This window comes from uncultured Adlercreutzia sp., assembly GCF_958431955.1.
Taxonomy (GTDB): Bacteria; Actinomycetota; Coriobacteriia; order Coriobacteriales; family Eggerthellaceae; genus Adlercreutzia.
In genome coordinates, this window is sequence record NZ_CAUASN010000009.1 from 1 (window position 1) to 56,647 (window position 56,647).

At 68.3% G+C, this 56,647-nt stretch carries 52 protein-coding genes, 1 tRNA gene and 1 other RNA gene (1 of these 54 cut by a window edge); 5 read left to right on the plus strand and 49 right to left on the minus strand.

Annotated elements, in window-relative coordinates; genetic code table 11:
- The first annotated feature begins 446 nt into the window (after positions 1-446).
- Complete coding sequence (locus tag Q5064_RS04245) at positions 447-1,412, plus strand: helix-turn-helix transcriptional regulator (protein WP_302962546.1); 966 nt, start codon at positions 447-449, stop codon at positions 1,410-1,412.
- Here the strand turns inward: Q5064_RS04245 and polA are convergent.
- The 39 genes from polA to pyrE form a co-directional block, all read right to left on the minus strand.
- Positions 1,409-4,036: a DNA polymerase I gene (polA, locus tag Q5064_RS04250; RefSeq protein WP_302962548.1), complete on the minus strand. Its 2,628-nt coding sequence runs from the start codon at positions 4,034-4,036 to the stop codon at positions 1,409-1,411. The genes Q5064_RS04245 and polA overlap by 4 nt on opposite strands.
- Positions 4,037-4,078: 42 nt before the next feature.
- Positions 4,079-4,753: a winged helix family transcriptional regulator gene (locus Q5064_RS04255; RefSeq protein ID WP_302962550.1), complete on the minus strand. Its 675-nt coding sequence runs from the start codon at positions 4,751-4,753 to the stop codon at positions 4,079-4,081.
- A gap of 1 nt (position 4,754) precedes the next feature.
- Complete coding sequence (locus Q5064_RS04260; protein WP_302962552.1) at positions 4,755-6,125, minus strand: glutamine synthetase family protein; 1,371 nt, start codon at positions 6,123-6,125, stop codon at positions 4,755-4,757.
- A gap of 268 nt (positions 6,126-6,393) precedes the next feature.
- Complete coding sequence (gene rpmE / locus Q5064_RS04265; RefSeq protein WP_302962554.1) at positions 6,394-6,876, minus strand: 50S ribosomal protein L31; 483 nt, start codon at positions 6,874-6,876, stop codon at positions 6,394-6,396.
- Between the two features lie 316 nt (positions 6,877-7,192).
- Positions 7,193-7,573: a desulfoferrodoxin family protein gene (locus Q5064_RS04270; RefSeq protein ID WP_302962556.1), complete on the minus strand. Its 381-nt coding sequence runs from the start codon at positions 7,571-7,573 to the stop codon at positions 7,193-7,195.
- A gap of 193 nt (positions 7,574-7,766) precedes the next feature.
- On the minus strand, positions 7,767-8,633 hold the full coding sequence (gene lgt, locus Q5064_RS04275; protein WP_302962558.1) for a prolipoprotein diacylglyceryl transferase: 867 nt from the start codon (positions 8,631-8,633) through the stop codon (positions 7,767-7,769).
- Positions 8,633-8,863 carry a UDP-N-acetylmuramoylalanyl-D-glutamate--2,6-diaminopimelate ligase gene (locus Q5064_RS04280; protein WP_302962560.1) on the minus strand — a complete coding sequence of 77 codons (231 nt, stop codon included), beginning with the start codon at positions 8,861-8,863 and terminating at the stop codon, positions 8,633-8,635. Before Q5064_RS04280 ends, lgt begins: the two co-directional genes overlap by 1 nt.
- 124 nt (positions 8,864-8,987) lie before the next feature.
- Complete coding sequence (locus tag Q5064_RS04285; RefSeq protein WP_302962562.1) at positions 8,988-9,281, minus strand: hypothetical protein; 294 nt, start codon at positions 9,279-9,281, stop codon at positions 8,988-8,990.
- Positions 9,282-9,348: 67 nt separating this feature from the next.
- A complete protein-coding gene (locus Q5064_RS04290) occupies positions 9,349-9,579 on the minus strand; it encodes a NifU family protein (RefSeq protein WP_302962564.1) in 231 nt (76 codons plus the stop codon).
- A gap of 109 nt (positions 9,580-9,688) precedes the next feature.
- Positions 9,689-11,200 (minus strand): LCP family protein, encoded by a 1,512-nt coding sequence (locus tag Q5064_RS04295; protein WP_302962566.1) that lies wholly within the window; start codon positions 11,198-11,200, stop codon positions 9,689-9,691.
- 9 nt (positions 11,201-11,209) lie between these two features.
- On the minus strand, positions 11,210-12,487 hold the full coding sequence (gene murA, locus Q5064_RS04300; RefSeq protein WP_302962568.1) for a UDP-N-acetylglucosamine 1-carboxyvinyltransferase: 1,278 nt from the start codon (positions 12,485-12,487) through the stop codon (positions 11,210-11,212).
- A 134-nt stretch (positions 12,488-12,621) separates the two neighbouring features.
- Positions 12,622-13,482, minus strand: coding sequence for a translation elongation factor Ts (gene tsf / locus Q5064_RS04305; RefSeq protein ID WP_302962570.1), 861 nt, complete (start codon positions 13,480-13,482; stop codon positions 12,622-12,624).
- 31 nt (positions 13,483-13,513) lie between these two features.
- Complete coding sequence (gene rpsB, locus Q5064_RS04310; RefSeq protein ID WP_302962572.1) at positions 13,514-14,338, minus strand: 30S ribosomal protein S2; 825 nt, start codon at positions 14,336-14,338, stop codon at positions 13,514-13,516.
- Positions 14,339-14,601: 263 nt separating this feature from the next.
- Complete coding sequence (locus Q5064_RS04315) at positions 14,602-16,623, minus strand: class I tRNA ligase family protein (RefSeq protein WP_302962574.1); 2,022 nt, start codon at positions 16,621-16,623, stop codon at positions 14,602-14,604.
- Positions 16,607-17,707, minus strand: coding sequence for a signal peptide peptidase SppA (sppA, locus tag Q5064_RS04320; protein ID WP_302962576.1), 1,101 nt, complete (start codon positions 17,705-17,707; stop codon positions 16,607-16,609). The genes Q5064_RS04315 and sppA overlap by 17 nt, the downstream gene beginning before the upstream one ends.
- A gap of 18 nt (positions 17,708-17,725) precedes the next feature.
- The gene (gene rho, locus Q5064_RS04325) at positions 17,726-19,660 is read right to left on the minus strand and encodes a transcription termination factor Rho (protein ID WP_302962579.1); all 1,935 of its coding nucleotides are present in this window, start codon (positions 19,658-19,660) and stop codon (positions 17,726-17,728) included.
- Positions 19,657-20,343 carry a transaldolase family protein gene (locus tag Q5064_RS04330; RefSeq protein ID WP_302962581.1) on the minus strand — a complete coding sequence of 229 codons (687 nt, stop codon included), beginning with the start codon at positions 20,341-20,343 and terminating at the stop codon, positions 19,657-19,659. The genes rho and Q5064_RS04330 overlap by 4 nt, the downstream gene beginning before the upstream one ends.
- 252 nt (positions 20,344-20,595) lie before the next feature.
- On the minus strand, positions 20,596-20,919 hold the full coding sequence (gene hisI / locus Q5064_RS04335) for a phosphoribosyl-AMP cyclohydrolase (RefSeq protein WP_302962583.1): 324 nt from the start codon (positions 20,917-20,919) through the stop codon (positions 20,596-20,598).
- Between the two features lie 9 nt (positions 20,920-20,928).
- Positions 20,929-21,693, minus strand: a complete 765-nt coding sequence (gene hisF / locus Q5064_RS04340) for an imidazole glycerol phosphate synthase subunit HisF (RefSeq protein ID WP_302962584.1) — start codon at positions 21,691-21,693, stop codon at positions 20,929-20,931.
- 154 nt (positions 21,694-21,847) lie between these two features.
- Positions 21,848-22,639: a 1-(5-phosphoribosyl)-5-[(5-phosphoribosylamino)methylideneamino]imidazole-4-carboxamide isomerase gene (gene hisA / locus Q5064_RS04345; protein WP_302962586.1), complete on the minus strand. Its 792-nt coding sequence runs from the start codon at positions 22,637-22,639 to the stop codon at positions 21,848-21,850.
- A gap of 44 nt (positions 22,640-22,683) precedes the next feature.
- The gene (gene hisH / locus Q5064_RS04350) at positions 22,684-23,358 is read right to left on the minus strand and encodes an imidazole glycerol phosphate synthase subunit HisH (RefSeq protein WP_302962587.1); all 675 of its coding nucleotides are present in this window, start codon (positions 23,356-23,358) and stop codon (positions 22,684-22,686) included.
- Positions 23,359-23,360: 2 nt separating this feature from the next.
- Complete coding sequence (gene hisB, locus Q5064_RS04355; RefSeq protein ID WP_302962588.1) at positions 23,361-23,951, minus strand: imidazoleglycerol-phosphate dehydratase HisB; 591 nt, start codon at positions 23,949-23,951, stop codon at positions 23,361-23,363.
- A gap of 14 nt (positions 23,952-23,965) precedes the next feature.
- Entirely contained in the window at positions 23,966-25,063 is a 1,098-nt protein-coding gene (hisC, locus tag Q5064_RS04360; protein WP_302962590.1) for a histidinol-phosphate transaminase, read from the minus strand.
- Positions 25,056-26,432 (minus strand): histidinol dehydrogenase, encoded by a 1,377-nt coding sequence (hisD, locus tag Q5064_RS04365; RefSeq protein WP_302962592.1) that lies wholly within the window; start codon positions 26,430-26,432, stop codon positions 25,056-25,058. Before hisD ends, hisC begins: the two co-directional genes overlap by 8 nt.
- A 19-nt stretch (positions 26,433-26,451) precedes the next feature.
- Complete coding sequence (gene hisG / locus Q5064_RS04370) at positions 26,452-28,170, minus strand: ATP phosphoribosyltransferase (RefSeq protein ID WP_302962594.1); 1,719 nt, start codon at positions 28,168-28,170, stop codon at positions 26,452-26,454.
- 303 nt (positions 28,171-28,473) lie between these two features.
- The gene (locus Q5064_RS04375) at positions 28,474-29,337 is read right to left on the minus strand and encodes a LarC family nickel insertion protein (protein WP_302962596.1); all 864 of its coding nucleotides are present in this window, start codon (positions 29,335-29,337) and stop codon (positions 28,474-28,476) included.
- 11 nt (positions 29,338-29,348) lie between these two features.
- Positions 29,349-30,113 carry a nickel pincer cofactor biosynthesis protein LarB gene (gene larB / locus Q5064_RS04380; RefSeq protein WP_302962598.1) on the minus strand — a complete coding sequence of 255 codons (765 nt, stop codon included), beginning with the start codon at positions 30,111-30,113 and terminating at the stop codon, positions 29,349-29,351.
- A gap of 197 nt (positions 30,114-30,310) precedes the next feature.
- Positions 30,311-30,694: a MerR family transcriptional regulator gene (locus Q5064_RS04385; protein ID WP_302962600.1), complete on the minus strand. Its 384-nt coding sequence runs from the start codon at positions 30,692-30,694 to the stop codon at positions 30,311-30,313.
- A 155-nt stretch (positions 30,695-30,849) separates the two neighbouring features.
- Positions 30,850-31,461 (minus strand): RdgB/HAM1 family non-canonical purine NTP pyrophosphatase, encoded by a 612-nt coding sequence (gene rdgB, locus Q5064_RS04390; RefSeq protein ID WP_302962602.1) that lies wholly within the window; start codon positions 31,459-31,461, stop codon positions 30,850-30,852.
- A 32-nt stretch (positions 31,462-31,493) separates the two neighbouring features.
- Positions 31,494-32,402, minus strand: a complete 909-nt coding sequence (gene murI, locus Q5064_RS04395) for a glutamate racemase (protein WP_302962603.1) — start codon at positions 32,400-32,402, stop codon at positions 31,494-31,496.
- Positions 32,395-34,260 (minus strand): L,D-transpeptidase family protein, encoded by a 1,866-nt coding sequence (locus tag Q5064_RS04400; RefSeq protein ID WP_302962604.1) that lies wholly within the window; start codon positions 34,258-34,260, stop codon positions 32,395-32,397. Before Q5064_RS04400 ends, murI begins: the two co-directional genes overlap by 8 nt.
- 309 nt (positions 34,261-34,569) lie before the next feature.
- Positions 34,570-34,950: a transfer-messenger RNA gene (ssrA, locus tag Q5064_RS04405) on the minus strand.
- Positions 34,951-35,070: 120 nt separating this feature from the next.
- The gene (bsh, locus tag Q5064_RS04410; RefSeq protein ID WP_302962605.1) at positions 35,071-36,024 is read right to left on the minus strand and encodes a choloylglycine hydrolase; all 954 of its coding nucleotides are present in this window, start codon (positions 36,022-36,024) and stop codon (positions 35,071-35,073) included.
- Positions 36,025-36,156: 132 nt separating this feature from the next.
- Positions 36,157-36,780, minus strand: a complete 624-nt coding sequence (locus Q5064_RS04415; protein ID WP_302962607.1) for a hypothetical protein — start codon at positions 36,778-36,780, stop codon at positions 36,157-36,159.
- Between the two features lie 111 nt (positions 36,781-36,891).
- On the minus strand, positions 36,892-37,359 hold the full coding sequence (gene smpB, locus Q5064_RS04420; RefSeq protein ID WP_302962609.1) for an SsrA-binding protein SmpB: 468 nt from the start codon (positions 37,357-37,359) through the stop codon (positions 36,892-36,894).
- Between the two features lie 5 nt (positions 37,360-37,364).
- Entirely contained in the window at positions 37,365-38,507 is a 1,143-nt protein-coding gene (locus Q5064_RS04425; RefSeq protein ID WP_302962611.1) for a M42 family metallopeptidase, read from the minus strand.
- A gap of 1 nt (position 38,508) precedes the next feature.
- Entirely contained in the window at positions 38,509-38,805 is a 297-nt protein-coding gene (locus tag Q5064_RS04430; RefSeq protein ID WP_016309093.1) for a hypothetical protein, read from the minus strand.
- Between the two features lie 124 nt (positions 38,806-38,929).
- Positions 38,930-39,004: transfer RNA gene (locus tag Q5064_RS04435), tRNA-Thr, on the minus strand.
- 210 nt (positions 39,005-39,214) lie between these two features.
- A complete protein-coding gene (gene pyrE, locus Q5064_RS04440; protein WP_302962614.1) occupies positions 39,215-39,898 on the minus strand; it encodes an orotate phosphoribosyltransferase in 684 nt (227 codons plus the stop codon).
- 221 nt (positions 39,899-40,119) lie between these two features.
- On the opposite strand from pyrE, the gene Q5064_RS04445 reads away from it, so the two are divergent.
- Positions 40,120-41,643: a putative DNA modification/repair radical SAM protein gene (locus tag Q5064_RS04445; RefSeq protein WP_302962616.1), complete on the plus strand. Its 1,524-nt coding sequence runs from the start codon at positions 40,120-40,122 to the stop codon at positions 41,641-41,643.
- A 9-nt stretch (positions 41,644-41,652) separates the two neighbouring features.
- Entirely contained in the window at positions 41,653-42,585 is a 933-nt protein-coding gene (locus tag Q5064_RS04450; protein ID WP_302962617.1) for a TIGR03915 family putative DNA repair protein, read from the plus strand.
- 4 nt (positions 42,586-42,589) lie between these two features.
- Here Q5064_RS04450 and Q5064_RS04455 read toward each other — a convergent pair whose 3' ends face one another.
- The 9 genes from Q5064_RS04455 to Q5064_RS04495 all read right to left on the minus strand — a co-directional run bounded on the left by Q5064_RS04455 (position 42,590) and on the right by Q5064_RS04495 (position 53,006).
- Entirely contained in the window at positions 42,590-43,492 is a 903-nt protein-coding gene (locus Q5064_RS04455) for a DegV family protein (protein ID WP_302962619.1), read from the minus strand.
- Positions 43,493-43,793: 301 nt separating this feature from the next.
- Positions 43,794-44,747, minus strand: a complete 954-nt coding sequence (locus Q5064_RS04460; RefSeq protein ID WP_302962621.1) for a radical SAM protein — start codon at positions 44,745-44,747, stop codon at positions 43,794-43,796.
- Positions 44,722-45,687: an NAD(P)-binding domain-containing protein gene (locus tag Q5064_RS04465; RefSeq protein ID WP_302962622.1), complete on the minus strand. Its 966-nt coding sequence runs from the start codon at positions 45,685-45,687 to the stop codon at positions 44,722-44,724. The genes Q5064_RS04460 and Q5064_RS04465 overlap by 26 nt, the downstream gene beginning before the upstream one ends.
- Positions 45,687-46,613, minus strand: coding sequence for a DegV family protein (locus Q5064_RS04470; RefSeq protein WP_302962624.1), 927 nt, complete (start codon positions 46,611-46,613; stop codon positions 45,687-45,689). The genes Q5064_RS04465 and Q5064_RS04470 overlap by 1 nt, the downstream gene beginning before the upstream one ends.
- Positions 46,614-46,700: 87 nt before the next feature.
- On the minus strand, positions 46,701-48,155 hold the full coding sequence (locus Q5064_RS04475; RefSeq protein ID WP_302962625.1) for a nicotinate phosphoribosyltransferase: 1,455 nt from the start codon (positions 48,153-48,155) through the stop codon (positions 46,701-46,703).
- Positions 48,156-49,700, minus strand: a complete 1,545-nt coding sequence (locus tag Q5064_RS04480; RefSeq protein WP_302962627.1) for a regulatory iron-sulfur-containing complex subunit RicT — start codon at positions 49,698-49,700, stop codon at positions 48,156-48,158. It lies immediately after the preceding gene.
- Positions 49,678-50,835, minus strand: a complete 1,158-nt coding sequence (locus Q5064_RS04485; protein ID WP_302962628.1) for a DNA polymerase III subunit delta' — start codon at positions 50,833-50,835, stop codon at positions 49,678-49,680. Before Q5064_RS04485 ends, Q5064_RS04480 begins: the two co-directional genes overlap by 23 nt.
- Complete coding sequence (gene tmk, locus Q5064_RS04490) at positions 50,828-51,826, minus strand: dTMP kinase (RefSeq protein ID WP_302962667.1); 999 nt, start codon at positions 51,824-51,826, stop codon at positions 50,828-50,830. The genes Q5064_RS04485 and tmk overlap by 8 nt, the downstream gene beginning before the upstream one ends.
- 10 nt (positions 51,827-51,836) lie before the next feature.
- Positions 51,837-53,006 carry an NADP-dependent malic enzyme gene (locus tag Q5064_RS04495; RefSeq protein WP_302962629.1) on the minus strand — a complete coding sequence of 390 codons (1,170 nt, stop codon included), beginning with the start codon at positions 53,004-53,006 and terminating at the stop codon, positions 51,837-51,839.
- Between the two features lie 346 nt (positions 53,007-53,352).
- Between Q5064_RS04495 and Q5064_RS04500 the strand changes: the two genes are divergently transcribed.
- Complete coding sequence (locus tag Q5064_RS04500; protein ID WP_302962631.1) at positions 53,353-54,255, plus strand: fumarate hydratase; 903 nt, start codon at positions 53,353-53,355, stop codon at positions 54,253-54,255.
- A 9-nt stretch (positions 54,256-54,264) separates the two neighbouring features.
- Positions 54,265-54,816: a FumA C-terminus/TtdB family hydratase beta subunit gene (locus Q5064_RS04505; protein ID WP_302962632.1), complete on the plus strand. Its 552-nt coding sequence runs from the start codon at positions 54,265-54,267 to the stop codon at positions 54,814-54,816.
- A 229-nt stretch (positions 54,817-55,045) separates the two neighbouring features.
- Here Q5064_RS04505 and Q5064_RS04510 read toward each other — a convergent pair whose 3' ends face one another.
- Positions 55,046-56,647, minus strand: partial view of a DNA topoisomerase I gene (locus Q5064_RS04510; RefSeq protein ID WP_302962633.1) — the 3' portion only. 906 nt of this gene lie beyond the right edge of the window; only the last 1,602 of its 2,508 coding nucleotides appear in the window; its start codon lies beyond the right edge, outside the window — the gene reads right to left on this strand; it ends in the stop codon at positions 55,046-55,048.

Consider the following 56,647-nt stretch of genomic DNA (forward strand, 5'->3'; position numbering starts at 1 on the left):
GCAGGATGACCTTCTTGAGGTCGCCGATCTCGCTCTTGACGTTTACTCCTTGCATGGGACTCTCCGATCTGGCGCCGCCGGGCGCCTGTCGTGTGCCGGCTGCCGCGGTTTCCCTCCGCGGCCATCGCTTCCTTGGCGATGTTGCATGAGTCCAATGTGCGGGATGCTCAGCTTTTGCGAAAGGTCTAAACCAGGTGTAGCGCCGCGTGTAAGTTGCGCCTATGCAGCGGGCCTTCTCCCTACAACCTCCATAAACCGCAGATCAAATCCATATTTTCTTCGCAACATCCATTGACAGAACGTCAGCTTCTTGAGCACCGTTACCTTCCCGTTGATTATTTTGATCAAAAAAATCGCCCGTCGCAGGACGCCCGCGGGAGCGCGCCGAGTTGGTATATAATGGCCCCGAGGGCACAACGCCTGGGGGCTGGCAGAAGAAGGGATCTATGGGACTTGTCATCTTCTACGAGACGCTTCTGATCATTCTCGTCTCGGTGCTCACCGCCGCGGTCTGCCTCTCCTCGTACCTGGTCACGCGTCGCAAGACCATGTTCTTCGCCTGCGGTGCCTTCCTCTTCTACTTCTTGGACGTGGCATCCATCCTGCAGGACGACTACGCCGCCCGAGCGCTCGGGCCCGACCTCTCCCCCGAGTACCTCTTCTTCCGCTCCATCTACACCCTCGTCACCGGCGCGGGCTTCCTCGGCGCGTTCTGGCTCATGGTTTGCGAGTACATCGGCGAGCGAAGCCGCACGGTGCGCATCGCCCCCATCGCGGTGTTCTGCGTCGCCTCCTTCGTGCTGCTGATCGTCTCCGGCGAGAGCAAGGCGCTGCGCTTCTGCTTCTACAACTGCCGCGCCTGCTTCATGTTCTGGATCCTGCTCTACGGCGGCGTCTACTACCTGAGAACCCGCGACGAGGTGGAGCGCCAGCGCCTCGCCCGCTACCTGCCCCACTGCGTGGCCCTCGCGGCCCTCGGCGCGCTCATGGTCTTCGAGGACGTCATGTTCTTCCTCGTGCTGTCCTGCGACACCGTCACCGTGGGGCCCTTCACGCTCTCGGCCGAGCGTAACTACGCCGAGAACCTGCTTATGCTCATCTGTGCCCTCATGACCTGCCACTTCGCCCTGCGCCAGCTCGACATCCACTCGCACACCTCCCCGGTGGTCGACGACACAAAGCGCTACCATCAGACCGCCGAGGACCTGCTCATGTACGCGCGGCGCCACCAGCTGACGGCCCGCGAGCAGGAGGTGCTCGACTACATCCTGCGCGATCAGGACAACCAGAACATCGCCTCGGCCATGTCGCTCGCGCCCTCTACCGTGAAGGTGCACGTGCACAACATCCTCCAGAAGACCGGGCACGCCAATCGCCAGGAGCTCATCCAGGATTTCTGGAAGACCGTCTAGTGCGCCTCGGCCCAGGTGGGCCCCCAGCTCACATCCACGAGCAGCGGCACGCGCAGGTCGGCCACGTTCTCCATCACCTCGCGCACCATGGCCGAGAGGCGCTCCACCTCGTCGGCGGGCACCGAGAAGTCCAGCTCGTCGTGCACCTGGATCATCAGCTGGGCGCGGAAGCCCTCGGCGAGCAGGCGCCGCTGCACCTCGTTCATGGCCATCTTGATGATGTCGGCCGCCGTGCCCTGCATGGGGTGGTTCATGGCCGTGCGCTCGCCGAAGCCGCGCTGCTGGCCGTTGGAGCTCCTAAGCTCGGGAATGTGGCGCTTGCGGCCGAACATCGTCTCGGCGAAGCCGGTCTCCTTGGCGGCGGCCACCGTCTCGTCCAGATAGGCGCGCACACCCGGGTACACCTCGAAGTAGCGGTCGATCATATCCTTCGCCTCGGCCATGGGAATCTCCAGGGTCTGGGAGAGCCCGAAGGCCTGCTGGCCGTACACGATGCCGAAGTTCACCGCCTTGGCCCGGCTGCGCAGCGCCGGCGTGACGTCGGCGGGGTCAAGCCCGAACACGCGCGCGGCGGTGGAGGTGTGCAGGTCGGCGCCGGAGTTGAAGGCCGCCACCAAATGCTCGTCGGCCGAGAGGTGCGCGAGCAGCCTGAGCTCGATCTGCGAGTAGTCGGCCGACAGGAACAGCTCCCCTTCCCGAAGCGGCGTGAAGCAGCTGCGGATCTGGCGGCCGAAATCGGTGCGCACGGGGATGTTCTGCAGGTTCGGATCGGACGAGGAGAGGCGCCCGGTGGTGGTCACCGTCTCGTTGAACTGGGTGTGCACGCGCCCGTCGGCGGCGCGCATGCGCGGCAGGGCGTCGATATAGGTGTTCTTGATCTTCGAGAACTCGCGGTAGCGCAGGATGAGCTCCGGTAGCGGGTGGATGGCCGAGAGCTCCTTGAGCACCTTCGCGTCGGTGGAGTAGCCGCGCTGGTTCTTCTTCTTGGCCGGCAGCTCGAGCACCTCGAAGAGGATGTGGGCCAGCTGCTTGGGGCTGCTCAGGTTGAACGGCTCGCCGGCCAGCTCGTAGATCTGCGCTGTCAGATCGTCCACTTCCACCTGGGCCTCGGCCCCGAGCTTCTCGAGCAGGGGCACGTCGATGGCCGCGCCCACGCGCTCCATGCAGGCGAGCACGCCCACGAGCGGCAGATCGATTGAGGCGTAGGCGTCCCAGGTCTCGTCGCGGCGTAGGGCCTCCTCCAAAAGCTCCCTCAGCATGCGGGCGGCCGTGGCGTGCACGACGGCGCGCTCGGCGTCGGTCTCGGCGGCCGGCAGGGTGGCGCCGGCGGCCGACTCCATGAGCGAGTCGTAGGTGTAGGCGCTCGTGGACGAGTTCAGCACGTAGCCCGCCAGACCCAGGTCGAAGCCGTCCATGGCGAGCACCTCGGCGTCGGTCACGCGCGCCGGCTCGGCGGTGTCGGCCGGGTACACCCGGTGCACGTCGGCCTTCACGTCCAGGGCGCAGAACGAGCCCGCGCGCACCAGCGAGGCGAACAGGTCGAGGGCCGCCTCGCCCTCGGCGACGACGGACGCCTCGTCGGTCACGAAGGCCGCCGTGGCCCCGTCGTTGAACAGCGACACCTGCTCGGGATCGACGAAGGCCACGCCGACGGTCTCCCCGGCGGCGATGGCGCGCTCGATCTCGGCGGCGCCCTCGTCGCCCCGCAGCTCGGGGGCGAAGGAGAACTCCAGCTCGCGGGAGGGGGGCTCGGCGTCGATGAGCGACAGCACCCGGGCCAAGGGGCTTGCCAGCTGGTACTTGCCGAAGGCCTCCTCCACATCGGCCGCATCGAAAGCCGGGAAGGAGGCGTTCTCCAGATCGAGCGGGAAGTCCAGATCGCGCACGATGGTGGCGATCTCGCGCGAGAGGAAGGCCGTCTCGCGGTTGTTCTCCAAATTCTCCTTCTGCTTGCCCTTCAGCTCGCCGATATGCTCGTAGATGCCCTCGATGGATCCGTAGGCCTGCAACAGCTTCGTGGCGGTCTTCGGGCCGATGCCGGGCACGCCGGGGATGTTGTCGGAGCTGTCGCCCATCAGCCCCAGGTAGTCGATGAACTGGGCGGGGGTCACGCCGTAGCGCTCCTCCACCTCGACCGGGCCGTTCACCGTGATGTCGGTGATGCCCTTCTTGGTGGTGACGATGCGGGTCGCCTCGGTGGCCAGCTGGTAGGCGTCCTTGTCGCCGGTCACGAGCAGCGTCTCGAAGCCGAGCTCCTCGTCGCGAGCGGCGATGGTGCCCAGGATGTCGTCGCCTTCCCAGCCGGGCACCTTCACCACGGGAATGGCCATGGCCTCCAAAAGCTCCTCCATGACGGGGAACTGCACGCGCAGCTCGTTGTCCATGGGCGGGCGCTGGGCCTTGTACTGGGCGAGCGCCTCGATGCGGTGGGTGGGCTTGCCGGCGTCGAAGGCGCACACGATGGCGTCGGGCGAGGCGATCTCGATGAACTTGCACAGCATGGAAAGAAAGCCGAACACGGCGTTGGTGGGGGTGCCGTCCTTGGCGGTCATGGGCGTCTGCACGGCGTGGTAGGCCCGGTGCATGAGCGAGTTGCCGTCTATGACTGCGATCTTCTTCGACATTGAGACTCCTTAGGGCATTGCGTTGAATCGGATGCCGGGCTCCTACATGTTCCACAGATACCCGACGCCGCGCACTGTTTCCAGGCGCTGGGCGAGCTCGGGCCCAAGCTTGGCGCGCACGCGGCGCACGTGCACGTCCACGGTGCGGCTGCCGCCGTAGTAGTCGAAGCCCCACACGCGGCGCAGCAGCGCGTCGCGCGAGTAGGTGCGTCCAGGATGGGTGACGAGGAAGGCCAGAAGCGCGTACTCCAAATACGTAAGATCCACCGGCTCGCCGGCCACCTTCACCTGATAGGTGGCCAGGTTCACCGTCATGTTGTCCACGACGATGTAGTCGGCCGACGACCCCTCGTTGCCCGGCCACAGAAGCTGGCGGATGCGCTGGGTGCACTCGGCCGCCGAGGCGCCGTGCACCACGAAGTCGGCCTTGCAGGACACGGGAAGGCGGAACTCAGCCAGCTGATCCTCGTTCACGATGACGAGCATGGAGCCGGAGCCCTCCTCGGCCAGGGCGGACTCCACCGACGCGAGCGTCCCCAGGTGGTCGCCGCGGGCCTCATAGATGACCAGATCGCGCGCCGGGTGGGCGGCGAGCAGCTTCTTGAACTGCACCGACGAGCCGGCCGCCACGTCCACATCCAGCTTCGAGAGCACCTGCTGGAACTTGTGGGCGTTATCCAGGCTGTCGGCGATGAAGATGACGGTCTTGCGCTGCATGCTACAGCACCGCCAGACCGCGCTCGAGCTCCCAGGGCGTCACGATGCCCTGGTAGGCCTCCCACTCGGCGCGCTTGGCGCGCACCAGGTAGCCGTGGATGTGCTCGCCGAGCACCTCGCGCATGAGCGCGCTTCCCGCGAACAGCTCCACCGCCTCGCCCAGACTCTCGGGCAGCGTGGCGATGCCGCGGGCGCGATGCTCGTGGCGCGTGCAGCCCAAAGGCGCCCCGTCGTCGGCCGGGGGCATGAGCTCAAGCCCCTCCTCGATGCCCGCCAGACCCGCGGCCAGCATGACGGCGAAGGCCAGATAGGGGTTGGCCGCCGGATCGGGGCTGCGCAGCTCCACGCGGCAGGCCGCCTCGCTGCGCGGCCGGTAGCCCGGGATGCGCACGAGGGTGGCGCGGTTGCGCGCGCCCCAGCTGATGCAGGTGGGCGCCTCCCCGCCCGGCTGCAGGCGCTTGTAGGAGTTCACGTACTGGTTCGTGACCAAGGTGTACTCCGGAGCGTACTTCAGAAGGCCGGCGATGTAGCTCTTCGCCGTGGCCGACAGGTTGTAGCCCGACGGGTCGGCCTCGTCGAAGAACACGTTGTTGCCGTCCAGGTCGGTGAGGCTCTGGTGCACGTGCATGCCGTTGCCGGGCGCATCGGCCATGGGCTTGGGCATGAACGAGGCGTACACCCCGTGCTTCATGGCGATTTCCTTCACCACCTGCTTGTAGGTCATCACCGCGTCGGCCATGGAGAGCGCGTCGGCCGAGCGCAGGTCGATCTCATGCTGCGAGGGCCCCTTCTCGTGGTGCGAGTACTCCACGGGAATGCCCATCTTCTCCAGGGTGAGCACCGTGTCGCGGCGCAGGTCGGAGGCCGAGTCGAGCGAGGTGAGGTCGAAGTAGCTGCCCCGGTCGAGCACCTCGGTGCCCTGGGCGTCCTTGAAGTAGAAGTACTCCAGCTCCGGCCCCACCACGAACGCGTAACCCATCTCGGCGGCCCTGCGCACCATGCGGTCGAGCACGGAGCGCGGGTCGCCCTCGTAGGGGGCGCCCTCCGGGGTGCGGATGTCGCAGATCATGCGGGCCACGGCGTTGGCCTGGGGGCGCCACGGCAGCACCTGGAAGGTGGAGGGGTCGGGGAAGGCCAGCATATCGGACTCGCTCACAGCCGAGAAGCCCTCGATGCAGCTGGCGTCGAAGCCCATGCCGTCCTCGAAGGCGCTCTCCAGCTCGCCGGGCACCACCGCGAAGGACTTCATGTTCCCCAGCACGTCGGTGAACCAGAAGCGCACGAAGTGCACGTCCCGGCTCTCGATGGTCTTCAGCACGAAATCTTGCTCGGGGGTGGTTACCACGTCTCGCTCCTCGCTATCGTCGTTCATTCCGCATCATTATAGTTCGCGCCCCGCAGCACCCTCACCCGAATTTACGAGTCTGCAAAAGAAAAGACCCGCGGCGGATGCGGCCCTCCCCCGCGGGGCTGCGGTCGGAGGCGCCGTGCTCAGACAGTCCTCGCTTGGTGGAAATGCCCACAGGGCATTTCCAGTCGCTGCGGAACTCCGCGCGGACCCCCGACCACAGCCCCGCGGCCCCTGAACGCAAAAAGACCCGCCGCGGATGCGGCGGGTCTTCGCATGCGAGAAGCAAGGCCTACTCGGCGGCCTCCACGGCCTCGGCGACCTCGGCCTCGGACAGCTCCACGCCGGGAGCCTCCTCGGTCGTGGCCTCGGCAGCGGCGTCCTCCATGGACTGAACCTCTTCCTCGGCCTCGGCGCGGGCGGCCTCCTCGGCGGCCTTGGCGGCAAAGGCGGCGGCACGCTCGGCCTTAGCAGCGGCCTTGGCCTCGCGCTCGGCCTTCTTGGCGGCCTCGCGCTCGGCGATCTGAGCGGCGCGCTCGGCCTTCTTGGCGGCCTCGCGCTCGGCGACGACGTCCTTGGCGGAGCCGAAGCGGTCAGCGAAGCGCTGCACGCGGCCGCCGGTGTCGATCAGCTTCTGGGTGCCGGTGTAGAAGGGATGGCACGCGTTGCAGATGTCGATCTTCAGCTCGGGCTTCGTGGAGCGGGTGGTGAAGGTGTTGCCGCAGCTGCACTTCACGACGCAGTCCACGTACTCCGGATGAATGTCTTGCTTCATGGGTTCTCCTATCTTCCCTTGGTTTCCGACCAAGGATTCCGAATGTGGCTTGGTTTCCGACCAAGCCAGAGACAAGCTTGTCTATATTAGCACCCCTTCGGCGCGATGCAAGAGAAAAGACCCGCGCTACACGGGTCTTTCAAGATTAGTCGGGGAATGGCCCCAAGCAAAGCAAAGTAGGCCGCGGCCAGGAGGTGAGGGTCCGCGCGCAGTTCCGCAGCGAACGGGACAGTCCTGTGGACTGTCCCGCCGAGCGAGGACTGTCTGAGCACGGCGCCCTTGCCTCCTGGCCGCGGCCGGACAGGTTGACTCGGCCCTACAGCTCGGTCACCCACAGGCCGTGCAGGTTGCAGTGCTCGTAAACGCGCAGCGGCTTCTCGCCGGCGGGCACCACGAACTCGGCATGGGGGGCATCGGCCGGTGTGAGGGGCTTGATCTGGTAGCCCTTATCGGTCACCAGGCAGATGAACTGGATCCAGTGCTCCTCGGTCATGGGGTGGTCCACGCTGCCCACGTTCACGACCACCTTGTCGCCGGCCACCTCGACGGCGGGCACGTGCTTCTCGAGCGCGGCGTCCTGGGAGTCGGCCACCAGCTCCACCATCTTCTCGCCGCAGCACACCAGGGGCACCCCGGCGTCGAACACCTTCACGGCGATGTTGCCGCAGTGCATGCACTTGTAGAACTTCACGTCCATATCGCACCTCGCATCTCTAGTTGTCGTTCTCGCGAAAGCCGCGGCGCCCGGCGGGCTATTCCACAGCCGTCAACCATTGTACGGGAAGGCGCGGGCGGACCTTCAAGGGCCACATAATCGACAACGGGACGTAACGAAGCTACGTCCCGCGCACGAAGGTAATGTGAGGGGCGCCGCCGAGGGGCGCAGACCCCTAGGAGAGGCCCGCGGGGGGCTCGGGCGCGCTGGCATCCGCAGCGGCCCCGCGGCGCGGCCCCTGTTGGGGAAGCTGCCGCCGCCATGCCCACACGAGCACCGCCACGCCGGCCACCACGAGCGGCGCCGAGAGCACCTGGCCCATGGTGAGCCAGCCGCCCCACAAGTAGCCGAGCTGCGCATCCGGCTCGCGCACGAACTCGATGAGGAAGCGGAACACGCCGTAGAGCACGAGGAACGCGCCGACGAAGGTGCCGCGGGGGCGCGGGGGCACGCGCCGCGAGAGGGCGTAGAGCACGCAGAAGATGACGAGGCCCTCGAGCACGGCCTCGTAGAGCTGGCTCGGGTGGCGCGGCATCGTGCCGGCCGCCCCGCCGAACACCACCCCGACGGGCCAGTCGGTGGGCGCGCCCCACAGCTCGCCGTTCACGAAGTTGGCGCAGCGTCCGAAGAACAGCCCGAGCGGCGCGCCGATCGATCCCAGATCGGCCAGGGTGAGAAACGGGATGCGCGTGAGCTTCGCCGCCACCGCGCCGCCGATAAGCAGGCCCACAAGCCCCCCGTGGAAGCTCATGCCGCCCTGGTTGAAGGCGAGCACCTCCAGCGGGTGGGCGAGGTAGTAGCCGTCGCCGTAGAAGAGCACGTAACCCACGCGCGCGCCGAGCACCACGCCGATGATGGCGCACACCATGAGGGTGAGCAGGTCGTCCTCGCTCACGCCGAGCCGCCAGCGCCGCGCGACGCGGTAGATGATGAGGGCCGCGAGCGCGAACCCGAGCACGTAGGCCAGGCCGTACCAGCGCACGACGAGCGGCCCCAGCGAGAACGCGACGGGATCGAGGTTCTGGTAGATTTCGTTCAACATTACAGATTCCCCTCGTGGGCGCCCATGCCGGCGCCCAACTCGATAGCGGCGAACTGGACCTCCTCGCGCAGCGCGGAGGGAATGGGCTGCATGGCCGAGATGCGGGCGGCGCATCGGGGGCACGTGAGCGTGAACAGCGCCAAATCGGGGCGCAGCACCATCATGGAATCGTAGGCGCGCACATCCACATCGGACGCGCCGCATGCCGGACAGGTCAGGGTCGTTCTCACCGCGCACACCGCCTTTCCCTCTGCTCGCGCCGGTCTTTTCGCCCATTGTAGCAGAGCCGACGGCGACAGGTGCGATCGCGCGGGCGCGCAAGCCGACCGTTACCAGCCCCGGGCCGTCCCTCCCCTACAGGATGAAGCGGTTGCGCCCGCTGAACTTCTCGCGGCCGTTCGGCGCGTTCGGATCCACATCGGGCCCGTTCACGAGGAAGTGCTCGCAGAACCGGCACACCTGCTTCACGGCGGCCTCGTAGTCGCGCTCGGGGTTCAGAAGCACGCCGAAGTCCTCGCACACCACATGGGTCGGCCGATGGCAGGCGGCGTAGTGGCAGTCGGCCGGGCACGGCTCGCCGGGCACGTTGTGCGGGCAGCGGCCCTGCATCTCATCGTCGCATCCGCGACGGCTCCAACATCCTTCCATTCGCCAGCCTCTCTCGCAAAAAAGCGGGCCCCGCAGAGCCCGCTCGCCTTCTCGTTGCCGCGTCCGCCTACGGGGCGGGAACCACGCTCGTCACGCCGGGCACGCGCTCCTTCAGGATGCGCTCCACGCCGTTGGCCAGCGTCATCTGGGACATGGGGCAGCCCTTGCAGGCGCCCTGCAGCTCCACGGTGACCACGCCGTCCTCGGACACGTCCACCAGCTGCACGTCGCCGCCGTCGGCCTGCAGGCTCGGGCGGATCAGCTCCAGCACGGCCGCCACATCGGACTTCTCAACCATAGCACACTCCCTTTCAAAGAGGCTCTTCCGTTATGGCGCCATCATAGCACAGCGCCGCCGCGCGGCCGCCCCCTTCACCAAATCCGTCGGGAAAGCGCGCGGGGGTCCCCTACCCGATCCAGTCCTGGCCGATGATGACGAGGATGTCGGTGTCGAAGGTGTAGAAGTCGCCGCCGTTGACCACGCGCCCGGCCGACAGATCGGCCACCGCCGCCTTCGCGGCCACCTCGAAGGCGGCGTCCTTGTAGATGACCATGGTCTCCGGGTAGGTCGCCCCGTCGTCCACGTTGCCCACCGAGGCCACCTGGTAGCCGTCGGACACGAGAAGCTCGCCGCAGCGGGCGGCGGCGCCCTGGATGCCGCTTCCGTTGCGCACCTCCACCGTCACCAGGCTGCGGTCCACGTTGGCCACATTGCCCGCGGCGCTCTCGGGGGCGTTTCCGGCGCGCACGGCCTCCATCATGGCGGCCAGGTCGTCCTCGGACACCTCGTAGGTGCGGCCCCCGTCCTCGGACGCCACCGCCCGCCCGGGCACCACCGTGGCGTACACCGTCACCTCGTCGAGGGGGTGGAGCACATCCCCGAGGGCGATGATCTGGCTGCTCGACCAGTCGGTGCTCACGGCCGGGGCGCCGTCGGCCACCACGCTCGGGAAGCTCAGGCCCTCCCCCGAGCTCGCGCGCTCGGCGAGGTTCACCGTGAACAGCGCCCGCATCTTGGCCTGGGTGAGGTAGGGGTCGGTGTAGTTCGCGGCCCGCAGCAGCGTGACGGCGGCCGACCCGTCGAGGGTCGTCTGACCGGCCTTGAGCACCTGGATGCCCGCCCGCGGATCGTCCACCTCCTGGTCGAGCTCGACGGCCACGCCGCCCACGATGTCCACGAGCCGCTCGAGCCCCTCGGCATCGGTGTGCGCGAAGTGCGCGATGTCGACCCCCAGAAGACCGCTCACCGCGCGGATGAGCTCGGCGTCGCCGCCCACCGAGCGCGCCTCGGAGAGGGGGTGCCGCGCCCCGTCGGACAGCTCGACCGACACGGTGGCCGGAACCGAGACGAAGGTGAGGGTGTGGGACGACTCGTCGATGCGCACGGCCAGGTACGCCTCGCCCTCGGCGGCCAGGGCCGGGGTGGCCGAGCCCAAGCTCGCCGTGCACAGGGCGAAGTACGGCTCGCCCTCGGCGGGGGCCACGAGGGCCTCCTCGGCGTTGGAGTCGCCGAGTGAGAGCTGGGAGTCGGACAAGGCGAAGAACGCCCACACGCCCGCGATGACGGCCACGGCCACCACGGCCACGGCCACCACGGCCAAGGTGGCCACGCTGCGCCGGCGCGAGCGGGCCTGGATCTCCTCCACATAGCCGCGGCGGTTGCGGCGGCGGGCGAAATCGGCGTCGCTCTCGCCGCTCGTCGCCTGGACGTCGACCTGGTCGACGATGCCCCGCGTCGCTCGCCTCGAGCGCCGGCCGTCCGAGAAGTCGACCCGGCTCGTTCCCGTCGGGTCGTCGCCGTGCCGCCCGTGGCGGCCGGGCCGACGCTCCACATGGGAGCCGATCACCGAGTCGTTCACCCGACGCGAGGTGCGGCGGGTCTGGGAGGCGGAGAGCCCCTTCTTGCTGTGCATCGCCATGGCGGCCGCCTAGGCTTCGCCGGCGGGCACGCGGCGGATGTCCGCGCCGAGGGAGGCGAGCTTACCCGCGTAGTCCTCGTAGCCGCGGTCGATGTGCTCCAGGTGGTGCACGCTCGTCTCCCCGTCGGCCACGATGCCGGCGAGCACCAAGGCCGCGCCGGCGCGCAGGTCGGTGGAGGACACCGGGGCGCCCTCCAGCTCCGCCACGCCGCGCACGATGGCGTGGTGGTCGTCGAGCGTGATGTCGGCCCCCATGCGCATGAGCTCGGCGGCGAACATGAAGCGGTTCTCGAACACGTTCTCGGTGATGACCGATACGTCGTCGGCAAGGGCCGCCAGCAGCATGAACTGCGCCTGCAGGTCGGTGGGGAAGCCCGGATGGGGCAGCGTCTGGATGTCCACCGACACCAACGGCTCGGTGCGGCTCACGCGCACCCAGTCCTCGCCGCATTCCACCTCGCAGCCCATGGCCCGCAGCTTCATGATGGCCATGCGGAGAAACGCCGGGTCAATCCCGTGCACGGTGACCGGGCCGCCGGTGAGCGCGCCGCCCACGAGGAAGGTGCCCGCCTCGATGCGGTCGCCCACGCAGGTGTGGTCGCAGGGGTGCAGCGCCGAGAACGGCACGCCCTCGATCTCGATGAGCGAGGTGCCGGCACCCGACACCTTCGCGCCCATGGCGTTGAGCATGTTCGCCAGATCCTCGATCTCCGGCTCGCACGCGGCGTTCTCGATAGCCGTGTGACCCTCGGCGGTCACGGCGGCCATGAGCATGTTCTCGGTGGCGCCCACCGACGGGAACTCCAGATACACATGGGCGCCGCGCAGCCCGTCGGGCGTGCTGGCGTGCAGCACGCCGTGATCCACGTCGAAGTGCACGCCCAAAGCCTCGAGCCCCACCAGGTGCATGTCGATCTTGCGGGCGCCGATCTGGCAGCCGCCGGGCATGGCCACCCGCGCCTCGCCGAAGCGCCCGATGAGGGGCCCGAGCACGGAAATGGAGGCGCGCATCTTCGAGACGAGCTCGTAGGGGGTCTCGCAGGAATCCACCGGCGCCGTGTCGATGGTGAGCGTGTGGCCGTCGCGGGTGACCGTGGCGCCCAGGCGCTTGAGCACCTCCCCCATGATCTCGATGTCCGAGATGACCGGGATGTTGTGCAGGATGGTGGTTCCCTGACCAAGCAGGCTGGCGGCCATGAGCTTGAGCGCGGAGTTCTTGGCGCCGGAGACGGTCACGTCGCCGGAAAGGGCATGGTTGCCCCGAACGATGATGACTTCCTGGTTCATTTCTAGTCCTTTTGCCGGGGCGCCGAAGCGCCCGCAAGTCATGTCGCAAGTTCCTCTAAGTTGCACCATTATAGAAAAAAGGCCGCGCGCAGGCACGGCCTTTCAGGTATCGGAATAAAAACTCCAGCGATGGGCTACTCACCCAGGGCGAAGCGCACGAAGCCGGTGATCTTGATGGAACCGCCCAGCTCCTTGGCGCACTCGTCGGCGTAGGCGGACACCGTGAGGTCGGGGTTCTTCACGAAGTCCTGCTCGGCGAGGCAGTTCTCCTTGTAGAACTTGTCCATGCGGCCGAGCGCGATCTTCTCCTGGATGGCCTCGGGCTTGCCGGACTCGGCGGCCTGGGCCTTGTAGATCTCCATCTCGTGGGCGGCCACGTCGGCGGGCACGTCCTCGCGGGTGGCGGACACCGGGTTCAGGGCAGCCACCTGCATGGCGATGTCGCGACCGCACTTCTGGAAGCCCTCGGAAGCCGGATCGATGCCCTCGACGGCAAACGTCACGAGCACGCCGATCTTGCCGCCGCCGTGGATGTAGGCGGCCACGGCCGGAGCCTCCACCACGGCCACGCGGGCCAGCTGAGCGTTCTCGCCCATCACGTGGATGCAGTCGGTCACGACGGCCTCGACGGTCTCGCCGTCGATCTCGGCAGCCTTCAGCGCCTCCACGTCGGCCGGCTTCGCGGCCAGAGCGGCCTTGGCGATCTTCTCGGCGTAGGCCTTGAACTTCTCGTTCATGCCCACGAAGTCGGTCTCGCAGTTCAGCTCAACGACGGCGCCGGTGGTGCAGGCGTCGTCCACGATGGCCATGACGGTGCCCTCGTTGGTGGCACGGCCGGCCTTCTTGGCCACGGCGGCCAGACCGCGGGTGCGCAGCACGTCGACGGCCTTCTCCATGTCGCCCTCGGCCTCGGCCAGGGCCTTCTTGCACTCCATCATGCCCGCGCCGGTCATCTCGCGGAGCTCCTTCACCATGGAAGCGGTGATATCAGCCATGAATTCCTCCTTAGGGAATGGGAGAGTTTGCTTACTCGGAAACGGCGTCGGCCACCACGTCGGCGGCAACCTCGGCGCCCGCGCCCTCGGCCACATCGGCAGCGGCCTCAACGGCCACCTCGGCCACGGCGTCGGCGGCAGCGGCCTCGCCGGCCATCTCGGCGGCGGTCACATCGGCGCCGGTGCCGGCGATCACGGCGTCGGCCATGAAGTCGGCGAGCAGGCGCACGGAGCGGATGGCGTCGTCGTTGGCCGGGATGCCGTAGTCCACGTCATCGGGGTCGCAGTTGGTGTCCAGGGTACCCACCACGGGGATGTTCAGGCGATGGGCCTCGTGCAGGGCGATGCCCTCGCGGTTGGTGTCGATCACGAAGATGGCGTCGGGCACCTTCTTCATGTTGCGGATGCCGTTGAGGTTGGTCTGCAGCTTGGCGAGCTCCTTGTGCAGCAGGATCTGCTCCTTCTTGGGCAGCAGCGCCATGCGGCCGTCGGCGTCCATGGCCTCCAGCTCCTCCATGCGGCGCACACGGGTGCGGATGGTGGCGAAGTTGGTGAGCATGCCGCCGAGCCAGCGGGCGTTCACGTAGGGCATGCCGCAGCGGTTGGCGGCCTCGGACACGGCCTCCTGGGCCTGCTTCTTGGTGCCCACGAACAGCACCGTGCCGCCCTTGCGGGTCAGGTTGCTCACGAAGGTGTAGGCGGAATCGAGCCCGTAGAGGGTCTGCTTCAGGTCGATGATGTAGATATCCCCGCGGCTGCCGAAGATATACGGCTTCATCTTGGGGTTCCAGCGGCGGGTCTGATGCCCGAAATGCGCGCCGGCATCGAGCAGCGTGGTAATGCTGACTTTCGTCATGTTCACTCCATTCGTTAGTCCTCTGCCCGAGGTCATCCCAGCGTACCGCAGCCTTTTTCCGGTGGCCACTCGCGGTGCCGGTCGCCCGAGCATGTGTGATAGTTGCCGCTGCATCTTACGACCCTCGCAGACACAGCCTGTCTAAAATAGCACAATCCCCCGCAAGTGCAAGGGATTGCGCAAAGAAAGCGGGAAACACGGGCTACCGTACAAGCGGGCCGCCCTCAAATGGCGTGCCGCGACACGGCCAGCCGAAGAGTCCCCTACTTGTACTGGCTCTCGTGCTTGCGGAAGAAGTCGAAGCGCGGGGGCAGCTCGTGGACGCGGTGGACGCCGGCGTCGATCTCGATGGCCGGGCACAGCTCGTCGTTAGAGTCGAAGTCGTAGTTCCAGCTGAAGAAGTCGGCGAAGTCGAAGCTCAGGTAGTCGCAGATCTTCTCGCAGCCCGCCGGCACGATGGGGTGCATGAGCAGGCAGGCCACGCGCAGCAGGTAGAACGAGTCGGCGAGCACCTGGCGGCGCGCCGCGTCGTCATCGGCGACCTCGGCCGCCTTGATGCCATCGGCCCACCACTTGTTCGCCCAGCGGATGAACTCGTCGCACACCGACATCACGCGGTGCAGCTCCACCTTGTGCATGCGCTCCTCGTAATCGCGCAACGCCTCGAAGGCCCGACGGCGCACCTCGGGCGTCACGGCTCCCAGGGGCATGCAGCCGTCGAAGTTCTTGCCGGCCTCGTAGAAGCAGCTGCGGGCCAGGCGGTTGAACACGTTGGTGAGCAGCGCGCCCTCCTTGAGCACCGGGTCGGCCACGCGCGGGTCGTCGCGCTTGGCCGGGTCAGGGTCGAAGGGCTTCGGCGAGAAGCCGACCGATTTCTGATCGAGCCCGAGGGCCAAGAAGTGCGCGCGCAGCTGCTCGGGGGTGTAGTGCTCCAGCAGCTGCTCGCCGGTGGGCGGCTTCACCGCACCCGACGAGGAGGCCTTCTTCTTGCCGAACAGCATATGGTGGTTGGCGATGAGCGTGGTCTGGCGCATCTGCGAGTCGGGGCCCTCCTCGAACAGGCCGCCCGGGCGCAGCGCCTCCCACAAGGCCGGCTGGGCCACACCGTAGAAGTACAGGTTGTCCTGGCCGATGAACTGGTACACGCGCGCATCGTCGGAGCACCAGAAGTCGCGCCAGCTCGTGCGCGGCAGCCCCCGCTCGTCGTTCACCGTGATGGTGAACGAGATGGGCGCCCAGAGAGACTCGGGCCAGCACCACACGGTGAGCCCCTCCACGTCGTCGATCACCGGGGCGCGCACGCCCCACTCGATGTTTCCGGTGATGCGGAAGGGCACGAGGGTCTTGGAGGTACGGAACCGAATGCCGGCGGCGGCCAGGGCCGCGCGGGCCTCGTCGCGCTCGCCGATGGTGGCGAACTCGATCTCGAAGGACTGCTTGCCCTTCTCGGCGTCGCGATACGTATGGGGCGGCAGCGTGGCGGCCAGGGCCTCATAATCGGCCGCGTGCTCGTTCTTCACGAAGATGACCGGGGGCGCCAGAAACTCGTCGATGGCCTTCACCACCACGGGGCGCACCTCGGGATCGGCCTTCAGCTGCTCCACGTAGTCCTTGAGGAAGCCCTCGAAGCCGGGCAGATCGAAGTACCAGTTCTCCACCGGGCGCATCTCGGGCGTGGCGCCCGTGAGCGTGGACACCGGCGCGATGAGGTCGGCCGGCGCGTACTGGTGGCCTAAATCGCACTCGTCGGCGTAGGCGTGCTCGGACTTGCAGCCCTGCACGGGACAGCGCCCCTGCACCTGGCGGCCGTTCAGGAAGGTGGCCGCCTCGGCGTCGTAGAACTGCAGGGTGGAATCGAGCTTCAAATGCCCGCTCTCGTGCAGACGCTCGATGAACTGGTCGGTGATCACCTGGTGCACGTCGCCCGCGTGCCCGATGCCGCTGCCCTCGTAGATGTCCAGGCTCACCTGGAACGCCTCGAGCGTGGCCTTCTGGCGCTCGTGGTTCGCGAGCACGTAGTCGGCGATGGTGCCCGAGAACTCGCCGGCCTCCACGAGCTTGCGGTATCCCTCGTTGATGGGGCTGCCGAAGCAGTCGGTGCCCGAGACGAAGCGCACGTTCTCGGCGCCGATGCGGTCGCGCAAAAAGCGGGCGAAGGCGTCGGCCGGCACGAACACGCCGCCGATGTGCCCGAAGTGCAGGGGCTTGTTGCCGTAGGGCATGCCCGCCGTCACCACGGCGCGGGCCGGCCACGTCACCCGGGGTCTGCTATTCAAGTCCGCCACGGTTCTCCAACTCCTTCAGGGCCTGGGTCAACTCGTCCTCCCTCGTCTCGCCCATGATATCCAGCAGGCGCGACAGATCGCTCGTGGACGACTGCATGTACACGGTATCCGCATCGGGAACGCCCGCCAGCTCGCAGGCCTTCGCCACGGCCATCTCCAAGGTGCCGATCTCGTCCACCAGGCCGTTCTCCACCCCGTCGATGCCGGTGAAGGTGAGCCCCGTGGCCAAAGCGCGCACCTCGTCCTCGGTCATGCCGCGCCCCTCGGCCACCGTCTTGATGAACACGTCGTTGATCTGGTCCACCTGGGCCTGGAAGTAGGCGCGCTCCTCCTCGGTGAGGGGGCGGGTGCCCTGGCTCGAGTCCTTCGAGTCGGCCGAGGTGATGTTGTCCACCGAGATGCCGAGCTTCTCGTAGAGGCCCGACAGGTCGGTCACCTGCATGATGACGCCGATGGAGCCCACCGCCGAGGTCTGCGCGGCGAAGATGTAGTCGGCCTGGGAGGAGATCATGTAGGCGGCGCTCGCGTCCATGGAGGCGCAGGACACCACCACGGGCTTGGGGAAGTCGCGCACATACCGGCTCATCTCCTCGCCGGCCGTGGCCACCCCTCCCCCGGAATCGACCCGCAGCACCACGGCCTTGATATGCGGGTTCGCCGCGGCGGCATCCAGCTGGGCGGCCAGGCCCTCGGGGCTCGACGTGGTGCCGTCGTACTGGATGGTGCCGTCGATGTTGATGATGCCCACGGTATCGCCCGTGACCGTATCGGCCCACGAGGGCGACTCGTAGGAGAACGCGCCCATGGAGGAAGTCATCACCGCCGTGCACGAGGTGATGGATGCCACGCCCAGGATGAAGAACGCGAGCACGGCGGCAAGGCCCACGATCCAGCCGCGCCGCTTGGGCGCCGGCACCGGGGCCGTCGGGGCCGCGTAGGTCGGCTGCGGTGTCGCGTAGGCGGCCTGGGTCGGGGGCTGGGCGGTGTACCCGGCGGGCGCGCCGACGCCGGCCGAGGGCTGCGGCTGGCCCTGGGGCTGCCCGGTGCCCCAGGCGCTGTTCTGCCACTGGTTCTGATCGGTCATGGAGTGAACCCGTTTCCTTTACAGCTCGAAGTTGTCGTCGGAGCGGCCCTGCTGGGTCTGGGCCTTCTTCGCCGTGCGGATGAGGAACTCCTGGTTGGAGTTCGTCTGCTTCAGCGACTTGATGAGCATGTCCATGGCGCGCTCGGTGGAGTTCGTGTTCGACAGGATGCGGCGCACGGCCCAGATGAGCGGCGCCTCCTGGCCCTCCAGCAGCAGCTCCTCCTTGCGGGTGCCCGAGGAGATGGGGTCGATGGCCGGGAAGATGCGGCGGTCGGCCAGGTTGCGGTCGAGCTTGAGCTCCATGTTGCCGGTGCCCTTGAACTCCTCGAAGATCACCTCGTCCATCTTCGAGCCCGTCTCGATGAGGGCCGAGGCCAGAATGGTGAGGCTGCCGCCGTTCTCGATGTTGCGGGCGGCGCCGAGGAAGCGCTTGGGCGGGTAGAGCGCCGTGGAGTCCACGCCGCCGGACAGGATGCGGCCGCTCGCGGGCTGCGCCAGGTTGTAGGCGCGGGCCAGGCGGGTGATGGAATCCAGCAGGATGACCACGTCCTTGCCCTCCTCCACCAAGCGCTTCGCCCGCTCGATGACGAGCTCGGCCACCTGGATGTGGTTCTCGGAGGGCATGTCGAAGGTGGAGGAAACCACCTCGCCGCGAATGGAGCGCTCCATGTCGGTGGCCTCCTCGGGACGCTCGTCGATGCCCAGGTACATGAGGTGCACCTCGGGGTTGTTGGCGGTGATGGCCGCGGCGATGTCCTTCAAAACCGTGGTCTTGCCGGCCTTCGGCGGCGACACGATAAGGCCGCGCTGGCCCTTGCCGATGGGCGCCGTCAGGTCGATGACGCGGGCCGTGGTGGTGTTCTTGCCGTGCTCCATCCACAGGCGCTCGTCGGGGAAGATGGGCGTGAGCTCGGAGAACTTCGGGCGCAGGGCCATAAGCTCCGGCGCGCGGCCGTTCACGGCGGTCACCTTCTGCAGGGCGGCGAACTTGTCGTTGGGACGCGCCGGGCGGGTGATGCCGGACACCATGTCGCCCTTGCGCAGGCCGTTCTTGCGGATGGTGGCGAGCCCCACGTAGATGTCGTTCTCGCCGGGCAGGTAGCCGGAAGTGCGCAGGAAGCCGTAGCCGTCGCCCATGATGTCGAGCACGCCGGTGACCTCGGTGAAACCCTCGGCCTTGCAGGTGGCCTCGTACACCGCGTCCACGAGCTCGGCCTTCTTCAGGCTCGCGCCGTCGACGCCCAGCTCGGCCGCCTTCGCGCGCAGATCGGCCACCTTGAGCTCGGCCAGCTCTTCCTTGGTCACGGAAGGCTGCGGCTCGCGGTTGCGGTTCTCGTGGCGCTGGCGGCGGTTGTTGCGGTCGTGGTTGTTCTGGCTGTTCTTCTTGCCGTTGCCCTGGCCGTTCTTGCCCTGGCCGCCGTTCTGGTTGCTCTGGCCGTTCTGGCGGCGCTGCTCGGCGCGGGAGTCGCCCTCGCCGCGGGTGTGCTTGCGCACGACGGCGGTGCGGTTCTGGCCCTTCTTCGAGGCGCCCTCGCCGGCCTCCTCGGCCTTGGCCGCCTCTCCGCTCTTCACATCATCGGCCGCAGGGGCCTCGGTGCCCTCGGCATCAGCGGCCTTCTTGCGCGGGCGGCCCCGACGGGGCTTCTCGGCCTCATCTGCGGAATCCCCCGCGGCCTCTGCCGGTGCCGCAATCTCGGCGTCGGCCTTCTTGCGGGTGCGCCGGGGTTTGGGGGCCTCGGCATCGGCCGCGGGAACGGCCTCGGCCTCAGCAGCATCGGCCTTGGCCGTGCGGCGGCGCGTCGTCTTCTTCGCCGGCGCCTCGGACGCTTCAGCCGCGCCCTCGGCAGCCGCCTCATCGGCGGCCTTCTTGCGCGGACGGCCGCGGCGGGGCTTCTCGGCCGACGCCTCCAGGGCGTCGGCAATGGTCATCTGGTTCTCCTCGGCCTCACTCATGCGTTCTGAACCTTCTCCCAGTCCTTAAGGAACGACTCCAGGCCGCGATCGGTCAGCGGGTGGGACACGCACTTCTTCAGGATGCCGAAGGGCACCGTGGCGATGTCGGCGCCCATGAGCGCCGCCTGGGTCACATGGTTGGCGCTGCGGATGGAGGCGGCGATGATCTCGATCTTCTCGCCGTTGACGGTATCGGCCGCGAAATCGTAGTTGCCGATGGCGGTCACCACGTCCTCGAGCTGGGCCAGGCCGTCCTCGGAGATGTCGTCGAAGCGGCCCACGAACGGCGAGATGTAGCGGGCGCCGGCACGGGCGGCCAAAATGGCCTGGGGCACGGTAAAGCAGAGCGTCATGTTCACCGGAATGCCCTCGTCGGCCAGCGCGCGCGTGGCGGCCAGGCCCTCCACCATGGTGGGGATCTTCACCACGACGTTGGGGGCGATCTTCGCCAGCTCGCGGCCGTCGCGCACGATCTCGTCGCGGGTCATGGCCACGGACTCGGCGGACACCGGGCAGTCCGGCCCCACGATGTCACAGATGCGCTTGATGTGGTTATGGAAGTCGTCCAGCTTGCCGCCGATGCGCGAGTACAGCGTCGGGTTGGTGGTCACGCCCGCGAGCGCGCCCCAGCTGGCGGCTTCCTCGATCTCGGCGAGATCGGCCGTATCCAGGAAAAACTTCACGTTCATCCTCCTTCTTGAGGTTTACAGACATATGGGGATCGGCATCCGAACCGAAGGCGGTACGCACCGAAAAGCCCAGTCCGCGAGAACGTTGAGAGATAGGATACGGAAAAGGGGGAATGAAAACGAGGTGCACGCCTCTGATGCAAGTTCAGAGCTGGAATCATAGTAGCGCAACTTTTCCCGCCGTACAAGAAAAACCAGCGAGCGCGCGTAATTTCCGCTATCCGCGAGGGTTTCGGAGAAGGCGCCTCACTCCCCCGTAAGCGAGCGGTAGAAGCAGGTGCGCGCGCCGGTGTGGCAGGCGGGCCCGGCCGGATGCACGAGGGCCAGCAGCGTGTCGGCGTCGCAGTCGTAGCGCAGATCCACGAGCTTTTGGGTGTTGCCGCTCGTCGCGCCCTTGTGCCACAGCTCGCGCCGGCTGCGGGACCAGAACACGGTCTCGCCGCGCTCCAGGGTAAGCGCGAGCGATTCGGCGTTCATCCACGCCATCATGAGCACCTCGCCCGTATCGGCATCCTGCACGATGCAGGGAATGAGCCCCGCCTCGTTGTATTTCAGTTCGGGAAGATTCACAGGCTCCTCCTACAGGCGCACGGGAATGCCCGCAGCGCGCATGGACTCCTTCACCTGGCGCACGGTGAGCTCGCCGAAATGGAAGACGCTCGCGGCGAGCACCGCGTCGGCCTCGCCCTCGATGATGCCCTCGGCGAAGTGCTCCAGCTTGCCCACGCCGCCGCTCGCGATGACCGGGATGTCCACGGCCCGGGCCACGCTGCGCGTGAGATGGCAGTCGAAGCCGTCGCGGCTGCCGTCGCGGTCCATGCTCGTGAGCAGGATCTCCCCCGCGCCGCGCCGGGCCGCCTCGCGCGCCCAGTCCACCACATCGATACCGGTGTTCTTGCGGCCGCCGGCCACGTAGACCTCCCACTTGTTGGGGTTGCCCGCCACCGCCTTCGCGTCGATGGCCACCACGACGGCCTGGGTGCCGAAGGCCCGGGCCGCCTCCTCGATGAGCGCCGGGTTGGCCACGGCCGCCGAGTTCACCGACACCTTGTCGGCGCCGGCGGCGATCATGCGGCGGATATCGGCCACGCTGCGGAAGCCTCCGCCCACGCAGTAGGGCAAATGCAGCTCGGCCGAGGCATGGCTCGCGAGTTCCACCGTGGTGGCCCTATCGTCGCTCGTGGCCGTGATGTCCAAGAAGATGACCTCGTCGGCCTTCTGCTCGTCGTAGGCCCGCGCGAGCTCGATGGGATCGCCCGCATCGCGCAGGCCCACGAAGTTCACGCCCTTCACCACGCGCCCGTCCTTCACGTCCAGGCAAGGTATCACTCGTTTTGTCAGCATGGTCTTTCCAACCTGTCCGCCCACGCGATGGCGGACGTCTTGATTCGCTCAGACAGTCCTCGCTTTGTGGAAATGCCCACAGGGCATTTCCAGTCGCTGCGGAACTCGCTCGGTCAAGGCATCCGCCATCGCGCGGGCTGCTCTTCCTTTTCTGCTAGGCTTCCAAATCCTCGATGGTCAGCGGGCGCTCCTCCGCTTCCAAAGCATCGCTCACCTGGTAGGTTCCCTGGCAGGCGGCCACGCCGTCGGCCACCGAGAGCGTTCCCTCGTAAATGGCGCGGCCGGCGATGACGCCCTCCACCGCGTCGGCAATGGGCGCAAGTGCCACAATGTCGGCCGCGGTGGCTATGCCGCCGGACACGATGACCGGGTTGCGGAAGGCCTCGGCGACGTCCGCGTAGGCATGCGGATCCACACCGGTCTGCATGCCGTCGCGGGCGATGTCGGTATACACGATGTGCTCATAGCCCAAGTCGGCCATGCGCGCCGCCAGATCCAGCGCCGGCATGCCGGAGCCCTCGGTCCAGCCGGCCACGGCGGCCTCGCCGGCCTTCGCGTCGATGCCGGCCACGAGCGCGTCGGGGCCGAACTTCTCGATGGCGGCCTGGGCGAAGTCGGGGTCGCGCACGAGCGCGGTGCCCAGAATGACGCGGGTCGCCCCCGCGTCCAGCAGGCGATCGGCCGCCTCGAGCGAGCGCACGCCGCCGCCCACTTCCACGGAAAGCTTCGTGCGCGCCAGGATGCGGCGCACCACCTCGATGTTGTCGGGGTTGCCCGACTTCGCGCCGTCGAGGTCTACCACATGCAGCCACGTGGCGCCGTCCTCCTCGAACAGCTGGGCCTGCAGCGCCGGGTCGTCGTGGTACACGGTGACGGCGTCGTAATCGCCACGGGCCAGGCGCACGGCGCGACCGTCCAGAATATCGATAGCGGGCAAAAGGTACATGATCGGCTCCTTCAGAGGATTGCTTGACGGGAATGCTTCCGCGCTCAGTTTCCCACGACGGCGTCCGCGCGGGGCGCCGTGCGGGCAACGGTTACGAAGTTGGCGAGCATGCGCGCGCCGGCATCCGAGCTCTTCTCGGGGTGGAACTGCACGCCCCACACGGGGCGCCCCGGCACCTGCACAGCACTCGGGAACGTCACGGAGTGCACGGTCTCGGCCACGGTGGCCGCGCTCGCCGGCGCGGCGAAGCTGTGGGTGAAGTAGAAGAACTCGCCCGGCGCCAGCCCCTCGAACAGCGGGTTCGGCTCGGCAAACTCCACCGAGTTCCATCCCACATGGGGCACCTTGTAGGCACGCCCGGCCGCATCCACACGGGGCATAGCATCCACCGTGCCCGGAATGAAGCCAAGGCCGCGGGGCAGGAGGCCGCCTTCGGGCGCATGCTCGGTGCCGGCATCGAACATGAGGTGCATGCCGAGGCAGATACCGAGGAAAGGCGCGCCGGCCTCAACCACCTCCACGATGGCCGCGCGCTGGCCCAGCGCATCCAGCGCGGCCGCCGCATCGGCAAAGGCCCCCACCCCGGGCAGCACGAGCGCGTCGGCGGTGCGGATGACGGCCGGTTCGTCGCTCACGACGACCTCGGCCCCCGCGCCCGCCAGCCCCCGCTCCACCGAGAGCAGATTCCCCTTGTGATAGTCCACAACGACGATGGCCATGGCTACAGGCACCCCTTCGTGGAGGGCACCTCGCCGGCAAGGGCCGCATCGATGGCCACGGCCTGGCGCAGGGCGCGGCCTGCGGCCTTGAAGGCGGCCTCGAAGATATGGTGCACGTTGTCGCCGGCCTGCTGCCGCACGTGCAGGGTAATGCCGGCGTTGGCGGCCAGGGCGATGAAGAACTCGCGGGCCAGCTGGGTGTCGAAGTCGCCCACCATGCCGAAGGGCACCTCCACGGCCCAGTGCAGCTGCCCGCGCCCGGAGATATCGAGGGCCGCCAGCACGAGCGCCTCGTCCATGGGCACAAACGCGCTCCCGTAGCGCGTAATGCCGGCCTTATCCCCTAAAGCCTCGGCCAGCGCCTGGCCGATCACGATGCCCGCATCCTCCACCGTGTGGTGGCCGTCCACCTGCAAGTCCCCCGCCACGCGCACCGCCAGATCGATGCGGCCATGACGGGCAAACGCCGTGAGCATGTGGTCGAAAAAGCCGATGCCGGTGCTCACCTCGGCCCGGCCGCTGCCGTCCAGGTTCACCGTCACCTCGATGTCGGTCTCGGCCGTGGCGCGGCTTACCGTCGCCGTCCTCTCCATGAGCGCTCCTTCCCTCACACCCGCGCCGACCGGGCGCGGGCCTGGCCCCGCTCGGCCGTAAAGGCCCGCAGAAGCCGGATGAACTCGTCGTTCTGCTCGGGCGTGCCGATGGTCACGCGCAGGCAGTCCTCCAAAAGCGGCGTGGACGAGAAGTCGCGCACGAGCACGCCGTTGTCGTACAGATAGGCCCAGGCCTCACTCGCATCGTCCATGCGGAACAGGATCCAGTTGGAATCCGACGGCCACACGCGCACGCCGACCGTGGTGCGCAGCGCCTCCATCACGCGCCCGCGCTCCTCGATGATCTCGCGGATGCCGGGCTCGAAGCGGGAGCGGTTCTCGTAGACCACTTCCCCGATAGCCTGGGACACCGCGTCCACCGAGTAGGGCTGGCGCACCTTCACGAACTCGCGGATGACGCCCGGGTTCGCCAGAATGTAGCCGAGGCGCACCCCGGCGAGCGAGAACGCCTTCGAGAACGTGCGCAGGATGACCAGGTTCTCGTGGGCGGCCAGAAGCGGGCGGCAGGTCTGGCGGGAGAACTCGAAGTAGGCCTCGTCCACCATCACGAGCGCATCGGTGGCATCGAGCAGCCGCTCGAGGAAGTCCTGGGGGCAGCGCAGGCCCGTGGGGTTGTTCGGGCTCGCCACGATGACGTAGTCGATGTCGCCCTCGGCCAGACGCTCGAAGGTCGCCTCCTCGTCGATGGCGAAGTCCTCGGTGCGCGCGATGTCCACCACCGTCGTGTTCGTAAGGCGCGCGTTGGCCGCGTACACCGAGAACGTGGGCGGGAAGTTCAGGCAGGTGCGCCCCGGCCCTCCCCAGGCGAGCGCCAGATCGAACAGGAGCTCGTCTCCCCCGTTGCCCAAAAGCACGCAGGAGCGATCGAGCCCGTTGGCTTCGGCGATCATGTCGCGCAGCCCGTTGGCGAGCGGATCGGGGTAGCGGTTGAAGGGCACCTGGGCGATTGCGCGGGCAATGAGCTCGCGCAGCTCGGCATCCACGTCGCGCGGGTTCTCGTTGGCCGAGAGGAACGCCCGGGCCGGCAGGTACTTCGGGTCGTAGGGCTCAAGCCCCTCAAGCTGGGGAGCCGCCGCGCGCACCCTATTCATCGGCCCCGTCCTTCGCAGCCTCGCCCGCATCCACGCCCGCCGGAGCCGAGGCGCCGGCCACGCTCGCCTGCTCGGCGTCCAAGAGCGCGCGCAGGCGCAGGGCCACCGACTGGGCGTGCGCCCACAGTCCCTCGTGGGTGGCGATCTGCACCACGGCGCGGGCGTCGTGCTTCAGAGCCGCCGGCGTGTACTGGATGATGGAGGACTTCTTCACGTAGTCGTCCACGGAAAGCGGCGAGGCGTAGCGGGCCGTGCCGCCGGTGGGTAGCGTGTGGTTGGGGCCGGCCACGTAGTCGCCCACGGCCTCGGGAGTCCACTCGCCCAGGAAAATCGCGCCGGCGTTGCGGATGGAGCCGAGGTATTCCATCGCGTGGGCCACGTGCATCTCCAAATGCTCCGGGGCGATGACGTTCACCGCCTCTAAGGCCTGCTCCATAGAGGTGCACACCACGATGAGGCCGTGGTCGTCCAAAGAGGCGCGGGTGATGTCGGCGCGAGTGGTGCGGGTCATGTGGTCGGCGATGGCCGCCTCCACCTCGTCGGCATAGGCGTCCGAGAACGTGACCAGGTAGCAGGCCGCCAGCGGGTCGTGCTCGGCCTGGGCCATGAGATCGATGGCCACCATGGCAGGCTCGGCGGTCTCGTCGGCCACCACGCATACCTCGGAGGGGCCGGCGATCATGTCGATGCCCACGTCTCCCGACACGAGCTTCTTCGCCGCGGCCACGAAGGCGTTGCCCGGGCCGGTGATCTTGGCCACGGGGCGGATGGTCTCGGTGCCGTAGGCGAGCGCCGCCACCGCCTGGGCGCCGCCCACCGTGTAGATCTCGGTCACGCCGGCGATCTTGCAGGCGGCGAGAACCGTGGCATCCAGCGTGCCGTCCTTGGTCGGCGGCGTCACGCACACGATGCGCTCCACCCCGGCCACCTGGGCCGGCAGGGCGTTCATGAGCACCGTGGAGGGATAGAGCGCCCGACCGCCCGGCACGTAGATGCCCACCGAGTCGAGCGGGGTCACCTTCGAGCCCACGATGGCGCCGTCTTCCCGGGCGAAGAACCAGCTCTGCTGCTTCTGGCGCTCGTGGAAGTCGCGGATCTGGGCCGCGGCGTGCTTGAGCGCGTCGATGGTCTCGGGATCGCAGGAGGCCACGGCCTCATCGATGGCGCTCTCGGGCACGCGGAAGTCGTCGATGGCCACGCCGTCGAACTTCTCGGTAAGCGCGCGCAGGGCCGCATCGCCCTCCTTTCGCACCTGCTCGATGATGGCGGTGGCCGCCGTGAGCGCGCCGGGGTTGAAGGCGCCGGTGCGGTCGATGAAGTCGGGGGTGAACGGCTCCAGGGGCTTCAGGTCGATGCGTCGCATGGTCATGGGTTTCTCCTTCGGTAGGTTAGCGGGCGGGATGTACCGCGCCGGCGATGGGCGCGTAGGTGTGCTTCGGGGCATTCTCGGCCAGGGCGCGGGCGAGGCCCACGATGCGCTCGTCGGTGCGCAGGGCGCAGCCGTTGGCGAAGAAGCGGGCCGTGGAGGCCAGCACCTCCTCGACGATCTCCAGGTTGTTCTCGGCAAGGGTGGTGCCCGTAGCCGTGATGTCCACGATGCGCTCGGCGAGGCCCACCATGGGGGCCAGCTCAACGTTGCCGTGCAAATACACGATCTCCACCTGGGTGCCCGTCCGCGCGAAGTGCGCCCGGGTGATGGAGGGGTACTTCGTGGCGATGCGCATGCTGCCGAGCTTGCGGTAGCGATCCTCGATGGCGGCGCTCGTTCCGGCCGACTCGGCCACCACGAAGCGGCAGCCGCCGAAGCGCAAATCCACGAGCTCCACTACGTCGGCGCCCACTTCCAAAAGCGAGTCCTTGCCGCAAATGCCGCAGTCGGCAGCGCCCAGGGCCACGAACACCGGCGCGTCGGAGGGCCTCACGATGATGTAGTCGACCCCCGGGTTCGAGATGACGAGCGAGCGGCCCGGCGCGTCGAGCCCCGTGGTGTCGAGACCCGCCTCGGCCAGACACGCGATGGCCTCGGCGTTGAGCGAGCCCTTCGGAACGGCGATGCGCAGCGGGCGCGTGGCCGCATCGGCGGGAAGGTCGGCCTCGGCGGAGGCGGCGGCCATGGCCTGTTCCAGGTAGAAGGCAAAGCCGGCGGCCGGCCGGTCGGTACCGTAGGCGCCGATCATGCGATCGTAGCGCCCCCCGGAGCCGAGCGGGGCCCCCAGATGGGGCGAGGCGGCCTCGAAGACCATGCCCGTGTAGTAGTTGAACGAGCTCACCACTGAGAAGTCCACGAGGATCCGCTCGCCGAGGCCCTCCCCGACGAGCTGGTCGTAGATGGCCTGGAACTCGTCCAGATCGGCCACGCAGCCCAAAGGCGACACGAGCGCGCGCACCTCGTCGATGGCCTCCTGGCCGCCGCGGATGCGGGCGAGGCGCGCGATGGCGTCGGCGTAGGCCGGGGCCGCGTTGCCCGGCTCGGGCACCTCCGCCCCGTCCTCGGGCCTCACACCCACGGCCGCGGCGCAGAGGCGGTCGAGCGCCACGAAGTCGGAGTCGTGATAGGCCTCGAGCACCGCCGCCTTCCACGGCTCGGCGCCCCCGGAGCGCTCGAGGAGCGCCCGCAGCACGCCCACCGTGGCAAGCCCCAACGTGAAATCGCGCACGCCGGCGAGCACGAGGGCCTCGGCGAACAAGGCGATGATCTCGGCATCGGTGCCGGGCCCCGCCTGGCCGATGCACTCCACGCCGCACTGGGTGAGCTCGCGGGCGAGCGCCTGGTTGTCGGTCTCGGTCTCGCGGAAGACGCGCTGGGTGTAGCGGAAGCGCAGCGGACCTTCCTCGGCGGCCATGCGCGTGGCGCAGGCCCGGGCGATCTGCAGGGTGACATCCGGGCGCATGGCCAGCAGATCGTCGTGGGAGTCGAAGAACTTGAAGGGGGATGCGGGCATGCGCCCTCCCGCCCTCATGACGTCCATGACCTCCAGGGTGGGAGTCTCGATGGGCACATAGCCGCGCGCGGCGAACAGGTCTGCCACCGCTCGGGTGATGGCCTCGCGGGCGAGCGCCTCCTCGGCGAGCACGTCGCGGAAGCCCGATGGGGTCACTGCGTTCACGAACCGTTCCCTTCCCGCGCCGGCGGGGCCGGGCGCGCTGCGTTCCTTACGAAATCCCTCACATTATCCGCTTTCGCGGCGCGCCTGCGCACCGCAGCGGGCGAAAGGCGAATTATCGACAGAGACGCGCCGGGCGCGCCCGCGGGGACGCGATGGCCCGGCCGCGTCGCAAGGGCACGACGACCGTGCCGCGTCGCGGGGTGCCGCAGGGGCATGACGGACGCCCAAAGGCGCGCGGGCCGATGGCTCAGCTTCTGCCGATACCGTTACTTTATCACAGTAGAGTACTAAAGCAATAGGTTTTTACGCGAGCGGTTCGATGATCATGGCCCGCAGGATGCCGGGGGTATCGTAGGCCCGCTTGCCCGCGCCCATGCCGACCCGTCGGATGACGAAGCGCTCGGGCAGCGCGTCGGCGGTGCGCAGCGCTCCGGCCACCGCGGCCCCGGTGGGCGTGACGAGCTCCCCTTCCACCTCCACCGGCGTCAAGGGCAGCCCGCAGGCCTCGGCGATGAAGGCCGTGGCGGGCGCCGGCACGGGAATGAGGCCGTGCTGGCAGCGCACCGTGCCCGTGCCGCAGGGCAGATCGGCCACGACGACGCCGTCGGGCGCCAGATCGTCCACCGCCGCGGCGATGGCCACGATGTCGGCGATGGAGTCCACGGCCCCCACCTCGTGGAAGTGCACGTCGTCCAGGGCGACCCCGTGGGCCCGGGCCTCGGCTTCGGCCACGAGGGCGAAGATGCGCCGGGCGATGTCCTTGGCGCCCTCGGTCATGGCCGCGCCCGCGATGATCGCCTCGATCTCGCGCGGCCCCCGGTGATGATGGGCGTGGTCGTGCACGCGGCCATGGTCGTGTCCATGCCCATGATCGTGCCCGTGCGCGTGCCCATGATCGTGCGCGTGGTCGTGGTTGTGGTCGCGTCCGTGCAGATAGACCATGTCGTGGTCGTGGTTCTCGTGGGCCTCATCGAGCACCACGTTGAAGTCGCACACGTCCAGGCCCGACTTCCTCACCCGTGTGATCTCGACGGAGAAGCCCTCCACCTCCAGGCTCTCGAGCGCCGCGCGCACCACCTCTTCCCGCGCGCCGGCGTCCAGCAGGGCCGCTGCGGCCATATCGCCGCTGATGCCCGAGGTGCATTCCAGATACAGAAGCTTCGTCATGTTCGCGCCTTTCACGCTCGCGCCTGGCGCGAGTTCAAATGGTTGATGGCGCTCGCCTGGAAGGCGGCGCCGAAGCCGTTGTCGATGTTCACGACCGATACGCCGCTCGCGCACGAGTTCAGCATGGCCAGAAGCGCCGCGATGCCCCCGAAGGAGGCCCCGTAGCCCACCGAGGTGGGTACCGCGATGACCGGGCACGACACCAGACCGCCCACCACGCTGGCGAGCGCCCCCTCCATGCCCGCCACGGCCACGACCGCCCGGGCCGCCCCGAGGGTGTCGGCGCAGTCGAGCAGGCGGTGGATGCCGGCCACGCCCACATCGTAGAGACGATCCACCTCGTTGCCGAGGAACTCCGCCGTGAGCGCCGCCTCCTCGGCGACGGGCAGATCGCTCGTGCCGGCGGCGGCCACCACCACGCGCCCGTCGCCGTCGGGCGCGGGCATGCCGCCGAAGACGAGCAGCCGCGCCTCCTCGTGAAACACAAGCGGCACCGGCCGGGCCGCCAGAGCCGCCGCCAACGAGGACGAGCCCGCGACCCGACGCGCCGCCTCGCGCTCTTCCCAGGCCGCCGCCACCGCCCGGGCCTTCTCGGCGCTCACCCGCGTGGCCAGCACCCGCTCCTGACCGCCCCCGATGAGCGCCGCGGCGATGGCGGCGATCTGGGCGGCGGTCTTCCCCTCGCCGAAGATCACCTCGCCCGCCCCTTGGCGGGCCGCCCGATCGAGGTCGGGCCGGGCGAAGTCGAGGACGGAACCGCTGCAATCGATATCCACGGGGCGTGCCTTTCTTCCCAGCGAACCATATCGGCCGCACCGGCCGATCTTGTCGCAGCTATGATAAAGGTTGGAGTTGACTCCATGTCCAGAAAAGAACAGAGGACGGGGGAAGCAAACCGAAAGAACAGAGCAAAACGCCCCGGGATCCGGGGCGGGAAGCGCGGGGATGCCGAGGCCCTTGCGGAAGCCGCGTTCTACTCCTCGGGGCGCAGGGCCCGCTCGCTGTCGGCCATGATGTCGTCGTAGTGGTCGATCTTGTACTGCAAGCGCTCCAGGGCGCGCTCCAGATCGGCGATGCGCTCGCGAATGGCGACGCTCTGGCGGGCAAGCAGCTCCTTGCGGGCCTCCCGCGTGCCATCGCCCTGGTCGATGAGCTCCATGTACTCCACGAGCGACTCGATGGACATGCCGGCGTCGCGCATGCACTTGACGAACTCCACCGCGTTGCAGCTGGCCTCGTCGTAGTCGCGGATGCCGCTGCTGTTGCGGGGCACATGGCGCAACAGGCCGATGCGCTCGTAATAGCGCAGCGTATCGGTGGAGACACCGTAGCGCTTGCTGACTTCCGCGATCTTCATCTGGTCCCTTTCAACGCAGGAGCTGCATTCAGCCACTCTCGCAGACTGCTTGTCAATTAGACCATATGGAGTAGGCTATAAGTCAAGTCCCGCAGGCTCAGAATCCTCCGAATACCTCCCGTCCCTCCCTGAGAGACGGGCGCGCCCGGGTGTGCCTACGCCCCCGCCAATTTGTCGCGCAGAGCGCGCAGGGCGCATCCCCGATGCGAGATGGCGTTCTTCTCCGCCTGGCCCACCTCGGCCAGGGTACGTTCTCCGCCGAAGGCATCGGGGAAGAACAGCGGGTCGTAGCCGAAGCCCTCCTCGCCGCGCGCCTCGCGGCCAATGGAGCCCTCTACGGTGCCGCGGGCCACCGTCTCGGTGCCGTCCTCGTCGATGAACACGAGGGTGCAGGCGAACCGGGCCGTGCGCTTCCCGTCGGGCACCTCCGCCAGCTCGGCGAGCAGCTTCGCGTTGTTGGCCGCGTCGTCGCCGTCGGCGCCTGCATAACGCGACGAGTACACGCCGGGCGCGCCGTTAAGCGCGTCCACCTCGAGGCCCGAGTCATCGGCGAGCACCGCGCAGGCAAGACCCGCCGCCTGCGCCGCCGCGCGGGCCGCCGCGGCCTTGATGCGGCCGTTGCCCTCGAAGCTGTCGGCGTCCTCTGCCGGGTCGGAGACAAGCCCCGCCTCGGACAGCGTGCGGAACTCCCAGCCCTCGAAGTCGAGCGCCGAGCGGATCTCGGACACCTTGTGGGCGTTGTTCGTGGCGATGACGACGGTCTTCATGGCTCTCCTTCCGATGGCCGCGCGGACGGCCCCTAGGAAACGGTCAGTTCGGGCAGCTCCACGTGCTCCACCACATCCATGGGGCGGGCGAGCACGCGGCCGCCGAAGCGGCGGAACTCCTCGGTATCGGAGCCCGTCGTGAAAAAAGCGTGCACGGGCACGTTCCCCGGCCGGGCGAAGCTGCGGCGCCGGCGCAGGATGTGGTCCACGTCGCGGGCTGTCTCGTCGGCCGACGACACCAAAGTGACGGGACGTCCCACCACGCCGCCGATGAGCGCCTTCAAAAGCGGGTAGTGGGTGCAGCCCAGCACGAGGGTATCGATCTCGCAGCGGCGCAAAGGCTCCAGGTACTCGCGGGCGATCTCCTCGAATTCCGGGCGGATGTAGACCTTCGAGGCATCGGAGAGGTAGTCCTCGATGGGGCCTTCCGCCATCTTCAGCCCCAGCTCGGCGATCTCCACGAAGCGCGGCGTGGCCGTGGAGAACACGGTGATGCCCGCGTCGATGTGGCGGATGGCGTCGGAGTAGGCGTTGGATTCCACGGTGCCCTTGGTAGCGATGACCCCCACCCGCCGGTTCAAGGTGGTGTGGGCCGCCGCCCGCGCGCCCGGTTCCACCACGCCCACCACCGGCACCGGGAAGGCGCGCTGGGCGTGGGCGAGGCCGGCCGCGGTGGCCGTATTGCAGGCGATGACGATCATCTTCACGTCCCGGCCCAGAAGCCAGGTGCAGATCTGCTGGACGAAGCGGTCCACCTCGGCCTGGTCGCGCGGGCCGTAGGGGCAGCGGGCCGAGTCGCCGAAGTACACGAGGCTCTCCTCGGGCAGGCGCTTCTGGAGCGCCCGGGCCACCGTAAGGCCGCCGTAGCCCGAGTCGAAGACCCCGATGGGCCGGTTGTCGAAGGGCCCCGAGACGTCGGCGGCCGCGTCTTCCCTACTCATGGACGACGACGACATCGCCGACCTCGACCACCTCGTGAAGCTCCTTGGCCTTCTCGGGCGGCAGGTTCACGCAGCCGTGGCTGCCGTGGTCCTTGTACCAGTCGCCGCCGAACTCGGCCTGCCAGCCGGCGTCATGGAACCCGATGGAGTTGTCCTTGAAGGGCATCCAGAACTCCACCTCGGTCTCGTAGTCCTTCGAGCCGTCGGGCTTGTAGCCGCGCAGCACCGACTTGCCGTCGTTGGTCTTGATGTAGTAGACGCCCTGGGGGGTGTCGCGGCCGTCGGCGGGCAGCCCCGTCACGATGTCGCTCTCCCACAGAATGGAGCCGTCAAGATCGTAGAAACGGGCGTACTGCTCGGTCAGGTCCACGTCGATGTAGCAGGCGCCGAAGTCGCGGCCGTACTCGTCGGGGGCCTGGGCCGCCCGCTGCTTCATGGATATCTCCACCGTGCCGCCCGCGCCGCTCGTCAAGGCCTCGCGCACAGCCTCGGCCGTGGCCTCGCTGTCGGTGATCCACCCGTAGTCGCCGCCCTTCACGGTGATCTGCTTGCCGTCGGGGCGCTCGTAGGAGCGCTCGGAGCCGGTCGTGTCCATGGCGTTCACCTGCTCCTTCACCATGGCCACCAAAGGCTCCGGGTCGAAGGAGACGGACATGTCGTCGCCCAGGGTGATATGGGCCGCGATGGCGTCGGCGTTGATGGCCAGCCGCTCGACGCCCTCCATGGTGACGCTCACCGCCGCGCCCACGTACTTGTTGGCCTCCTCGGCCGCGGCCGCCAGGGCCGGATCGTCGGAGAGCACCTCGGGGCGCGCGAGCACCGCGTCGGTCAGGGTCACCTTCGGCGCGAAGTTCACCGTGCCGCGCACCACCTCGTCCATCACCTCGTCCACGAGCAGGGTGTTGCCCTCCTGCTCCGGCTCGATGACAAAGGCACCCTCGGCGGCGTCGTAGGCCACCGTGGCGTTCTTGGGGGCCACGCCGCGGGCGTTGGCGCGCTCCACGGCCGCCTGCAGAGTGTCGGCGAGCTTGGTCTCCTCGAAGGTGGACACCAAATCCTCGGTGTCGTCGTGGCTCTGGAATATCTCGTAGGGCCACGCCCAGGGGTTCATCTCCGAGAGCAGGCCGTCGGCGATGGAGGCGCTGTCCAGCGACATGCCCATGTCCGCGGCCGACAGCGTGAGGTCAAGCCCGTGGCCCTCCACCTTGAAGGTGTAGTCGCCGAGGAGCTGGTCGAGCATCTGGTGCACTTCCTCGGGGGTCTTGCCCGAGATGTCCATGCCGATGATGGAGCTGTTGGGGAAGAAGCGCCCCATGAAGATGAAGGCGCCCACCAAGTACACGAGCGCGATGACCCCCACAACCGACGCCAGGGCGATGCCGAACACCTTCAGCCCGCGGTGCCGCCCGCGCTCCGGCGGGTTGGGGTTCACCTGGTAGCTCGGCACGTAGCCGCCGGCGGCGAAGGACCCCGCGGGAGCCACCGCGCCGATGGGAGGCACCGGAGGCATGGCGCCCGACGCGCCGGGGGCGACCGGCGGCATCGCACCCGAGGCGGCGGGGCTCGCTTTCGGCATGGCCCCTGTCGAGCCGGGGCTCACGCGGGGCATGGCGCCCGAGGCGCCGGAGGCAACCGGCGGCATCGCACCCGAGGCGGCGGGGCTCACTTTCGGCATGGCCCCTGTCGAGCCGGGGCTCACGCGGGGCATGGCACCCGACGCGCCGGGGGCGACCGGCGGCATGGCGCCCGTCGAGCCCGTACGCGCGGCGTGGGCTCCCGCCGATGCCGCGCGGGAGGTCCGGCCCCCCGACGCCGCGCCCCTCTTCTTCCCGGTATGTTCCTTCTTGCTATTGGCCATATCGTGCTTCCATGGATGTCGTTTCGCTAACAGAGGGCCGCACGAGCCCTCGCCACTTGAGAGTTGTCCTATTATACGCTACTCGCGTCCCGCGGACCGCGCGTTGTTGCCCCTACTTTCACACAGATGGCCCCCGGCCGTCATCGCCGGCGCGAATTCTCCGCGGCCCATCCACGAAACTTACGCGATTTTCAGGAGTTTCCCCAGAACATAAGCGATTTTGTCAGAATATCGCGTCATCATGGACGCCGCCCCAAGAAAAAGCCCCTCCGGCCGGGCAGGTTGCCAGCCGGAGGGGCCGAACGGTTCTGGTGGAGGCGCGGAGAATCGAACTCCGGTCCATACTAAATCGTCCACGAGGCTCTACAAGCTTAGTCGGCGATCGGGCTTCGGAGCGGATCGGTTCGCCGACCAACGTGGCCGCTCCTAGTCGGTTCAGTCTTTCCCGCGGCCATACCGGCTACGTGCCGCGGGGCATTCCCCTTAAGTTGACGCCTTGCCCGGTTCGGGGAAACACCGGGGTCGGCGATCACCAAAAACTGCGGTTAGGCAGCCATGGCGGCCGGCATGTAGTAGCCGGTCTTAGAAGTGTTTTTGCCAATTAACTTGACGTTACCCCTGTTTAACGTGGCGAGGAGACCACGACCTGCTCCTCGTTTCGGACTTACCATGTCGAAACCAGTCGCCCCCAAAAGGGTATCGTCCCATTCTAGCGGCCGCGCCCTTCCTGTCAAGGGCAGCGCGGCCGCCGCGGTGCGGGAGCGGGCGACGCACGGCCGTCCGCCCCCGCCCCAGGCAGTGGGAGGGCGCCTACTGGGCCACGGTGATAAGCTCGGTGCCCGCCAGATCGTAGTCGTCCAAACACAGGCTGTGGCGCGCCGGCTCGTCGTAGGTGCACCAGTAGTAGGTGCGGCTCGCCGCCGAGTAGCAGTCGCTGAACATGGTGTACTCGTAGCGGCCGTCGCCCATCTTGCCGCCGCCCTTGCACATCGAGCAGCCCTCCAAGGTGCGGAACAGACGCGTCACGTTCGCGGCCTCGCCCTCCTCGGTCGGGTAGTTGGCGTTCAGGTAAGCGGCGCGCACGAAGCGGCTGGCCGGGTCGTAGCCGCCCGGGAAGCCCATCATGCCCGCGCCGGTGCCGAAGGCCTTCAGCGTGTCGCGGGTCCAGGTGACCGGCTCCGGATGCTCGTTGCTCACGTGCATGTAGTTGCGCACGTTCTCGACATGCCACGGGAAGGGCGGCTGGTTGGTCAGCACGTCCAGGCCGTCGTCGTACACGTGCATGCCGTCGGCCTGGCACTCGATGACGATGGACTCCTTCGCGTCGCCCACGATCCAGTGCAGCTGGGCCACGGCGTAGCCCTCGTTGGGGGCCTTGGCCACGAGCGTAACCTTCTCGAGCGCGGAGCGCAGCTCGGCCACGGTGGAGAACTGCGAGGCGATCCACAGCGGGAACTCGTAGACGGCCAGGTTCACGGCACCCTCGGCCGGGCCCTCGGCGAACTGGGCGTAGCCGGGGAAGTTCAGGCCGCCCACGGCGAGCCCCGCCTCGTTGCCGCAGTCGAAGTAGCACGGAGCGCCGTTCACCACGATGGCCGTGCCCACGCAGGCGTACTTCGGCTCGATGGTGCCGAGGAAGGGCGACGGGATGCGCGCGCCGCGCGGGGTGACCACGACCCCCTCGCCGTAGGACTCGCACCAGTCCAGATTGCGACCGAAGTACATATTGCCCTTGCTGTCAGAGAAGCGGACGCCTGTGCACATGATGATCTCCTAAGTCTCGGAAACAAAACGGGAGCGATCAGCCCGATCGCTCCCGCCCATGGTAGGCCCGCACCTCGCCTGCCCGCCGCCTGGGCCCGGCTCGGTTGCCGTTTTGACAGCGACGTGTCGCCGTTACCTTTTCTTCTTCAGAAAGCTGAGCGAGTCGGCGATCTCGTCGAAGGTGCCCTTCAGCTCCGAGGCCACGGCCATGCCGTCCTTGTAGATGGCGTTCACGTCCTTGGTGGCCGCCGCCACGCCCTCGCGGCTGATGCCGAGGTCGAACTCGCCGCCGTCGGAGGTGCGCTCCACGCGCACGCCGTCGTCGTCGTTGTCCTCGTCGACGTAGTAGTACTCCACCTCGTTGCCGTCCTCGTCCAGAAGCACGAAGCCGATCTCGTTGTCGAACTCGTCCACGATGACGGCATGCACATCGCCGTCCTCGATCTCCATCTCGATGACCTCGCTCTCCTCCTCCGGCTCTTCTTCCACGTGGTAGCCCTCGGAGTGCAGGATGTCGGCCTCCTCGTCGGCGGCCACGGCCTCTTCCACCTCTTCGGCGTCCCACCCGTCGTAGTCGGCCTCGTTATCGGTCATGAAGCTGTCGTAGGCGTGCTCCACATCGCTTTCCGCGGCATCCTCGCCGAAGATCTCGTCCTCGTCGTCCTCCGCGTCCTGAAGCTCGGTCTCCTGGTCGGTCCACTCGGCCTCGGTCTCGCCGGTCTCTTCCATGCTCTCAAGCTCTTCGTCCAGGCCCATGGCGTCGCTCCTTTTATCGTGTCCGTCCTTCAGCGGGGCGCGCGGACGCGCCCGCTATTTCATGATGCCACCCGTCGGCGTTAGTCGCACGCGGGCCGCGCTTTCGTTTCCCTACCGTGAACGCGCTTTCATGGCGCGGTCGATCTCGCGCTTCATATCGCGCTCCCTCATGGAGGCGCGCTTGTCGAAGAGCTTCTTGCCGCGGGCGAGCGCCAGCTCCACCTTCACGCGGCCATCGGCGTTGAAGTACATCTTCAGAGGCACGATGGCCAGGCCCTTCTCGGCCACCTTCGCCTCCAGGTAGCGGATCTGCTTCTTGTGCAGCAGAAGCCGGCGCTTGCGGTCGGGGTCGGGGTTGAAGATGCTGCCGTTGGCATAAGGCGGGATGTGCACGTTGTTCAGCCACACCTCGCCGCCTCGGATGAGCGCGAAGCAGTCGGTGAGCTGGCAGTGGTTGTCGCGCAGCGAGCGCACCTCGGTGCCCGTCAGCTCGATGCCGGCCTCATAGGTCTCCAGCACCTCGTAGTCGTGCAGCGCCCGACGGTTCTTCGCGATGAGCTTCTCGTCGCGCTTCGCCACGGCCCCTACGCCTCCTTGGACGGGCGCGCGACCGCGGCATCGTCGCCAGCTTCGGCCGCCCCCGCGCTCGCCGCGCCGCCCATACCGGGCACGAAGCTCACATCGGCGGACAGGTCGCGGGCGAAGCGCACGATGAGGCGCACCGTGGCCTGAAGATCCTCCAGGCACACCACCTCGGTGGGCGTGTGCATGTAGCGCAGCGGCACCGAGATGAGGCCGGTGGGAATGCCGTCGCGAGCCACCTGGATGGCGCGGGCGTCGGTGCCGGTCACAGAGGGCTCGGCCTCCAGCTGGTACGAAATGCCCTCGGCCTTCGCGGCGGCCACGAGCCGCTCGAAGACCACGGGGTTGATGTTCGGGCCGCGGGCGATGACCGGGCCGGCCCCGCAGACGATCTTGCCGTACTTGGTCTTGTCGATGCCGGGGTAGTCGGTGGCATGGGTCACGTCGAAGGCCAGAGCCACGTCCGGGTTCACAGCATGGGCGGAAGTCATGGCGCCGCGGGTGCCGATCTCCTCCTGGGTGGTGGCCGCGGCGATGAAGTCGCCCGGGGCACCGCCGGCCTTCGCCAGCTCCTCCATCACGCGGCAGGCGATCCACACGCCGCACTTGTCGTCGAAGCACTTCGACACGGCCATGCCGTCGCCGAAGCGCTCGAAGCCCACGCCGAAGGTGATGGGGTCGCCCACGGACACGAGCTTCTTCACGCGCTTGGGCTTCATCCCCAGATCGATCACGAGCGACGAGAGCGGCGTGACGTTCTTGCGCTCGTCGGGCTCGATGAGGTGAATGGGCTTGCGACCCACCACGCCGCGCAGCACGCCGCTTTCCGTATGCACGTCCACGCGCATGCCGGGCAGAATGGCCGCGTCGACCCCGCCGAGCGAGGCCACCGACAAGAAGCCCTCGTCGGAGATGTAGGTGACCATGAGGCCGATCTCATCCATGTGCGCCGCCAGCATGAGCGTAGGCGCGCCCTCCTCGGTGCCCGCAAGCAGTGCCCGCACCGAACCCATGGTGTCGGTGGTTATCTCGTCGGCCACATCGGCCAGACGCTCGCGCACGAGCGCGGCGGCCGGCTCCTCGAACCCGGTCGGCGAAGGGGTCTCCAGCAGCTCCTTCAGAAACTTCACGTGCTTCTTCTTCATATCACCAGTATCCTTTCGAATGCTTCCGCTTACGCTCGGGCTTGGGCGGACGGAAATCGAGCGCCAGCTGGCCGTCGGTGGTCTTCTCCTGCTTCTCGGCGGGGGCCGCGCCCTTGCGCTCCACCTTCTCGATGGTCCACGACACCGCGCCCGCGCCGAACAGCTCCAGCATCTTCAGGCGCGCGTCGTGGGCGTTGGCCTTGGTGTTGGCGCGCGCGTCGCTCTCGAACTCGAACAGGCCGCGTTCGCGGTCGTGGGAGCCTTTGGGCGACTGGTAGTGGGCGATGTAGGTTGCCATAGACGCTCGGATTCCTTCCTTCTCTAGCTCGCCCGCCATTCTAGCACGAGGGGCGCGAGCGCGTGCCGCCGCAGGGCCGACAACGCAAAAGCGGACCGGAATGATTCCGATCCGCTTTGAATGCTGGAGCCAGTGACAGGAATCGAACCCGCAACCCACTGATTACAAATCAGTTGCTCTACCGTTGAGCCACACTGGCAAAGTGTCCGCGACCCGCGAGGCCGCGTCCGCGAGCGGAGCCTTCAAGCCGCACTCGCGAGCGCCCATTGTACGACAACGGGCCCGTTTAGAAAAGGCCGCGCACCGCATGCCCACAGGCCGACGGCGCGCCGCTGCAACGCCACGCCCCCCGCACACGCCGGGTCCCGCGCCGCGATTACAGCCCGGAAGTCCTTCCGCGGCCACAGCGCTATTCCTTGGCGCCCCACTGCTCGTAGTAGGCGTCGATAGCCGCCGCGATGGCGTCGTCGATGACCACGCGGCCGGCCACCTCGCGGTTGTGCAGGCACTCCTTCACCTCGGCCATGGACACGATGGAGGCCACCGGGAAGCCGTACTTCGCCTCGATCTCCTTCTGCGCCGTGGTCACACCGCCCTTCCCCACTTCCATGCGGTTCAAGGACACGATGAGCCCGCGCACGTCCACGTCGGCCGCCGCCTTCAGGATGGGATAGGTCTCGTCGATGGACTTGCCCGAGGTGGTCACGTCCTCCACCATGATCACGCGGTCGCCGTCATGCAGCTCGGCGCCCAGAAGGTTGCCCGCATCGGCCCCGTGATCCTTCACTTCCTTGCGGTTGCAGCAGTACTTCACTTCCTTGCCGTAGAGCTCCTGCAGCGCCATGGCCGTGACCACCGCCAGCGGGATGCCCTTGTAGGCCGGCCCGAACACCACGTCGAAGTCGAGCCCGAAGTTCTCGTTGATGGCCTGGGCGTAATAAAGGCCCAGGCGGTGCAGCTGCTCGCCCGTCACATAGGCGCCCGCGTTCATGAAGAACGGCGACTTGCGCCCGCTCTTCAACGTGAAGTCGCCGAACTTCAGCACGTCGCTTTGCACCATGAACTCGATGAACTCGCGTTTGTAAGCCTCCATGGCCGCCCTTTCGTCCCATGAGGTTCGCCCTCGTTGCTTCCAATAGGGAACATGATACCCGATTCGCCCGCCCGTTTTCGCCGAGCAGGCGAAACCGCCGGGACGGAAGCGGGCCTCCCGTCGGCCGGCGCGCCGAGAGCGGCGCAATGGGACCGCTTGACACCCGAACATTTATTCGGTTACTATAACGTACATTCATTCGTGCGAACAGGTGTGCTGTCATGGTCAGACTGCGGAAGGGGGCGGCGGTGAACGTCATCGAGAAGCTGGAAGTGCTTGCCGATGCGGCGAAGTACGACGTGGCCTGCACCTCCTCGGGCGTGGAGCGGGCCGGCAAGAAGGGGCAGCTGGGCGCGGCGCGTCAGGCCGGCTGCTGCCACTCCTTCACGCCGGACGGGCGCTGCGTCACCCTGCTCAAGGTGCTCATGACCAACGCCTGCATCCACGACTGCTGCTACTGCGTGAACCGCGTAAGCAACGCCGAGGTGCGCCGCACCGCCTTCACCCCGCGGGAGCTGGCCGACCTCACCATCGGGTTCTACCGACGCAACTACATCGAGGGGCTCTTCCTGTCGTCGGGCGTGGTCGGCTCGCCCGATACCACCACCGAGCTCATGATCGAGGCCCTGCGCATCCTGCGTGAGGAGTACGGCTTCCGCGGCTACATCCACGCGAAGGCCATCCCCGGCACCTCGCTCGAGCTGCTCGACGAACTGGGGCGCCTGGCCGACCGCCTCTCGGTGAACATGGAGCTGCCGAGCAAGCAGAGCCTGGGGCTTCTCGCGCCGGGCAAGTCGCGCCACTCCATCTTGGGCCCGATGCGCCACATCCACGACTCCATCGCCGAGGACGCGGAATCCCGCTCGCTGGCGAAGAAGCGCACCACGGTGTACCGCACGAAGAAGATCGCCCGCAAGGCCCAGGCCTTCGCGCCGGCCGGGCAATCCACCCAGATGATCATCGGCGCCACCCCCGAGAGCGACTTCCAGATCCTGAACCTGTCGGCGGCCCTCTACCAGCAGCTGTCCTTGAAGCGCGTGTTCTTCAGCGCGTATCTGCCCGCCGTGGCCCATCCCCTCCTGCCCGCCACCGACGCGGTGCAGCTGAACCGGGAGCACCGCCTCTACCAGGCCGACTGGCTCTTGCGCTTCTACGGCTTCAGCGTCGAGGAGATCATCGACGAGGAGCACCCCTTCTTGGAGCCCGACGTGGATCCGAAGGCGAACTGGGCCCTAAACCACCTGGACTTCTTCCCCGTGGAAGTGAACACTGCGCCCCTGGAGGCACTGTTGCGCGTGCCCGGCATCGGCGTGCGCGGGGCGAAGCTCATCCTGCGGGCCCGGCGCCAGTCCACGTTGGGAGAGGCGGAGCTGCGCAAGCTCGGCATCGCCTACAAGCGAGCCCGCTACTTCATCACCATGAACGGCGCTTGGGGAGGCTCGGGCATCGATTTCTCCCGCGACGCGCTGCACGCGCGGCTTTCCGCCCCCATCGACGGCGGCCGCCACGGGCGGCGCGCCGACAAGGCGATGGCCGGGCAGATGAGCCTCTTCGAGTCCGCCGAGGAGCCGCCCGCGCTGCCCGAGGCCTCCCCTGCCAACCGGGCAGCCCTCGATGCCGCCTTCGCCGCCCAGCGCGAGGCCCTGGAAGGCGCTCCGGTGCCGTCGGGCGGCCAGCGACCGGGCGCGATGCAGCAGGTAGTCGGCACTGAAGAAGTTGCCTTCCTCGCCCGGGCCGTGGCCTAGGATGCGGCCATGAGCAAGCGGGGCGACGCGCGGGCAACTCCCGCCCACGGGGGCTCTCCCGAGATATACGACGAGGTCGCCTATGCCTACGACGGCTCGCTCGAAGGGCTGTTCACGGCCATCTTCGTCTCCTACGAGCGTCACGAGCGCCCCACGGACGTGGAGCCAGAAGAGCGGCTGCAGCCCCGGCTCGGCCAGCGCGTCGCCGTCATCGAGACCGATACGCCCAAAGCCGAGCGGGTGCTTTCCGGCGTGCGCCGCCAGTGCGGCTGGCAGGCCGAGCTGGCCCTCAAGCGCGCCGCCTGCTCCGACGAGCCCGGGGCGGGCACGGCGGCCTACCGCTTCGTGCGCTACGCCATGGACGAGCAGAAGCGCCGCCGCTGCGAGCACTGCCGCAAGCGGGGCAGTTGCAAGGGGCGGGGCGGTATGGGGCCATGTCCCAAGCAGCGGGGGCGCGCCTTCTCGGACATCACCCATCCGGCCGTGGAGCGGCTCTTCCGCATCTCGCGCTCCATCAGCCAGGAATGCGAGCACATGCGCCAGTTCGCCCGGTTCCAGCACCTGCGCGGCGAGGGAGCCGACCTGTGGTTCGCCCGGGTGAACCCGAAGGCCGCCGTCGTGCCCCTCGTGATGGCGCACTTCGTCGAGCGCATGAGCGACGCGCCTTTCATCATCTACGACGAGGTGCACCATATGGCCGGCGTCTACGACGGGGGCGACTGGTACCTGGTGAGCACCCGGGACGCCGGCGATCTGGAGAGCGCCCTGCCGAATGCCACCGCCGACGAGGCGCTCTTCGCCCAGGCCTGGCGCACCTTCTACCGCAGCGTGGCCATCGACGCCCGCTACAACCCCGAGCTGCGCCGCCACTTCATGCCGAAGCGCTTCTGGAAGAACCTCACCGAGCTGACGGAACAGCCCGCGGCCCTCACCCGCCGATAGGCCCCTACGGGCTGAATACCAGCTCGCTGGCCGGCGCGGTCAGCTTGCCCGGCACGGGGCGCTCGCACTCGTAGGCCAGCCCCACGGCCGGCCCCACGTGCACGCCGATGACGGGGCTCACCGGCAGCACCTCCACCGCGTGCCCCACCACCGGCTCCACCGCCTCGCGGGCCCACTGCACGGCAGGCGCCGCCGCGCCGATGTAGTGCACCACCACGCGCTTGAGCCCGCAGGCCTCGACGTCTTCCTTGAAGGTGTCCACCATGCGAGCGAGCGTCTTCTTCCACGTGCGCACCTTCGCGAGCGTCGCCGTCTCCCAGTCGGCCACGGTGAGCACCGGGGAGATCTGCAAGAGGCCGCCGAGGAGCGCCGAGGCGCCGCCGATGCGGCCGCCGGCCTTCAGGAACGCCAGGCTCTCCGGCGCGAAGATGAACCGCGACGATGCCACCGCGTCCGTCGCCGCCCGGGCGCATTCCGCAAGCGAGGCCCCCGCATCGCGCGCGTCGGCCGCGTCCAGCACGGCGAACATCTCGTCGCCGCAGTTCGACGTGGAATCCACGAGCGTGCAGCGGAACTGCTCGAAGCGTTCCCTCACGGCCCGGGCCGCCCGCACCGCGCCCTCGAAGGTCCCCGACATCCTCGACGACATGAAGATGCCCAGCACCTCGTCGCCGACCTCGGCGGCCCGGCCGAAGAGCTCTTCGAGCGCGTGCTGCGATGGCTGGCTCGAGGTCGGCGGATTGTCGATCATGTCCGCGATGTCCTCGTAGAAGGCCGCCACGTCCATATCGGCCTCGCGATACTCGCGCCCCTCGCGGTTCACGTACAGCGACACCACCTCGATGTCGCGATTTCGCACCACCTCGGCGGGAATGGAAGCAACCGAATCGGTAACGATCTTGACCACAACGTCTCCTCTCAAACATCAGGTCTGCCCGCAGATACCCGCGGGCGAAAGTTTCCGCTATGCTACCCCATAAAACCTCGCGGGAACCCCTCGGGCGTATTTGTTCACCCAGCGGTCAACCGAGGCCGCCAGGCGCGCCATCCGCAAACGGCCGCGCTACCCCGCCGCAACCTTCGCCACGTCACATGGCGCCTCACCCGCCGCGAGCACCCTCCGCACAGCCCCGCACGTTCCCCGCACGCCCCGCGCAGCCCTGCGTATCCTCACATGCCCCCGCACGGAGAGACGGGAGCGGCGGTTCCTACACTCCCGTGAAATCGAAGGCGGGGATGAAGCTCTCTTCGGCAGCGCCGCCCTCCTGCCAGAAGTAGTCCTGCACGCCCAGGGCGTCTGCATAGTCGAGGAGCTCCTCGTATTCCGCATCGGGCACCGTATGCGCCAACTCCGGAGCCGCCGCAAGCGCCGTAGCAGCCCGCTCGCTTCCCTCCGCTGCGACGCGGGAGAGCACGGGGGTGTACTGGTTCATGAGGGACAGCCGCACGGCTCTCCCGAAGCGCTCGTGCAAAAGCCGCACCACTGCCTTCGAGTTCTCCAGCGCCCCGGGCAGCATGAGGTGGCGCACCACCACGCCGCCGACCAGCCGCTCCTGGCCGCGGTACTCGTCATAGCGAGGCTCGCCCGCCTCCTTCACCATGGCCTCCAATGCCGCCAGCGCCACCTCGGGGTAGTCGGCCGCATGGGAGTAGCGGCGCGCGAGCACGGCGTCCGCGTACTTAAAGTCGGTGAGATAGGCGTCCACGAAGCCCCCGTTCGCACGTACCGCATCCACGGTCTCGTAGCCGCTCGTATTCCACAGCACGGGCAGCCCCATGCCGGCCTCGCGCGCCGCGTCAATCGCCGCGCGAATCTGCGGCGCATAGTGCGTGGGCGTCACGCAGTTGATGTTGAGGGCACCGGCCCTCTCAAGCTCGCCTATGATGGCGCCCAAGCGCTCCACGGTAATCTCGCGAGCATGCTCGCCGAGGGCGATATCGGCATTCTGGCAGTACACGCAGCGCAAGGGGCAGCCGGCGAAGAACACCGTGCCGCTGCCGTCCTCGCCGGAGATCGGCGGCTCCTCCCAGAAGTGCAGCGCCGCCCGCGCCACCATCAGGCGATTATCGGCTCCGCACAAGCCCCGCTCCCCCGCCGCGCGATTCACCCCGCATGCCCGGGGGCACAGGTTGCACTCAGTTGGCAGAGTAGTCGAAGCCATCGTAGTCGGCCGGGTCGTTCCAATCGGCATCGTCGAAGGCATCCCAATCCTCGTCGCCCTCATGATCGTGATCGTGGCCGCCGCCGTAGGCCCGCTCGGCACGGGTCCAGTCGAGGCCCGCCTCGGCCCCGGTCGCCTCGTCGCGGTACACGAGCGCCAGCGCCGCCGGGGCCATATCCGACCCGCCGATGACGGCGAGCAGCTCCAGCAGGTGCATGGTCGCCTCCACGCCCGGCAAGATCACCTCGGCATCATCGGCCGCCATGAGCGCGGCGGACAGCTCGGCCAGGAGCATCTCGGCCGTGTAGTCGCCCGTAAAGCGCTTCTGCCGCACGGCCCGCACCACCGGGTCGGCGCTCACGGGGCTGAACAGCGGCACCTGATCGGCATCGAGCGCGCCCACCGAGCGGGCCGCCGCGTCGTCGAGGGCCACCGCCTCGATGGCGCTCACCAGCGCCGCCGCCAAAGGCAGCGTGTGGGTGTTGCGCATGAGCTGGGCCCGGCCCGGCGCGCCCACCTCCACCACCTCGCCGAAGAGCGCATCCAGAAGGGAGCGCACCGCCGGCGGAATCTCGGCCTCGGAGGCCACCGGCCCCAGCAGGTTCTCGCGGGCGAAGGCGTTCTCGGCCACGAGCGAGCGCACCGTCACCGGTGCCTCCACCATGACCAGGTCGTTCACCGTGGCCACGGCGTTTATCTCGCGAGCGAAGTTGGGGGTCGTAGCCGACAGGTCCACGAGCACCGAGCCCGGTGCCACGCTCGTCACCAGGCCGCCGTCGCCGAAGTACAGATCCTCCAGCGCCGAGGCCGAGGTGCAGAAGGTGAGCACGATGTCGGCCGAGGCCGAATCGGAGGCGCGCACGAAGCCGGCGTCGGCCAGGCGGCCCTCCACGGCTGCGATGAACGTGGGCGCGCCCACATAGGCGTAAGACGTTGCCATCACTTCTCCCCCTTCACCTTGCGGGCGATGCGGTCGGCCACCGACAGGTTGTCGCGCTTGTCGTGACCCCAGAACACCACGGCGAGCATCTCAGGCCCCACGTGGCTGCCGATAACGGGCCCGATGCTGCATTCCAGGATGAGCAGGTTCGGATCCTCCTTCAGCAGCGCGTCCTTCAAGCGGCCCGCGTCCTTCGGGCAGTCGGCGTGCCCGATGACAGCCGTGTGGGTGGGGCCGGCCGGATCCACGTTCTTCTTGTAGTACTCCACGAGCTGCTTGATGCCCTTCTTGCGGCCGCGGGCCACGCCGGTGAGCGCCAGCTTGCCGTCCTCGCCGATGACGAGCAGCGGCTTCACGTCGAGCGCCGCACCGGCCACGGCCACCGACGCCGGGATGCGCCCGCCGCGGCGCAGGGCCTCCAGGTCGTCCACCATGAACTCCTCGTTCACGAAGCAGCGCGCCTCCTCGGCCCAGGCGGCCAACTCGGCGGCGGTCATGCCGTTCTCGTGCTGCACGAGGGCCCCGTAGACGAGCAGCCCCTCGGCCACGCTGGCGAGGTGGGTGTCCACCAGGTAGAACTCGAAGTCGGGGTACTCGGCCAGCACCTGATCGCGCACGACGCAGGCCGCGTCGTAGGTGGCCGAAAGCCCGCTCGAGAACGCCAGGTACACGCATGGGGTGCCCTCCTGGGCCGCCGCCGTGAACGTCTCGGTCAGCGTCTGCAGGGCCACCTGGGCCGTGCTCGGCTCGGAGCCTTTGCGCATGGCGTTGTAGAAGTCCTCGGCCGAGGAGGTCTCGAACAGGTCGTCCTCGAACGTGCCCCCGTCCATCATGTAGGGGAACTTCATGAGCGTGACCCCCTCGCGCTTGACGAGGTGCGCGGGCAAATCGCAGCACGAGTCGATGATCAGATGACAGTTGGCCATGAAAGCCCCTTTCCGACGGCCCTTCGCCGCCCTCGAACGGAAGCGCGGACGCCGGCCGTACGGCCGGGTCCCAAGCATCCGCAGGTTCTACACGATGCCGCGCAGCTCGGCCACGAGGGCCCGGCGCCGATCGTTCAATCCCAACTCCAGCCCCACCGGGTAGGTGTGGGGGTTCAGCATGCGCAGCTGGGTCTCGTCCAGCGTATCCAACCCGGCAACCGCCCGCGTCCGCGCCGCCATGGCGTTGCGGAACTGAGGGGCGAGCACCACCGCTCCCCCACGGGCGAGCGGCATAAGCAGCGTCTCGAAGCGCAGGCCCGCCAGATTCTTCTGCCGCAGGTCGTCCATGGGATCCACGATGACCTCGCGGGCATCGGGCTCGAAGTTCACGTCGAACACCATGTCCCCGGCCACGCGCCCGTCGGCGTGGTAGTAGCGGCGCACGTCGAGCACACCCGGCGTGGTCAGCTTCGCGGCCGACTCCGAAATCTTCAGGCGCATCTCCCACGGGGCGTCGGCGTTCGGGCGCACAGCGGCCAGCTTGTACACCCCGCCCAGCGTCGGCTGGTCGTAGGCGCTCGCGAGCTTGGTGCCCACGCCGAACGACGTGACGCACGCCCCCTCGTCGAGCATCGACTGGATGGTGTACTCGTCCAGATCGTTCGACAGCACGATGCCGCAGTCGGAAAGCCCCGCCGCGTCCAGCATGCGCCGGGCCATCTTGGAAAGCCACGACAGGTCGCCCGAATCGATGCGGATGCCCGCGAGGCGCTCGCCCCGCGCGCGCATCTCCAACCCCACGGTGATGGCGTTTTCGATGCCGCGCTCCACGTCATAGGTGTCCACGAGCAACACGCAGTTGTTCGGGAAGGCCTGCGCGTATGCGCGGAAGGCCTCCAGCTCGTCGTCGAAGGACATCACCCAGGAATGCGCGTGGGTGCCCGACACGGGGATGTCGAACAGGCGCCCGGCCAGCACGTCGGACGTGGAGGCGCAGCCGCCCACCACCGCGGCCCGGCTCGCCCACACGCCGCCGAGGCCCTGGGCGCGGCGCAGCCCGAACTCGGCCACAGGGCGCCCTTTGGCGGCCCGGCAGACCCGTGCGGCCTTGGTGGCGATGAGCGTCTGGAAGTTCACCATGTTCAGAAGCACCGTCTCGATGAGCTGGCACTGCAGGATGGGGCCCGTGACGCGCACAATGGGCTCGTGCGGGAACACGATGGTGCCCTCGGGCACCGCGTCAATGTCCACGGTCAGGCGCAGGTCGGCCAGGTAAGCGAGGAAGTCGCCCGAAAACAGCTTGCCGCCGCCCGGAGCGTCGAGACCCGCGAGGTAGGCGATGTCCTCTTCCGTGAAGCGGAACTGCTCCACCATATCGGCCAGCTGCGCCATGCCGCAGGCCACCGCGTAGCCCCCCTTGAAGGGGTAGTCGCGGAAGTACATGGTGAAGCAGGCCTCCTCGTCGGTCTTGCCCGCATCCCAGTAGCCCTGGGCCATGGTGATCTGGTACAGATCGGTCAGAAGCGCGTAGTCCACGTTCATCTACTCGGCTCCCCCCTGCGCACCGCTGCCAGCGCCGTTCGCACCGCCACCGTTCGCGCCCGCGCCACTGTCCTTGGGCTTGCGGCTGCGGCGGCGCCGACGCGGCTTGCGCGCGCCCTCGGCGGCCTCGCCCGGCGCGCCCGCGCTACCCTCGGGGCGGGTCGCCGACAGGCCCGACGACTTCTGCCCGGGCCGTGCGCCCCCGCGGGGCTTGCCGGCACCCGACGCGCCCTTGCCACCGTTGCCGCCGCCGGAGCCGGCGTTGCCCTTGCCGCGGCCCTGCCCCTGGGAGGAGCGGCCCGCATCCGCGCGCCCGGCGCCGTCCTTCGCGCGCCGCGTCCGCCGCGGCTTGGGCGCGCCGCCCTCGGCAGCACCCTCGTCCCGCGAAGTGGACACGCGCTCCAAAGCGCGGCCGTCCTCGGCCGAGGAGAGCTTCGTGGAACGGCGGCGCTTGCGGGGCGCCGGCGCGGCCGCAGCCACCCCCGAGCCCTCGCCGCGGCCGACCGAGCGCTTGTTGCGCCCGCGACCGCCCTCGCCGCCGCGGCTGCGGCCCGAGCCCGATCCCTTGCGCGACGAGCCGCCGCCGGTATGGCGAACCTTCGCGCCCTCGGCCAGCTTGTCGGAGCCGGTGAACTGGCTCGTCGAGAAGATGAGCGCCTCGCCCAGCCCGCTGCCGTGCTCGGCTGTGGCCTCCTCCCAGGCCTCCTCGCCCACGGAGTTGGGGCGGTTCGCGCCCTCCGGCGCCGGGTCGAAGGCGGCAAGCGGCACCTTCACCGGCTTTTCGCCCTCCACCTTCAGCGTGATGATCTCCTGGGGCACATCGTGGTCGATCACCTTGGCCGGCCCCAAGGGGGTCTGCACGGTGCCGTTGAGCTTGGGCGCCCGGCCCTTGAAGTCCTTGTAGGCGTCGAACTCGTAGCGCAAACAGCACATAAGGCGCCCGCACAGACCCGAGATCTTCTGCGGGTTCAACGAGAGCCCCTGCTCCTTGGCCATGCGGATGGACACCGGGCAGAACTCGCCGCCGAGCCGCTTGCAGCACAGCTCCTGGCCGCAGTGGCCGATGCCGCCCACCATGCGGGCCTCGTCGCGCACGCCGATCTGGCGCATGTCGATGCGCACGTGGAAGCGGCTGGCCAGCTTGCGCACCAGCTCGCGGAAGTCGATGCGCTCCTCGGCCTCGAAGTAGAAGACGGCCTTGTCGCCGTCGAGCAAGAACTCCACCGAGACGGGGTGCATGTCCTCGTGGGCCTCCCGCGCCATCTCCTTGAAGACGGGCAGCGCCTCGCGGGACTTCTCCTCCATCTCGCGCGCCCGCTCCACGTCCTCCTCGGTGGCGATGCGCTCCACCGGGCGCAGGGCGCTCTTCAAGGCGCGCACCTGCTCCTCGGGCACCTCGATCGCGTCGCTCGCGGCAATGCCGAACTCGGTGCCGCGGGCGGTGCGCACCACCACGGGCATGTCTTTCTCTATCTCCAACTCGCCGGGATTGAACCACAGCGTCTTGGGGTTGAAGGTCAAGTTAATCGGTGCGACCCGAACCATGGACAACCTCTCTTACGTCGAACAGCAACGCGTCGATGCACGTTTCCGGGGATACATTATAGGCAAGGGCGCGCTCGCACTCGTCCACCTTGGCGGCGGCTGCGGCCAAGCGGCCCGCATCGGCGCCCGAGAACAGGCCGACGAGGGTGTCGCGCGCATCGGTGTTGACGATCAGGTCGGGAGCGCCGGCGGCCACCATCATGCCGTCGCGCAGCCACGAGCGCACGATGGAGGTGGTCTGGCGCAGGCACTCGGTGGTCTTCGCCGAGAGCGACCGCTTGTTGCGGGCCTCGATCTGGCGGATGGCCGACTTCGCGAGGAAGTCCGCGTTCTCGGCCAGCTCCGCCTCCTGGGAGGCGCGCACCTCGTCGAGGGGCGCCTGGGAGGCCTTCAGGATGTCGCGGGCCATCTCCACCACGTCCCAGTCGTCGGCCTGCCCGAGCCGCGCGAGGGCGGCCAGAAGCCGGCTGCGGAAGGACAGGCGCTCGTTGCCTGGCGCCTGCAGAAAGGCCACGGCCGCCGTGATGGAGCCGCCGCAGGCCTCGATGGCCATGCGCGCCTGGTCGGGGGCGGCGCCGGTGTTCTGCGCCACGATGCCGGCCGCCTCGGAGGCCGGGATATGCCGGAAGGGCACCACCTGGCAGCGGGAGACGATGGTGGGCAGCACCGACTCGCGGGTACGGCCCAGAAGGATCATCACCACATCGGACTCGGGCTCCTCCAGCGTCTTCAGAAAGGCGTTGGCGGCGCTCGCGCCCAGCTGGTCCACGCGGTCCAGGATGTAGATCTTCTTATCGGCCTGGATGGGCGCGAGCGACACGTCGGCCACGATCTCGCGCACCTGCTCCACCAGGTACCCGGCGGCCCCCTCGGGGGCGAAGTAGCGCACATCGGGGTGCTTGCGGCGCATCACGCGGTCGCAGCGGCTGCAGTCGCCGCACATGCCGCCGCGGGGCCCCTTGGGGCCCTTGGGGCACAGAAGCGCCTGGGCGAGCGCGTAGGCCGCGAGCGTCTTGTTGGAGCCCGCCGGCCCCACGAACAGGTAGGCCTGGGTCACCCGCTCGGACACCACCGACGCGCGCAGAAACTCGCGCACCTTCGGCTGGCCCAGGATGTTCTCGAAGGCATCAGCCACGCCGCTCCCCCTTCGATCGCTTGCGCCCCTTGGCCCCCTTCCCGCCGGAGCGGGCCTTGCCGTCCGACGAGTCCTTGGACTTGCGCTTCTCGCCGGCCCGGCCGTCCTTCCCGCCTCGATCGCCCTTGCGGTCGCGGCGGCGCTTGCGGGCGTCCTTGCGGCGGCGCTCCCGCGCGCGCTCGCGGCGCTTCTCCTCCATTACCTCGGTGACGAGAACGTCCAGCGAGCTGTCGTCGGCAGCGAGAGCCTCGGCCGCCCCGGGCAGCACATCGTCCAGCGCGGCGAGCACGGCGCGGAAGGTGTCGGCCCGGTGCAGCTGCGACTCCACCCGGTGCACGCGCGCCGGATCGGCGGCGGCCAGCTCTTCGAAGCCGTCGGCCACGCGGCGGTGGAACGCGTCGCCGGCCCTCTCGAGCCGATCGGCCCCCTCGCGGCGCCCCATGCGCGAGCGCACGACCTCCTCCGAGGCCACGAGCAGCACCGTGGCGTCGGGAGCCAGCCCGTCGCAGGCGAAGCGGTTGGCCGCCTCGATGAAGAAGCCGTCCAAGCCCCGGCCCGCGCCCTGGTAGGCCACCGTGGAGTCGTAGAAGCGGTCGCACAGCACGACCGCACCCCGCCCGAGAGCGGGCTTTATCACCTCGTCGACGATCTGGGCCCGGGCGGCCTCGTAGATGAGCAGCTCGGCGCGGTCGCTCATGGCCCCGTGGGCCGGGTCGAGCACCACGCGCCGCAAAGACTCGCCCACGGCCGTGCCGCCGGGCTCGCGCAGGCGCAGCACCTCGCACCCGCGTTCTTCCAGGAAGCGCGCGAGAAATCGGATCTGGGTGGACTTGCCCGCCCCGTCGCCGCCCTCGAAGGTGATGAACAGCCCGCGCGGCGGCTCGGCGGCCGAGGATGCTCTCCCGATGTCGTCGGACGGCTTCGCGCACGGGGCTTCCGCAGCGCGGCCGGCCGCCCCTTCCCGAATCGGATCCATCGTCTCTCCCCGCATCTCCACGAATCTACGCCTCGCTCCGCGCGCCCTCGGCGCTCTCGCGCACGGCGGCGGCCACCGCGTCGGCCACGCGCGGGTCGAAGGGATCGGGCATGATGAAGTCCTCGGAAAGCTCCTCGTCGGACACGAGGTCGGCCAAGGCCCGGGCCGCGGCCAGCTTCATGGGCTCGGTGATGCGCTCGGCACGGGCCTCGAGCGCCCCCTTGAAGATGCCCGGGAAGGCGATGACGTTGTTCACCTGGTTCGGGAAGTCGGAGCGCCCCGTGCCCACCACGCGGGCACCGGCGGCCTTCGCCTCGTCGGGGAAGATCTCGGGTACCGGGTTGGCCATGGCGAACACGATGGCATCGTGGGCCATGGAGGCAACCATCTCGCCGGTGATAACCCCGGGGGCCGACACGCCCACCACGATATCGGCGCCGACCATGGCATCGGCGAGCGTGCCCTGGGCGTCTTCCAGGTTCGTCACCGCGAGCATGGCGCGCTGGGCGTCGTTTAATCCCTCGTAGGCCGAGCTCACGATGCCGAAGCGGTCGCACAGGGTGACGTTTTCAAAGCCGTAGGCCAGCATGAGCTTCGCGATGGCAATACCCGCCGAACCCGCGCCGTTCACCACCGCGCGCACCTCGGCGGCGTCCTTGCCCGTCAGGCGCAGGGCGTTGATGAGCCCCGACAGCACCACGATGGCCGTGCCGTGCTGGTCGTCGTGGAACACCGGGATGTCGAGCGCGTCGTTCAAGCGCTCCTCGATCTCGAAGCAGCGCGGCGCGGCGATGTCCTCCAGGTTGATGCCGCCGAAGGCCGGCGCGATGCGAATGACCGTCTCCACGATCTCGTCGGTATCCTGGGTGTCCAGGCAGATGGGGAAGGCGTCCACGCCGCCGAACTGCTTGAACAGCACGGCCTTGCCCTCCATGACGGGCATGGCAGCCGCAGGCCCGATATTGCCGAGGCCGAGCACGGCGCTGCCGTCGGTGACCACGGCCACGGTGTTGCCCTTCAGCGTGTAGTCGTAGGCCGCCTCGGGACTCTCGGCGATCACCTTGCAGGGCTCGGCCACCCCGGGCGTGTAGGCCACGGCCAAGTCGTGGCGCGTGGCGATGTCCATCTTCGGGTCGAAGGCGATCTTGCCCTTCCATTCCGCGTGCTTCTGAAGCGCTTCGGCGGCGATATCCATAAGTTCCGAATCCTTAGAACGTTTTCTCCCGTCTAACCTGCCCATTGTACCCGAACCGCCCGCGAGCCGCCCCGCCTGCGCACAAGCACCACACCGCCCGGCATCGATCGGCAATCCCAGGAATCCCTCTTCCGCCAACCGAGAGAGCGGCTTTTGGGACAAAACGAACGGTTTTGGTAGTTCTTGCTCGCCTGAAATCTAAAGCGCGCAATCGCCACCAGGCAAAACACGCGACTAGGAACGATCCAATTGGAGGGGAACCTACGAAAACCGTGCTTTTCTTCTCGTTTCGTAGCAATGCGCCGAGCGCGAGGTGCGCTACACTGTTCCCGTCGAAAGGAATTCCATGAACGCAGACAACCCGAGCGGAGCCGCCCTGCGCCCGAACGACGGCACGGAAGTCGCCGCCCTTACCGCCGAGGCCGTTGCCGCTGCCGTCTACGACGCCATCCGTACCTGCGCCGTCACGCTGCGGCGCGACTTCCAGCGCGCCATCGAGTGCGCCCGCGCCCAGGCCGCACCTGCAAGCCGTGCCGCCGGCGTGCTCGACCGCATCTTGGAGAATGCCCGCATCGGCGCGGAAGATAACGTACCCATCTGCCAGGACACCGGCAGCGTGTGGGTGTGCCTGGAGGTGGGTGAGGAGCTTTCCGTGCCCGGCACCATCTTCAGCGGCGTGAACGACGCGGTGGCCCGGGCCTACACCGACGGGGCCCTGCGCATGTCGCTCGTGCGCGACGCGCTCTTCGACCGTGCCAATACCCGAAACAACACCCCGGCCTTCTGCGAGCTGAAGCTCGTGCCCGGCGCCCATGCCACGCTGCACGTGCTGTTGAAGGGCGGCGGCTCGGACAACGCCTCCCGCGTGGTCATGCTGCCCCCGGGCGCGGGAGCGGCCGGCGTGCGCGAGGTAGTGCTCGACTGCGTGCGCGAGAAGGCCGCCAACGCCTGCCCGCCGCTCGTCATCGGCCTGGGCGTGGGAGGCACCTTCGACAAGGTGGCGGGCCTGGCCAAGCACGCCCTGCTGCGCGAGGTGGGAAGCCCCGCCGCCAGCGCAAAGGCCGCGGCCTTCGAGGAAGAGCTGCTCGCCGAGGTGAACGCCCTCGGCATCGGGCCGGCGGCCCTAGGCGGCGCGCCCACCGCCGTGGCCGTGCACCTGGAAACGGCCCCCTGCCACATCGCCGCGCTGCCCGTGGCCGTGAACATGGGCTGCTGCGCCATGCGCAGCGCCTCCGTCCAACTCGTCTAAGGAGCCGCCATGGCAAAAACCGTATCCCTTACCCTGCCGCTTTTGCGGGAAGATGTGGCGAATCTGGAAGCGGGCGACGAGGTGCTGCTCTCGGGCCCCGTGTACACCATGCGCGACGCGGGCCACGAGCGTGCCCTGCTGTGCTTGGAAGAGACTGGGCAGCTGCCCTTTAACCTGGAAGGCGCCACGCTCTTCTACGCCGGCCCCACGCCGGCCGCCGCCGGACGTCCCTTAGGGTCGGTCGGCCCCACCACCGCCAGCCGCATGGACTTCGCCACGCCGCAGCTGTTCGCCGCCGGCATCGTGGCCGCCATCGGCAAGGGCAAGCGCAGCGCCGAAGTCGTGCAGGCCTGCCAGGACACCGGCAGCGTGTACCTCTGCACCGTCGGCGGCATCGCCGCCCTTCTGGCCAAGGCCGTCACGGCAAGCGAGCTCGTCGGCTGGGACGACCTCGGTACCGAGGCTTTGCGCAAGCTCGAGCTGAAAGACTTCCCCACCTACGTCGCCGTCGATACAAACGGAAACGACCTCTACCGCGAAATAGAGGCCGCTTCCCAGTAAACGCTGTTCGATTAACCGCACGAGAAGCGCTCGGAGGTGCCCGCTCGCAGACCTCTGAGCGCCCCGCGAAGAACGCGATTCTTAAGAAATAGCTTCCACTTCAGCACCAACGATGCCGGAATTGTACCGAAATGCGTGCGTTCCTTCCGCTATTTCCTTAACGGCGTTCGCAGCGGGAGCAGCGCTCAGCGGGCTGCGAGCGGGCACCTCCGAGCGCTTCCCAATAATGTTACTTCTTCCGAGAACCCCTCTTGGCGCCGCCCTTCTTGGCCGTCTTCGCCTTCTCCTCTTCCTCCTTGCCGGGGCAGTCGAAGTTGGGGCAGAGCTTCCAGGGCCCGCGGGCGGTCTTCACCACCACCATGGGCGCGCCGCAATGCTCGCACACCTCCTCGGTGGGGACGATGTCGCCGTACTGGGGCAGCGGGTAACGCGTCTGGCACTCATCGAAGTTCTCGCAGGTGATGGAGCGCTTGAGCGTGCGCGGGTTGCGGCGGGCGATGAGCTGCTTGTCCAGGCCGCGCGCAGCACAGGTCGGGCACTTCCCCACTACCACCTCGGGCTCCTGGTTCGTGGGGCAGTTCGGGTCGATGCACTGCACGCGGGGCTTCGCGCGGAAAGCCGTCACCTTCACCTGGGGCATGCCGCAGGTGGGGCACTTCTCGGGGACCGCCTCGATCTTGCCCTTGGGAAGCGGATAGGTCACATCGCAGTCGGGCCAGCCGGCGCACCCGATGAACATCGACTTGGTCTTGTGGCTCGCCCGCAGCTGCAGATCCCTGCCGCACTTGGGGCACGGGCCCACGTAGGCGTCGGCCGCCACGGCGTCCGACAGGGCCTCGGCCACTTCCTCGGAATGGGGCATGAGGCTCTCCAGCTGCTCAGATAGAAGCTGGCGCGACTTCTCCACCACCTCGGCCTTGGTCACCTCGCCCTCGGCGATGCGGTCCATGGAGTGCTCCAGCTCGGCGGTCATCTCGGCGTGGGTGATGTGCGGCGCGAACTTGTCGAGGGCCTCGATGACGGCGATGCCGAGCTGCGAGGGCTCGATGGGGTCGTTCTGCACGTACTTTACCTGATAGAGGCGCTCGATGATGGAGGCGCGGGTGGACTTGGTGCCCAGCCCCAGCTTCTCCATCTCCTGCACGAGCTTGCCCTGGGAATAGCGCGCCGGCGGCTCGGTCTGCTTCTTTGTGCAGGTGGCGCCGTTGAAGGCGATGGTGTCGCCCTCGGCCATGGCGGGAAGCTGCTCGTCCTTCTTCAGGCCGTAGGGGTAGATGGCGCGGAAGCCGGGCACCGCCAGCACGTCGCCCTTGGCCACGAAGGGCTCGCCGGCCACGTCGAGGGTCACCTTCGTGCCCTCCACCGTGGCCGGACCCGACAGCGTGGCCAAAAAGCGCCGCGCGATGAGGTTGTACAGCTTGTAGTCGGCCGGCGACAGGTCGTCGGGGGTGGCCGCCGCCGTGGGGTACACCGGCGGGTGGTCGGTGGTCTCGGTCTTGCCGCGGGTGGCCTTCAGGGGGCCGGCGGCCAGAAGCTCGCGGCAGTAGGGGCCGTAGGCCGGATTCGCGGCGATGGCGTTCACCACCTCGGCCAGATCGAGCGAGTCAGGATAGACCGTGTTGTCCACGCGGGGGTAGGAGATGTAGCCGTCCATATACAGGCTCTCGGCGATGCGCATGCAGCGCGCGGGGCTTATGCCCTCGGCCGAGGCGGCCGCCATGAGCGAGGTGGTGTTGAAGGGCACGGGCGGGGCCACGGTGCGCTTCTTCTTCTCCACCGAGGCCACGCGCGCGCTCGTGGCGCCCGCGACGTGCTCCATGGCCGCATCGGC

What these genes read in the sequence shown, in the direction of transcription:
- Q5064_RS04245 (WP_302962546.1), top strand. Translation starts at nt 447, where the DNA reads ATGGGACTTGTCATCTTCTACGAGACGCTTCTGATCATTCTCGTCTCG.
- polA (WP_302962548.1), bottom strand. Translation starts at nt 4,036, where the DNA reads ATGTCGAAGAAGATCGCAGTCATAGACGGCAACTCGCTCATGCACCGG.
- Q5064_RS04255 (WP_302962550.1), bottom strand. Translation starts at nt 4,753, where the DNA reads ATGCAGCGCAAGACCGTCATCTTCATCGCCGACAGCCTGGATAACGCC.
- Q5064_RS04260 (WP_302962552.1), bottom strand. Translation starts at nt 6,125, where the DNA reads ATGAACGACGATAGCGAGGAGCGAGACGTGGTAACCACCCCCGAGCAA.
- rpmE (WP_302962554.1), bottom strand. Translation starts at nt 6,876, where the DNA reads ATGAAGCAAGACATTCATCCGGAGTACGTGGACTGCGTCGTGAAGTGC.
- Q5064_RS04270 (WP_302962556.1), bottom strand. Translation starts at nt 7,573, where the DNA reads ATGGACGTGAAGTTCTACAAGTGCATGCACTGCGGCAACATCGCCGTG.
- lgt (WP_302962558.1), bottom strand. Translation starts at nt 8,633, where the DNA reads ATGTTGAACGAAATCTACCAGAACCTCGATCCCGTCGCGTTCTCGCTG.
- Q5064_RS04285 (WP_302962562.1), bottom strand. Translation starts at nt 9,281, where the DNA reads ATGGAAGGATGTTGGAGCCGTCGCGGATGCGACGATGAGATGCAGGGC.
- Q5064_RS04290 (WP_302962564.1), bottom strand. Translation starts at nt 9,579, where the DNA reads ATGGTTGAGAAGTCCGATGTGGCGGCCGTGCTGGAGCTGATCCGCCCG.
- Q5064_RS04295 (WP_302962566.1), bottom strand. Translation starts at nt 11,200, where the DNA reads ATGGCGATGCACAGCAAGAAGGGGCTCTCCGCCTCCCAGACCCGCCGC.
- murA (WP_302962568.1), bottom strand. Translation starts at nt 12,487, where the DNA reads ATGAACCAGGAAGTCATCATCGTTCGGGGCAACCATGCCCTTTCCGGC.
- tsf (WP_302962570.1), bottom strand. Translation starts at nt 13,482, where the DNA reads ATGGCTGATATCACCGCTTCCATGGTGAAGGAGCTCCGCGAGATGACC.
- rpsB (WP_302962572.1), bottom strand. Translation starts at nt 14,338, where the DNA reads ATGACGAAAGTCAGCATTACCACGCTGCTCGATGCCGGCGCGCATTTC.
- sppA (WP_302962576.1), bottom strand. Translation starts at nt 17,707, where the DNA reads ATGACCGATCAGAACCAGTGGCAGAACAGCGCCTGGGGCACCGGGCAG.
- rho (WP_302962579.1), bottom strand. Translation starts at nt 19,660, where the DNA reads ATGAGTGAGGCCGAGGAGAACCAGATGACCATTGCCGACGCCCTGGAG.
- hisF (WP_302962584.1), bottom strand. Translation starts at nt 21,693, where the DNA reads ATGCTGACAAAACGAGTGATACCTTGCCTGGACGTGAAGGACGGGCGC.
- hisA (WP_302962586.1), bottom strand. Translation starts at nt 22,639, where the DNA reads ATGTACCTTTTGCCCGCTATCGATATTCTGGACGGTCGCGCCGTGCGC.
- hisH (WP_302962587.1), bottom strand. Translation starts at nt 23,358, where the DNA reads ATGGCCATCGTCGTTGTGGACTATCACAAGGGGAATCTGCTCTCGGTG.
- hisB (WP_302962588.1), bottom strand. Translation starts at nt 23,951, where the DNA reads ATGGAGAGGACGGCGACGGTAAGCCGCGCCACGGCCGAGACCGACATC.
- hisC (WP_302962590.1), bottom strand. Translation starts at nt 25,063, where the DNA reads ATGAATAGGGTGCGCGCGGCGGCTCCCCAGCTTGAGGGGCTTGAGCCC.
- hisD (WP_302962592.1), bottom strand. Translation starts at nt 26,432, where the DNA reads ATGACCATGCGACGCATCGACCTGAAGCCCCTGGAGCCGTTCACCCCC.
- Q5064_RS04375 (WP_302962596.1), bottom strand. Translation starts at nt 29,337, where the DNA reads ATGACGAAGCTTCTGTATCTGGAATGCACCTCGGGCATCAGCGGCGAT.
- Q5064_RS04385 (WP_302962600.1), bottom strand. Translation starts at nt 30,694, where the DNA reads ATGAAGATCGCGGAAGTCAGCAAGCGCTACGGTGTCTCCACCGATACG.
- rdgB (WP_302962602.1), bottom strand. Translation starts at nt 31,461, where the DNA reads ATGAAGACCGTCGTCATCGCCACGAACAACGCCCACAAGGTGTCCGAG.
- murI (WP_302962603.1), bottom strand. Translation starts at nt 32,402, where the DNA reads ATGAGTAGGGAAGACGCGGCCGCCGACGTCTCGGGGCCCTTCGACAAC.
- Q5064_RS04400 (WP_302962604.1), bottom strand. Translation starts at nt 34,260, where the DNA reads ATGGCCAATAGCAAGAAGGAACATACCGGGAAGAAGAGGGGCGCGGCG.
- bsh (WP_302962605.1), bottom strand. Translation starts at nt 36,024, where the DNA reads ATGTGCACAGGCGTCCGCTTCTCTGACAGCAAGGGCAATATGTACTTC.
- Q5064_RS04415 (WP_302962607.1), bottom strand. Translation starts at nt 36,780, where the DNA reads ATGGGCCTGGACGAAGAGCTTGAGAGCATGGAAGAGACCGGCGAGACC.
- Q5064_RS04425 (WP_302962611.1), bottom strand. Translation starts at nt 38,507, where the DNA reads ATGAAGAAGAAGCACGTGAAGTTTCTGAAGGAGCTGCTGGAGACCCCT.
- Q5064_RS04430 (WP_016309093.1), bottom strand. Translation starts at nt 38,805, where the DNA reads ATGGCAACCTACATCGCCCACTACCAGTCGCCCAAAGGCTCCCACGAC.
- pyrE (WP_302962614.1), bottom strand. Translation starts at nt 39,898, where the DNA reads ATGGAGGCTTACAAACGCGAGTTCATCGAGTTCATGGTGCAAAGCGAC.
- Q5064_RS04445 (WP_302962616.1), top strand. Translation starts at nt 40,120, where the DNA reads ATGGTCAGACTGCGGAAGGGGGCGGCGGTGAACGTCATCGAGAAGCTG.
- Q5064_RS04450 (WP_302962617.1), top strand. Translation starts at nt 41,653, where the DNA reads ATGAGCAAGCGGGGCGACGCGCGGGCAACTCCCGCCCACGGGGGCTCT.
- Q5064_RS04460 (WP_302962621.1), bottom strand. Translation starts at nt 44,747, where the DNA reads ATGGCTTCGACTACTCTGCCAACTGAGTGCAACCTGTGCCCCCGGGCA.
- Q5064_RS04465 (WP_302962622.1), bottom strand. Translation starts at nt 45,687, where the DNA reads ATGGCAACGTCTTACGCCTATGTGGGCGCGCCCACGTTCATCGCAGCC.
- Q5064_RS04470 (WP_302962624.1), bottom strand. Translation starts at nt 46,613, where the DNA reads ATGGCCAACTGTCATCTGATCATCGACTCGTGCTGCGATTTGCCCGCG.
- Q5064_RS04475 (WP_302962625.1), bottom strand. Translation starts at nt 48,155, where the DNA reads ATGAACGTGGACTACGCGCTTCTGACCGATCTGTACCAGATCACCATG.
- Q5064_RS04480 (WP_302962627.1), bottom strand. Translation starts at nt 49,700, where the DNA reads ATGGTTCGGGTCGCACCGATTAACTTGACCTTCAACCCCAAGACGCTG.
- tmk (WP_302962667.1), bottom strand. Translation starts at nt 51,826, where the DNA reads ATGCGGGGAGAGACGATGGATCCGATTCGGGAAGGGGCGGCCGGCCGC.
- Q5064_RS04495 (WP_302962629.1), bottom strand. Translation starts at nt 53,006, where the DNA reads ATGGATATCGCCGCCGAAGCGCTTCAGAAGCACGCGGAATGGAAGGGC.
- Q5064_RS04500 (WP_302962631.1), top strand. Translation starts at nt 53,353, where the DNA reads ATGAACGCAGACAACCCGAGCGGAGCCGCCCTGCGCCCGAACGACGGC.
- Q5064_RS04505 (WP_302962632.1), top strand. Translation starts at nt 54,265, where the DNA reads ATGGCAAAAACCGTATCCCTTACCCTGCCGCTTTTGCGGGAAGATGTG.